Annotated in this window: 50 protein-coding genes and 1 riboswitch (2 of these 51 cut by a window edge); of the genes, 18 read left to right on the top strand and 32 right to left on the bottom strand. The window is 69.2% G+C overall.

The window, feature by feature from the left end:
- The 12 genes from ACSQ2B_RS09415 to ACSQ2B_RS09360 form a co-directional block, all read right to left on the bottom strand.
- Positions 1–705, bottom strand: the start of a protein-coding gene (locus ACSQ2B_RS09415) for a TonB-dependent receptor plug domain-containing protein (RefSeq protein ID WP_436049225.1). Its footprint begins 1,212 nt before the window's first position; the window shows 705 of its 1,917 coding nt (coding positions 1–705); its start codon is at positions 703–705; its stop codon lies off the left edge, out of view.
- Positions 706–967: 262 nt separating this feature from the next.
- Positions 968–2,965: a protein-L-isoaspartate(D-aspartate) O-methyltransferase gene (locus tag ACSQ2B_RS09410; RefSeq protein ID WP_436049223.1), complete on the bottom strand. Its 1,998-nt coding sequence runs from the start codon at positions 2,963–2,965 to the stop codon at positions 968–970.
- 74 nt (positions 2,966–3,039) lie between these two features.
- On the bottom strand, positions 3,040–3,849 hold the full coding sequence (locus ACSQ2B_RS09405) for a slipin family protein (RefSeq protein ID WP_436049222.1): 810 nt from the start codon (positions 3,847–3,849) through the stop codon (positions 3,040–3,042).
- Positions 3,850–3,864: 15 nt separating this feature from the next.
- On the bottom strand, positions 3,865–5,262 hold the full coding sequence (locus tag ACSQ2B_RS09400) for an NfeD family protein (protein ID WP_436049220.1): 1,398 nt from the start codon (positions 5,260–5,262) through the stop codon (positions 3,865–3,867).
- Positions 5,263–5,421: 159 nt separating this feature from the next.
- Positions 5,422–8,232 (bottom strand): AMP-binding protein, encoded by a 2,811-nt coding sequence (locus ACSQ2B_RS09395; RefSeq protein ID WP_436049218.1) that lies wholly within the window; start codon positions 8,230–8,232, stop codon positions 5,422–5,424.
- Between the two features lie 226 nt (positions 8,233–8,458).
- Positions 8,459–8,902: a cupin domain-containing protein gene (locus ACSQ2B_RS09390; RefSeq protein ID WP_436049217.1), complete on the bottom strand. Its 444-nt coding sequence runs from the start codon at positions 8,900–8,902 to the stop codon at positions 8,459–8,461.
- A 579-nt stretch (positions 8,903–9,481) separates the two neighbouring features.
- Positions 9,482–11,212, bottom strand: a complete 1,731-nt coding sequence (locus tag ACSQ2B_RS09385) for an ATP-binding protein (RefSeq protein ID WP_436049215.1) — start codon at positions 11,210–11,212, stop codon at positions 9,482–9,484.
- A 2-nt stretch (positions 11,213–11,214) separates the two neighbouring features.
- Positions 11,215–11,739 carry a YfiR family protein gene (locus ACSQ2B_RS09380; RefSeq protein WP_436049213.1) on the bottom strand — a complete coding sequence of 175 codons (525 nt, stop codon included), beginning with the start codon at positions 11,737–11,739 and terminating at the stop codon, positions 11,215–11,217.
- Between the two features lie 68 nt (positions 11,740–11,807).
- Positions 11,808–13,619 carry a TonB-dependent receptor plug domain-containing protein gene (locus tag ACSQ2B_RS09375; RefSeq protein WP_436049211.1) on the bottom strand — a complete coding sequence of 604 codons (1,812 nt, stop codon included), beginning with the start codon at positions 13,617–13,619 and terminating at the stop codon, positions 11,808–11,810.
- A gap of 546 nt (positions 13,620–14,165) precedes the next feature.
- Positions 14,166–15,137, bottom strand: coding sequence for a hypothetical protein (locus ACSQ2B_RS09370; RefSeq protein WP_436049210.1), 972 nt, complete (start codon positions 15,135–15,137; stop codon positions 14,166–14,168).
- 451 nt (positions 15,138–15,588) lie between these two features.
- Positions 15,589–16,623, bottom strand: a complete 1,035-nt coding sequence (locus tag ACSQ2B_RS09365; protein WP_436049209.1) for a HoxN/HupN/NixA family nickel/cobalt transporter — start codon at positions 16,621–16,623, stop codon at positions 15,589–15,591.
- Positions 16,616–17,959, bottom strand: a complete 1,344-nt coding sequence (locus ACSQ2B_RS09360) for a cobyrinate a,c-diamide synthase (RefSeq protein ID WP_436049207.1) — start codon at positions 17,957–17,959, stop codon at positions 16,616–16,618. Before ACSQ2B_RS09360 ends, ACSQ2B_RS09365 begins: the two co-directional genes overlap by 8 nt.
- A gap of 47 nt (positions 17,960–18,006) precedes the next feature.
- On the opposite strand from ACSQ2B_RS09360, the gene ACSQ2B_RS09355 reads away from it, so the two are divergent.
- Entirely contained in the window at positions 18,007–19,092 is a 1,086-nt protein-coding gene (locus ACSQ2B_RS09355; protein WP_436049206.1) for a cobalt-precorrin-5B (C(1))-methyltransferase, read from the top strand.
- On the opposite strand, the gene cobM is transcribed toward ACSQ2B_RS09355, so the two are convergent.
- The 3 genes from cobM to cbiE are packed head-to-tail and all read right to left on the bottom strand — an operon-like array spanning position 19,083 to position 21,441.
- Positions 19,083–19,847, bottom strand: coding sequence for a precorrin-4 C(11)-methyltransferase (gene cobM, locus ACSQ2B_RS09350; RefSeq protein ID WP_436049204.1), 765 nt, complete (start codon positions 19,845–19,847; stop codon positions 19,083–19,085). The two genes, ACSQ2B_RS09355 and cobM, sit on opposite strands and share 10 nt — an antisense overlap.
- Positions 19,844–20,236, bottom strand: a complete 393-nt coding sequence (locus tag ACSQ2B_RS09345; protein ID WP_436049202.1) for a cobalamin biosynthesis protein — start codon at positions 20,234–20,236, stop codon at positions 19,844–19,846. The genes cobM and ACSQ2B_RS09345 overlap by 4 nt, the downstream gene beginning before the upstream one ends.
- On the bottom strand, positions 20,215–21,441 hold the full coding sequence (cbiE, locus tag ACSQ2B_RS09340) for a precorrin-6y C5,15-methyltransferase (decarboxylating) subunit CbiE (RefSeq protein WP_436049201.1): 1,227 nt from the start codon (positions 21,439–21,441) through the stop codon (positions 20,215–20,217). Before cbiE ends, ACSQ2B_RS09345 begins: the two co-directional genes overlap by 22 nt.
- Before the next feature lie 20 nt (positions 21,442–21,461).
- On the opposite strand from cbiE, the gene ACSQ2B_RS09335 reads away from it, so the two are divergent.
- On the top strand, positions 21,462–22,250 hold the full coding sequence (locus ACSQ2B_RS09335; protein WP_436049200.1) for a cobalt-precorrin-6A reductase: 789 nt from the start codon (positions 21,462–21,464) through the stop codon (positions 22,248–22,250).
- On the opposite strand, the gene cobJ is transcribed toward ACSQ2B_RS09335, so the two are convergent.
- From cobJ to ACSQ2B_RS09290, 9 genes are all read right to left on the bottom strand, one after another.
- Positions 22,217–22,978: a precorrin-3B C(17)-methyltransferase gene (gene cobJ, locus ACSQ2B_RS09330; protein WP_436049198.1), complete on the bottom strand. Its 762-nt coding sequence runs from the start codon at positions 22,976–22,978 to the stop codon at positions 22,217–22,219. The genes ACSQ2B_RS09335 and cobJ overlap by 34 nt on opposite strands.
- A complete protein-coding gene (locus tag ACSQ2B_RS09325) occupies positions 22,975–23,712 on the bottom strand; it encodes a precorrin-2 C(20)-methyltransferase (RefSeq protein ID WP_436049197.1) in 738 nt (245 codons plus the stop codon). The genes cobJ and ACSQ2B_RS09325 overlap by 4 nt, the downstream gene beginning before the upstream one ends.
- Before the next feature lie 2 nt (positions 23,713–23,714).
- Positions 23,715–24,347: a precorrin-8X methylmutase gene (locus ACSQ2B_RS09320; protein ID WP_436049196.1), complete on the bottom strand. Its 633-nt coding sequence runs from the start codon at positions 24,345–24,347 to the stop codon at positions 23,715–23,717.
- On the bottom strand, positions 24,344–25,603 hold the full coding sequence (cobG, locus tag ACSQ2B_RS09315) for a precorrin-3B synthase (protein WP_436049195.1): 1,260 nt from the start codon (positions 25,601–25,603) through the stop codon (positions 24,344–24,346). Before cobG ends, ACSQ2B_RS09320 begins: the two co-directional genes overlap by 4 nt.
- On the bottom strand, positions 25,600–28,980 hold the full coding sequence (gene cobN / locus ACSQ2B_RS09310; protein WP_436049193.1) for a cobaltochelatase subunit CobN: 3,381 nt from the start codon (positions 28,978–28,980) through the stop codon (positions 25,600–25,602). The genes cobG and cobN overlap by 4 nt, the downstream gene beginning before the upstream one ends.
- A 4-nt stretch (positions 28,981–28,984) precedes the next feature.
- A complete protein-coding gene (cobW, locus tag ACSQ2B_RS09305) occupies positions 28,985–30,028 on the bottom strand; it encodes a cobalamin biosynthesis protein CobW (protein ID WP_436049192.1) in 1,044 nt (347 codons plus the stop codon).
- Positions 30,025–30,423: a DUF1636 family protein gene (locus ACSQ2B_RS09300; RefSeq protein ID WP_436049191.1), complete on the bottom strand. Its 399-nt coding sequence runs from the start codon at positions 30,421–30,423 to the stop codon at positions 30,025–30,027. Before ACSQ2B_RS09300 ends, cobW begins: the two co-directional genes overlap by 4 nt.
- A 118-nt stretch (positions 30,424–30,541) precedes the next feature.
- Positions 30,542–30,757, bottom strand: a riboswitch (cobalamin riboswitch).
- 125 nt (positions 30,758–30,882) lie between these two features.
- Positions 30,883–31,308, bottom strand: coding sequence for a septal ring lytic transglycosylase RlpA family protein (locus ACSQ2B_RS09295; RefSeq protein WP_436049189.1), 426 nt, complete (start codon positions 31,306–31,308; stop codon positions 30,883–30,885).
- A gap of 192 nt (positions 31,309–31,500) precedes the next feature.
- Positions 31,501–32,094 (bottom strand): DUF4336 domain-containing protein, encoded by a 594-nt coding sequence (locus tag ACSQ2B_RS09290; protein ID WP_436049612.1) that lies wholly within the window; start codon positions 32,092–32,094, stop codon positions 31,501–31,503.
- 330 nt (positions 32,095–32,424) lie between these two features.
- On the opposite strand from ACSQ2B_RS09290, the gene ACSQ2B_RS09285 reads away from it, so the two are divergent.
- The gene (locus ACSQ2B_RS09285) at positions 32,425–33,498 is read left to right on the top strand and encodes a calcium:proton antiporter (RefSeq protein ID WP_436049187.1); all 1,074 of its coding nucleotides are present in this window, start codon (positions 32,425–32,427) and stop codon (positions 33,496–33,498) included.
- A gap of 71 nt (positions 33,499–33,569) precedes the next feature.
- Here the strand turns inward: ACSQ2B_RS09285 and ACSQ2B_RS09280 are convergent, their stop codons facing one another.
- Both ACSQ2B_RS09280 and ACSQ2B_RS09275 read right to left on the bottom strand, forming a co-directional pair.
- Positions 33,570–34,094 carry a glycine cleavage system protein R gene (locus ACSQ2B_RS09280; protein ID WP_436049186.1) on the bottom strand — a complete coding sequence of 175 codons (525 nt, stop codon included), beginning with the start codon at positions 34,092–34,094 and terminating at the stop codon, positions 33,570–33,572.
- 272 nt (positions 34,095–34,366) lie between these two features.
- Positions 34,367–35,026, bottom strand: coding sequence for an alpha/beta hydrolase (locus ACSQ2B_RS09275; protein WP_436049184.1), 660 nt, complete (start codon positions 35,024–35,026; stop codon positions 34,367–34,369).
- 253 nt (positions 35,027–35,279) lie between these two features.
- Here ACSQ2B_RS09275 and ACSQ2B_RS09270 point away from each other — a divergent pair, with 253 nt between their 5' ends.
- The 8 genes from ACSQ2B_RS09270 (at position 35,280) to ACSQ2B_RS09235 (ending at position 45,706) form a co-directional block, all read left to right on the top strand.
- Positions 35,280–36,545 (top strand): MFS transporter, encoded by a 1,266-nt coding sequence (locus ACSQ2B_RS09270; RefSeq protein WP_436049182.1) that lies wholly within the window; start codon positions 35,280–35,282, stop codon positions 36,543–36,545.
- Between the two features lie 140 nt (positions 36,546–36,685).
- On the top strand, positions 36,686–36,895 hold the full coding sequence (locus tag ACSQ2B_RS09265; RefSeq protein WP_436049180.1) for a hypothetical protein: 210 nt from the start codon (positions 36,686–36,688) through the stop codon (positions 36,893–36,895).
- Between the two features lie 71 nt (positions 36,896–36,966).
- The gene (locus tag ACSQ2B_RS09260; protein ID WP_436049178.1) at positions 36,967–37,143 is read left to right on the top strand and encodes a hypothetical protein; all 177 of its coding nucleotides are present in this window, start codon (positions 36,967–36,969) and stop codon (positions 37,141–37,143) included.
- A 754-nt stretch (positions 37,144–37,897) separates the two neighbouring features.
- A complete protein-coding gene (locus tag ACSQ2B_RS09255) occupies positions 37,898–39,073 on the top strand; it encodes an efflux RND transporter periplasmic adaptor subunit (RefSeq protein WP_436049177.1) in 1,176 nt (391 codons plus the stop codon).
- A 3-nt stretch (positions 39,074–39,076) separates the two neighbouring features.
- Entirely contained in the window at positions 39,077–42,217 is a 3,141-nt protein-coding gene (locus ACSQ2B_RS09250; protein ID WP_436049175.1) for an efflux RND transporter permease subunit, read from the top strand.
- Positions 42,214–43,620: a TolC family protein gene (locus tag ACSQ2B_RS09245; RefSeq protein ID WP_436049173.1), complete on the top strand. Its 1,407-nt coding sequence runs from the start codon at positions 42,214–42,216 to the stop codon at positions 43,618–43,620. The genes ACSQ2B_RS09250 and ACSQ2B_RS09245 overlap by 4 nt, the downstream gene beginning before the upstream one ends.
- Positions 43,617–44,297: a heavy metal response regulator transcription factor gene (locus ACSQ2B_RS09240; protein ID WP_436049171.1), complete on the top strand. Its 681-nt coding sequence runs from the start codon at positions 43,617–43,619 to the stop codon at positions 44,295–44,297. The genes ACSQ2B_RS09245 and ACSQ2B_RS09240 overlap by 4 nt, the downstream gene beginning before the upstream one ends.
- The gene (locus tag ACSQ2B_RS09235) at positions 44,297–45,706 is read left to right on the top strand and encodes a heavy metal sensor histidine kinase (protein ID WP_436049169.1); all 1,410 of its coding nucleotides are present in this window, start codon (positions 44,297–44,299) and stop codon (positions 45,704–45,706) included. The genes ACSQ2B_RS09240 and ACSQ2B_RS09235 overlap by 1 nt, the downstream gene beginning before the upstream one ends.
- 315 nt (positions 45,707–46,021) lie before the next feature.
- On the opposite strand, the gene ACSQ2B_RS09230 is transcribed toward ACSQ2B_RS09235, so the two are convergent.
- Positions 46,022–46,612 carry a TetR/AcrR family transcriptional regulator gene (locus ACSQ2B_RS09230; protein ID WP_436049167.1) on the bottom strand — a complete coding sequence of 197 codons (591 nt, stop codon included), beginning with the start codon at positions 46,610–46,612 and terminating at the stop codon, positions 46,022–46,024.
- A gap of 124 nt (positions 46,613–46,736) precedes the next feature.
- On the opposite strand from ACSQ2B_RS09230, the gene ACSQ2B_RS09225 reads away from it, so the two are divergent.
- The 6 genes from ACSQ2B_RS09225 (at position 46,737) to ACSQ2B_RS09200 (ending at position 51,165) form a co-directional block, all read left to right on the top strand.
- Positions 46,737–47,615: a TauD/TfdA dioxygenase family protein gene (locus ACSQ2B_RS09225; RefSeq protein WP_436049165.1), complete on the top strand. Its 879-nt coding sequence runs from the start codon at positions 46,737–46,739 to the stop codon at positions 47,613–47,615.
- A gap of 33 nt (positions 47,616–47,648) precedes the next feature.
- On the top strand, positions 47,649–47,936 hold the full coding sequence (locus ACSQ2B_RS09220) for a putative quinol monooxygenase (RefSeq protein WP_436049164.1): 288 nt from the start codon (positions 47,649–47,651) through the stop codon (positions 47,934–47,936).
- 14 nt (positions 47,937–47,950) lie between these two features.
- The gene (locus tag ACSQ2B_RS09215) at positions 47,951–48,841 is read left to right on the top strand and encodes an SMP-30/gluconolactonase/LRE family protein (protein WP_436049162.1); all 891 of its coding nucleotides are present in this window, start codon (positions 47,951–47,953) and stop codon (positions 48,839–48,841) included.
- Between the two features lie 36 nt (positions 48,842–48,877).
- A complete protein-coding gene (locus ACSQ2B_RS09210; protein WP_436049160.1) occupies positions 48,878–49,435 on the top strand; it encodes a nuclear transport factor 2 family protein in 558 nt (185 codons plus the stop codon).
- Positions 49,436–49,478: 43 nt separating this feature from the next.
- Positions 49,479–50,219 (top strand): SDR family NAD(P)-dependent oxidoreductase, encoded by a 741-nt coding sequence (locus ACSQ2B_RS09205; protein ID WP_436049158.1) that lies wholly within the window; start codon positions 49,479–49,481, stop codon positions 50,217–50,219.
- 82 nt (positions 50,220–50,301) lie between these two features.
- Positions 50,302–51,165: an SDR family NAD(P)-dependent oxidoreductase gene (locus ACSQ2B_RS09200; protein WP_436049157.1), complete on the top strand. Its 864-nt coding sequence runs from the start codon at positions 50,302–50,304 to the stop codon at positions 51,163–51,165.
- A gap of 191 nt (positions 51,166–51,356) precedes the next feature.
- On the opposite strand, the gene ACSQ2B_RS09195 is transcribed toward ACSQ2B_RS09200, so the two are convergent.
- From ACSQ2B_RS09195 to ACSQ2B_RS09175, 5 genes are all read right to left on the bottom strand, one after another.
- Positions 51,357–52,643, bottom strand: coding sequence for an MFS transporter (locus tag ACSQ2B_RS09195; RefSeq protein WP_436049155.1), 1,287 nt, complete (start codon positions 52,641–52,643; stop codon positions 51,357–51,359).
- 219 nt (positions 52,644–52,862) lie between these two features.
- Positions 52,863–53,711 carry an NAD(P)-dependent oxidoreductase gene (locus ACSQ2B_RS09190; protein ID WP_436049153.1) on the bottom strand — a complete coding sequence of 283 codons (849 nt, stop codon included), beginning with the start codon at positions 53,709–53,711 and terminating at the stop codon, positions 52,863–52,865.
- A gap of 11 nt (positions 53,712–53,722) precedes the next feature.
- Entirely contained in the window at positions 53,723–54,544 is an 822-nt protein-coding gene (locus ACSQ2B_RS09185) for an NAD(P)-dependent oxidoreductase (RefSeq protein WP_436049151.1), read from the bottom strand.
- A gap of 28 nt (positions 54,545–54,572) precedes the next feature.
- The gene (locus ACSQ2B_RS09180) at positions 54,573–54,779 is read right to left on the bottom strand and encodes a hypothetical protein (protein WP_436049149.1); all 207 of its coding nucleotides are present in this window, start codon (positions 54,777–54,779) and stop codon (positions 54,573–54,575) included.
- A 2-nt stretch (positions 54,780–54,781) separates the two neighbouring features.
- A complete protein-coding gene (locus ACSQ2B_RS09175; protein WP_436049148.1) occupies positions 54,782–55,933 on the bottom strand; it encodes a sulfotransferase family protein in 1,152 nt (383 codons plus the stop codon).
- A 262-nt stretch (positions 55,934–56,195) separates the two neighbouring features.
- Here ACSQ2B_RS09175 and ACSQ2B_RS09170 point away from each other — a divergent pair, with 262 nt between their 5' ends.
- A protein-coding gene (locus tag ACSQ2B_RS09170; protein WP_436049146.1) for an alkyl sulfatase dimerization domain-containing protein crosses the window boundary here: on the top strand, positions 56,196–56,810 show its beginning. It continues 639 nt past the right edge of the window; the window shows 615 of its 1,254 coding nt (coding positions 1–615); it begins with the start codon at positions 56,196–56,198; its stop codon lies off the right edge, out of view.

Genomic DNA, 56,810 nt, shown 5'->3' with positions numbered 1-56,810 from the left:
GCGGCCGGGGGCCCAGTCGATGCGAAAACCCGCCTGGCTCTGGCGCCATCCGTCGCGGGCGTTGAGGCCCGAGGCAGTGACGTTGTGATCGTGGTCGGCGGTCTGCGCGTAGAGCCTGTAGGTCAGCGCCTCGCCCAGGGTTGCGCCGTACTGCAGGCTGGCGCGCCGCTCGCGGCGGCCGCCGCTCACGTTCAGCACGCCGCCCTGGGTGTCCTTCGAGTTGCGGGTGATGATGTTGATCACGCCGTTGACGGCATTGGCGCCCCACAGCGTCGCGCCCGGACCGCTGATCACCTCGATCCGTTCGATGGTCTCCGACGGCACATCGTGCATGTCCCAGAACACGCCGGAAAGGAACGGCGTGTAGATGCTGCGCCCGTCGATCAGCACTAGCAGCTTGCCGGCCGCCGTTCCGTTGAAGCCGCGCGCCGTGATGGCGAAGCTGGCGGCGGTGACCTGGGCGACCTGGAGATTGGGCGCCAGGCGCAGCATGTCCGGCAACCGCTTGGCGCCAGAGCGGATGATGTCGTCGTGGGTGATCACGAAGATGGCCGCGGCGGCCTCGCTGAGCGGCTGGTCCGCCTTCGACACGGACGAGACGTCGATGTTGGCGAGCTCGTCGATGGAGAGGCTGCTGAAGTCGGTCGCGGCCGCGGCTGAAGCCAGGTCCGAAGCGCGCGCGGGGAGGCCGCCGGACAGAGCCACGACAACCCCTGCCGCCAGCCATGCGCCCGACTCGGCGCGCCGGGATCCGCCGAGTCCCCGCCGTGGCCTCCCCATGGCTCCCTCCCTCCCAGATCCCCTCCAATCGAGGGGACCTCGATCACCGCTCAACTTAAGTTGGCCGTTCTCGCGTCAAGGTAGTGCTCTTCCCGCGGGATGGATAGCGGAACCTCGTTCGACGGAAGAGCGGCCGGACACTAATGAGGAGGCCCTCTCGGTCATCGGCCTGCTTGAGCGTCGATCCTCAAAGGCCGAAGGGATAGGTTTCTTCCGCGCCCTTGTGCAGCCGGGTCGGCAGGGGGGTCACCGCGCTCGTCTTGTCGAACCAGACGTAGGCGTCGAACTGCTGCGGCAGGATGCAGGCGGAATAGTGGCTCCAGCGCTCGGCCTCCGGCCGGTAGATCACCCCGATGAAACGCTCCAGCCGGGGCTCGATCAGCCGGTCGCGCAGCGGTTGGTGCACGCCTTCGCGCAGGTCGAGCAGGAAGCGGTCGATCCCGCTGTCGTGCGCCAGGCGCTCGTAGCTGTCGGGTCGCGAGGGATTGACCAGCTTGATCTCTATGGGGGCGTCCCAGTCACTGGCGCAGGCCACCGTGCCGGTGTCGGTGCCGAAGCCGATCAGGGCGGCGTCCCGGCCGAACCGCTCGCGGCAGAGCTGGCCGATGTTCAGTTCGTCGCGCACCGCGCCCATCTCGGTCTTGGAGGCGTCGCCGATATGGGAGTTGTGCGCCCAGACCACGGCCTTGGCCGGCGGCCGCTTGGCGTCGAGCAGGGCGCAGAGCGTCTCGAACATGTGCGTGTCGCGCTGGTTCCAGCTCTCGGGCGCGCGGTAGTACATGGCCCGGTAGTAGGCCTCGGCGTTCTTCACCAGCCGCGCATTGGCCGCGCCGTCGAGGAAGCTCTCAGGGTCCTGAGCCACGTATTCAAGTTGCTTCTCGAGCATGTCGCTGAGCGTCTTGACGACGGCCTCCTCGCAGCCGCCGTAGCCCCGGGTGAGCGCCATCCGGCCATAGGCCTGCGGATCCTTCGCCCAGGGCATGAGGCAGGCGTAGCGTTGCCGCGCCACCTCCGCGGCGTCGGGATCCACGCGGTCGAGGTAGTCCAGCACGGCGCGGATCGAGGCCGAAAGGTTGTAGAGGTCGAGGCCGTAGAAGCCGGCCCGATCCTCGGCGGGCCGCTGCAGGTTCCAGCCGCGCAGCCACTCGATAAAGGCCTCCACTTCGGTGTTGCGCCACATCCAGGTCGGGAACCGGCGGAAGGGCGGCTCGGCGTGGGCCGGGGCGGGGCGATGGCGCACATAGCGGTCGAGGCTCGCCGCGTCGGGCCAGTCGGCCTCGACGGCGACAATGGTGAAGCCGTGCTGCTCGATCAGCCGTCGGGTGATGGCGGCGCGGGCGCGATAGAACTCGCTGGTCCCGTGGCTGGCCTCGCCCAGCAGGACCACGCGGGCGTCGGCGAAACGGTCGAAAAGTACGCCGAAGGCGGGATCGTCCAGGGCGGGCAGCGGCTCGGCGGCGGCGCGGATGAGGCCGGCTATGGATGGCGCAGGGGCAGGTTCGAAGCTTCGCGGCTCCGTCGGTCTGCGGGCGCGGGCGTCATCGGTCCAGCCGTGCTCGCCGATCAGCGGCACGAACATCACCCCGCCGAGGTCCTCCTCCTTGAAACGGGTCGCATCGACGCGCGTGACCTTGACCAGCTGCTGCTCGCGCTGGCTCTCGCCCACGGGCATGACCAGCCGCCCGCCGATGGTGAGCTGGTCCTTCAAGATCTGCGGGATGGCGGGCCCGCCGGCGGCGACCAGGATGGCGTCGAACGGCGCGGCCTCGGGCCACCCCTTGGTGCCGTCGCCGGTGCGGACTTCGACGTTGTCGTAGCCAAGCCGCTCCAACCGTTCGGCCGCCAGGCGGGCGAGCAGCTCGTGCCGCTCGACGCCGTAGACCCGCTCGGCGATCCGGCTCATCACCGCGGCCGCATAGCCGGAGCCGGCCCCGATCTCGAGGACCTGGTCGCCCGGCCGCACGTGGGCCGCCTCGATCATCAGGCCGACGATGTAGGGCTGGGAAATCGTCTGGCCGGCTTCGATCGGCAGCGCCGTGTCCAGGTAGGCGAACTCCTGCAGCCCCTCAGGAACGAACGCTTCGCGCGGCACCTCGCGCATGGCCTCGAGCACGTGGCCGTCACGCACGCCGCGGCGCGCCAGCTGCCGGTCGACCATCTGTGTGCGTTCGTGCGCCAGATCCATGGCGCGCCTCCGGGTAGGCACGTATTAACACCCAACGACGAGACTGCGGGGGTGTTCCGAAACCGCGTCCGCCTTTACTTCGGTGCGTCGCGGAGCGGCGATTTCCCGCTCCTGGGAGACGGTCGAGTTCCGCCGCCAAGCGCGGAAATGATCGATCCCGCTTCGAGCGGAAACGGAAAGACGATCGTATTCGTGCGGTCATTGGCGATGACCGACAGTGCGCTGAGATAGCGCAACTGCATCGCCTCCGGCTGCTGGCTCAGGATCACCGCAGCCTCGTGCAGCTTCTGCGCAGCCTGTTCCTCGCCCTCGGCGCTGATCACCTTGGCGCGCCGCTCGCGCTCGGCCTCGGCTTGGCGGGCGATGACGCGGATCATGCTCTCGTCGATGTCCACATGCTTGATCTCGACATTGGCGACCTTGATGCCCCAGGAGTCGGTCTGGGCGTCGAGGATCTCCTGGATGTCGTTGTTGAGCTTGTCGCGCTCGGCCAGCATCTCGTCGAGATCGTGCTTGCCGAGCACTGAGCGCAGGGTGGTCTGCGCCAGCTGGCTGGTGGCCTGCAGGTAATTTTCGACCTGGATCGTCGCCCTTTCAGGATCGACGACGCGGAAGTAGAGCACCGCGTTGACCTTCACCGAGACGTTGTCGCGCGAGATGACGTCCTGACTCGGCACGTCCAGCACCAGGGTGCGCAGGTCGACCCGCACCATCTGCTGGACGAAAGGCACCAGCAGGATCAGTCCTGGCCCCTTGACCCCCGTGAAGCGGCCGAGGGTGAAGACCACGGCGCGTTCATACTCGCGGAGGATCTTGATCGCCGCTGCAAGCACGAAGAACAGAAGGGCGATGATGGGGAGGTAGATGACGAGGCCGGACAGCATGGAGGACTCCTCAGTCTAAGGGCGATCGACGCTGTTCTCCGGCGCCACGGTCAGGGTGAGATTTTCGATCGCCACGACCCGGACCCGGTCGCCGGTCCGGAGCGGCGCATCTGAGACGGCGCGCCATCGCTCGCTATGGGCGAACACGTAGCCCACTCCGTCGCTCCAGGTCTGAACGACGCCGGGGCAGCCGATCATCTCTTCCCGGCCGCTCACCACGCGCCGTCGCCGGGCGGTGAGCGCCAGCCTCACGACGACCAGCGAAAAGGCGAGGCTGACCACGGCGAGGCCGGCGACCAGGGGAAGCGATACGGAGACGCCCGGCGCCTCGCTGTCGATCAGGATCATCCCACCCAACAGGAAGGCGGCCGCGCCGCCGATGCCCAGGATTCCGAAGGAGGGCGCAAGCGCCTCGGCCACCATCAGGCCCATACCGACCAGGATGAGGGCCAGGCCGGCATAGTTCACCGGCAGCACGGCCAGTCCGTAAAGCGCCACGAGCAGGCTGATCACGCCGATCACGCCGGGAAAGAGCGCGCCCGGGTTCATGAACTCGAAGAGCAGGCCGTAAACCCCGATCATCATCAGGACGAGGGCGAGGTTGGGGTTGGCGATGGCGGCCAGCAGCTGGTGACGCCAATCCGGCCTGACCTGTTCGATGACGAGACCGCGCGTGCGCAGGACAAGCCGGGCGTCGCCGACCGTCACGGCCCGCCCGTCGGCCTGGGCCAGCACGTCGGCCACGTCCCGCGCGATGAAGTCGATGACGCCGGCCGCCAGCGCGTCGCTGGCGTCCACGCTGGCGGCCTCGCGCACCGCCCGCTCGCCCCAATCGGCGTTGCGGCCGCGCAGGTGGGCCAGGGCCCGGATATAGGCGACGGCGTCATTGATCGCCTTGGCGTCGGTCTGGCTTGCGGCCGCTGGAGCGCGCGCCTGATCGTCCTTTGCGGGTCGCCGGCCTTCGTCGGCGCCGGGGGCCGGCTTGCGGTCCTGCCCCTCAGGCTCGTTCCCTGGGAGTATCCCCGGCAGGCCGATCTGGATCGGGGTCGCCGCCCCGAGATTGGTGCCCGGCGCCATCGCCGCGATGTGGCTGGCGTAGAGGATGTAGGTCCCCGCGCTCGCCGCGCGCGCGCCGCCGGGCGCGACATAGACAGCGACGGGCACGGGCGAGGCGATAAGTTGGCGGATCATCTCGCGCATGGAGGCGTCGAGCCCGCCGGGGGTGTCCAACTGCAAGACGACGATCGCCGCCCCGCGGGTCCGGGCGCCTGCCAAGCCGCGTTTGAAATAGTCGGCGCTGGCCGGGCCGATGGCGCCGTCGATCGTCAAAACCACGGCCACGCGGCCGCCCTGCGGCGCGGCAGGCGCCGTAGCCGAGGCGAAGCCCAGCGCAAGCAGCAGAAGAAGAAACACTCTCCGCAGACTGCGGCGGGCCCCTCGAAGAGAGATTATCTCGCTCGAGGTCATGTCGAAGCCTGACACCCTCGATGCAGCGCCACAACATCATTTCCCTAGGCTCCGCCGTTGTGTGCGACGGTTTACCTGAAGCCGAACGGGCCCTAGCCGTGCGTCTCAGGGCTTGCCTGGCAGCAGCGAAAAACTGGCGGCGCGGCGAGCGAGCCTCGGCGCGGCGGCGGCGCTGATCCACGCCGCGCATCGCCACACCACGACCCCTCCGACCACGGCCAGGACGATTTGCACGAGGGGGAGGGGCGGGCCCGTCAGCCGCCCGGCGACTTTGAAAAAGATAAACTGCGTCAGGTAGATATAGAGGGAGGCGCCTGAAAGCTGCATGACGACCGGAGCGATGAACCTCGGCAGGCTTATCCGCTTGCAATAGAGCAGCGCGGCTCCGTAGACGATCGCGGCGAGGCCGCCCGGAAGACCGAAAACGACGGCGCTCATCGCGGCGAAGAGCGCCGTCGTGCCGAGCATCATCAACTTGCCACGAGCGCAAAGGCCGCCAGCCAGCAGGGCTCCCAGGACGAAGGTCGCCAGATTGCTGCTGGCGGCGTAGCGAAGGACCGACACCTCCGGCAGGCCCTCGCGGAGCACGGCGGGGTCGAGCCCGACGGGGACGGCGAACCGCGTCGCACATCCGATCCAGAAAAGTCCCCACAGGAAATGGCGCTTCTCGAGCGTCACGCCGAAGACCCGCTTCGCCACCTCATACGCGAGGTAGACAAAAAGAAGGATCTTCACGAACGCGTGGACGTACCACAAATACTCCTGAACACCGTCCCCCTGGAGCGCCCGGATCCAGGGCGATCCATAATCTATATAGTCGTTCACAAACAATATTGAGAATATCGACGCCGGCCTGTTCCTGAAAACTTGCCCCATGAATAATATGGCGGCGACGATCGCGGTGGGCAGCGCGACGTTCAAGACCGATTTCAAGACCGGCTTTCCGGTGCGATGCTTGAACATCTGTTCCAGCTTCAGTCCGGAGAAGATGTAGCCCGAGGCGAGAAACAGGCCCGTGGTCGCGCCCGTCTGCGCCAGGGCGGGCGCCACGTGGCTCGCGACCGCCAGCACGATCGCGACGGCGCGCACCAGCATTGAGGTTTCGACGGCGCGCCAGGTCGGATCGGCCTGCGTTTTCTGACCCGCAAGGTCGGCGATGCTTATCTCAGGCCAGTTCGCCGGCGCCTGGCCGAGCAGGTCCTCGAGCACGAGGTAGGCCTCGACGTGAGACAGGCTGTCTCCGCCGAGGTCGATGAAGCTGTCCTGCGGGCTGATGTCGCGCCGGCCGAGCACGGCCGCCCAGGACGTCATCAGGGCGGCTTCGACCTCTGACGCATGGGCCGGAGCGGCGATCTCGGCGGAGGTGACGTCGGGGCTCGCAACGGCGCCCTTGAGCGCCGCCCGATCAATCTTCCCGTTCGGCAGCAGGGGGATCGCGTCCAGCCATTGGATCTCGTGGGGCCGCATGGGGTGCGGCAGGCGTTCTGCAAGGAAGGCCGCCAGATCGCCGCGCGCGGGACCTGGCCTGGCATGAACAAACGCGATGATGCGAAGCTCCGCGCCCTCGCCGACCGACAGGGCCACGCCGCTTTCCACGCACGGGTGGGCCAGCAGGGCGCCGGTCACTTCGGACAGGTCGACGCGATGGCCGCGGACCTTCACCTGGTCGTCCTTGCGGCCAAGCATCAGGATCGCGCCGTCGGCAAGGCGGCGGCCTTGATCTCCGGTGTAGTAGATGTGCGAACGGCCCTCGTCGTCGACGCCGCGATCGTTGGGAGCGACCACCTCTCCCGCCCGTACATAGCCCAGGCTCAGATGCGCCGAGCGGACGGCGATCTCGCCGCTATCGCCGTCTCGCAGCAACCCTCGCGCCGCATCGACCAGGAGCAGTTCGAAACCCTCGGCGCCACGCCCCACCGGGACGGTCGGCCAGGGCCCAGCGCCCTCGTATTCGAAGAAGGCGGCGGCCTGCGGGGTCTCTGTCGATCCGTAGAAGTTCACATGCCGAGCCTCGGGGGCGAGGGCGGCCACCGCCTCGACATGGGCGGGAAGCAGGCTGTCGCCGCCCCAGAACAGTCGCCTGAGGCGCGGCAGCGCAGACGTTCTGCTCCGTCCGGCGGCGAGGACTTGGCCCATTTGCGGCGTCAGGTGGGTGACAGTGGCGCCGACCTCGTCGAACCAGGGCGCGAGCGCGGCCGGGTCGGTGAGCGTGTGCTGCTGCGGGATGGCCAGGCTCGCCCCGATCGAAAGCGGCGTGAAGACGTCGCGCAGCAAGGGATCGTGCGAGAGCCCCGAGAGCATGGTGAACCGATCCGACGGGGTCAGGTCGAAGGTTCGTGCGTGCCAGTCCACGAAGTGGGTGAGCGGCCCATGGCTGCACGCGACGCATTTCGGCTCACCCGTGCTTCCGGACGTGAACAGGAAGTAGGCCGGCCGATCGCGGATGTCGTGACTGAGCGCTGGAAGTTCGGCGTCAGGCCCCGCCTCCGGGGCGTCGGCGCTGAAGAGCGGAACGCCGCGCGCGGCCGCCAGCCTGGTCGCGATCGGCTCGAGGTGCGGGGCGCCTGAGACGATGGCGTGCGGGCGGCAGATCTCAAGCAGGGCCGCCAGCCGCGCCTCGGGATAGGCGGAATCGAGCACGATGAAGGCGCCGCCCAGTCGGCTCACCGCCAGCATCGACCAGACGACCTCAGGGCGCCGCTCGGCCAGCACCGCGATGCGTGCGCCCGGACCATAGCCGGCGCGGCCAAGCACCAGCGCCAGCCCCCGGGAGCGTCGTTCCAGCGCGCCGTAGCCCGTCCACTCGCCGTCAAACAGCAGGGCGGGGCGGTCCGGAGCCGTGGAGACCTGCTGCAGAAACCGGTCGCAAAGATGAAGGCGACCGCGCCGCGGATCGCCATCGCGGCGCTCCCGCACCAGGCTATCGGGTCTCTCTACTGACACCGCCCGATGCCGACAGACCGCTTGCGCGACTCTAAGGCCATGGCGCCTTCCCCACTCGCTCACGCTTTCGGCGAGCTAACCACGCTGAGCCATATGACCGGCGTCTCATTTGACGCTGTGAGGGCGTGACGCCGGCCGTGGAGGCGCCTCAGGGCTTCCGACCGAAGGGCTGATTTTTAATCGTCAACCGATCTGATCGCTACTGGCGGGTCGGGTCGTCGGCTGGGTTGACATAGGTCATCCCGAACGGGCCTTCGGCTGAGACCTGCACCACGGCGCCTTCGGTGGAGAAGGCGAAGTGGTTCATCTTGGCGCCCGCCACCGCAAAGCCCCCTGCGGCCAGCTTGGCGGCCTTGGCCGGATCGAGTTTGTCGCCCATCCCAAGCGACAGATCTCCGGAGATGACGGTCACATATTCATCTGTCGGATGGTGATGGGCCGGGACCTTGTATCCAGCCGGCACCTTGAGCCGAACCACAAACACCCCTGCTTTATGAGGATCACCCGACAGCACCGCCATCTGGGCGCCCGCAGGGAACACGGCGGGAGCTGGGCCCCACTTCAGATCTGCTGAGTTGACCTGGGCCGCGACGGGCGACGACAGGCAAAGCAAGCCACTCATGAGAACAGCGGTCCTTAGCATGACGTTTCTCCATGTGGACGCCGAGCCCATTTCGGCCTTGGGGGACGGGGTTTCCGGATAACCAGGGATCAGCGATGGCGTTCCGCGCCGAGGCATTTGTTATGTGCGCGTCGGGCTCGGGCTTCGGGCGGTCATCGCGTCGCTTCGGAAGGGACGGGCCGAGCGGCGCGACGAAGCGCCCTATCGTTGTCGGAGTGAGGGAGTCGTATTTTTTCAACAGAGCATCAGCCGTGACCCATTTGACACAGCGTAAAGTTGTTCGGTGGGTCGCCTTGGACCATTCCACGCGAGGCACGTTCCGTTGTCTCACCATCGTGGCCGGACATGGGAGCCTGAGTTGCGTAGCAAGCCGAAATTTATCAGCTTCACTGAAGAGACAGACCTGATCGCGTCGCTGTTGGCCCGAGCCGACAGGCGCGCTGATCGCAGGACGGTCGCGCCTTCAAGCGCCCCCGTCAAACCGAGGCCGACGACCTCCACAGCCGCCCGGCACTGAACGCCGCATGCGGTCGCGAGACCGCAGCTCTGGTCTGAGTAGGCGAGTGGGCGCGACCCTCGGTTGGGGCCGACTCGAGACCGTCAGTGGGACCTCATGCCAAGGGGCTCCCCGACAAGCGCCGCCTGGAGCTCAGTGGCCAGCGCGTCTATTCGGTAGGGCTTCACAAGAAGTCGAATACCCTTCGCCGCAGCGGCCGTAGCGGTCGCGCTATAGCCCGTGGTCAGGACGATCGGCAGGCCAGGTCGGCGGATTGCAATCTCGTCCGCCAGGTCCAGACCGTTCATTTCGCCCGGCATCACCATGTCCGAAAAGACGAGGTCGAAGCTGCTCTCCCGGCGGAGGATCTCGAGCGCGCTGGCGGCGTCTGATGCACGCGTCGCCCCATAGCCGAGCTCCTCCAGCATCTCGCCCACCAACTGGGCGACGTTGTCGTCGTCCTCGACCAGGAGCACACGGCGACGTCGCGCGCCCCGTTGATCGACCACGGCGTGCACGGGGACGTCAGCAGGCGCCGTCTTCAATGAGCGGGGAATGCGAATGCAGACCGTCGAGCCCTTGCCGAGCTCGCTTTGAAACTCGACCTCGCCGCCTGACGAGCGCGCAAATCCATAGACCTGGCTGAGACCCAATCCGGTTCCTTGGCCCACGCCCTTCGTTGTGAAGAAGGGCTCAAACACCCGCTCGACAAGGTCTGGGGCGACCCCGACGCCTGTATCGATGATGCAGATGCAGACCACGTCGGCCGCCGCCCGGCTCGCTTCAGCGGGGATGTTGACGGCCTTGATGGTGATGGCGCCGCCCGAGGGCATCGCATCGCGTGCATTGATGGCCGTATTGAGGATCGCCAGCTCAAGCGCCGACGGGTCGACTTCGACGGGCCAGAGGTCGGGCGCAGGCTGGATATCGACCGTGACGTCCTCTCGGAGCGACCGGTCCAGCAGGTCGCGCATACCCGTTAGGCGCGTGTGCAGATTGATCACTTCCGGGCGAACCGGCGCCCGGCGGGCGAACGCGAGGAGCTGTTGGGTAAGGCTTGCGCCCCGGTCGATGGCCTGGCGGATGCCCTGCTTCAGGCGATCACGGCGAACCGGGTCGGAGGTGCGGTCCATGAGATCGAGGCCGCTGGAGGCCACCATGAGCAGGTTGTTGAAGTCGTGGGCGACGCCGCCGGTCAGCTGGCCCATGGCCTCCATCTTCTGAGACTGGCGAAGGGCGTCTTCGACCTTCTGACGCTCCTTGATCTCTCGCTGCAGCTTGCCGTGCGCTTCCCTCAGCCGTGCGTGGGAGGCGCCGAGCACGGCCACGAGGAGCGAGGCCATGACAATGACGGCGGCGATGCCCACATAGCGGATCGCGCGCCTGGCCCATGTCTCGGTCGAGAGGCGCAGAAAAACCGAGCCCAGCCGGGTGGTCCCCTGGGTGACCGGCGCCGTGACGCTCAGGCGCTGCTGGTCGAACACCGGCGACCGCACTCCGCCGAGGGACGGGAGCGGCGGTCCGGCGCGTTGGAAGCCCGCAGCGAGCTGGCCGCTTCCGTCGTACGCGCCGGCGGCCTCCACGGCCGGATTGGCGCGAAGCGCATTGACGTACTCCTGCGTGGCGGTCCGATCTTCGAACGCAAGGGCCCCGGCGACGCTGGCGGCGAGGATGTCGGCCTGGACCTGCGCCTGTCGCGCGCCTTCCGCCCGACCGGCGCGCGCGTTGTAGATCCCCAGCGCGAGGCTGAGGATGAGCAGCGCCGCAGCGACCCCGATGGCGACTGTCGGGCTCAGGGTGATCTTGCGGCTGATGCGGTCGAGGAGCGCCGCCATGGTCATCCGCCGGCCGTTCGCACAGGCACCGCCAGGCCAAGGAGCTTGGAGCTGATGGTCAGGCCGCTGGTCTGCGCCGATCCCGAATTCACCCCGAAACGGACGCGACCCTGGCGTAGTACGAAATGCACGATTCCGCCGCCTGTGCCGACGCCCTCGTCGGTGACGGTGAGCACCGGGGCGCCGCGCACGATCCGCAGGATGTCCGACGGCTTCTGGTCAGGAGACCTGCCTACGTAGAGCACATGGCAGGGCGGCTCCGCCGATACGGTGCGCAGGCGGCGCACGGCGATGGGATGGCCATCGATGGTCTGACTACGGACTGCGTCGTCCAAAGCAGGTCCGAACGGATCCTGCCCTACGACACAGATGTTGAAGGGGGCCGTCGCCGAGGCGAAGACCCGCGGCGGCCACTCCACGAATGGGCCGAACTTGAAGAGGAAGTTGGCTTTGACGGCGTATTCCAGCGAGGCGTCCTGCGCCCGGCTGGTGCGCGATGAACTCGTCCAGATCGCCAGCGCGAGCATGGCGCACGTCGCAGCGCCCCGGCCCCTCGCTTTCCAGGGCCCGATCCCGCCGACGGCTTTGCCGTGTCTCAGAAGCGCCATTGGACGTCAACGAAGACGCTTCGCGGGATCTGGGCGCCGTCTTCGTACTCTGTGTGCTTGGCGTGCAGGAGGTTGCGGCCCGAGAGAGCCAGCTGGACTTGATCGGTGACGTTCCAGGCCAGGCGTCCGTTCAGCTCGACGTAGCTGGGGATCCGGGGCTCGGGCAGGGCGCTGACATAGCGCAACGCCGCATCCAGGGTCACGCGGTCGCCCAGGTCCAGGGCGGACTTGAGCGACGCCTGGTATTTCGGATCGTTGGCGACCTGGCTCAGGCCCACAAGACCGCTGGCCCCCGGCTGGAACTTGAACTTCTGGTCGAGGTAATTGAACCCGGCCGAGAGCCGCCACCAGGGAGCGACCTGATAATCGCCCCAAGCCTCGACCCCGTAGGCGTGTCCCTTAAGGAGATTTCCCCAGCGCAGCGGCAGGAACACGACGGGCGTGAGCTCGATGCTCCGAAGGTCGTCGTAGGTGTTGTAATAGCTGTTGATCACCAGCGACGCCTTCGGCGTCGGCTTGATCTTGGCGCCCAGCTCGTAGGCGGTGAGCGTCTCGCTCCGGAAGTTTGAATCGCCGACCAGGAAGGGCCCGCCGAACGCTATTTCGACGACATCGCGGTCAAACGGCGTCGGCGATCGGATGGCGCGAGACACCGCGCCCCAAAGGGTCAACCTCTCGCCGGGGGTCCAGGCCAGCCGGGCGGTCGGCAGCAGCTGCGGCTTGATATAGGGGTCGTCCTCGACCTTCAGCCCAAGCACCAAGGTGGTTCGCGGACCCAGCGTGACGCTGTCCTGGACGAAGGCGTTGAACAGCTTCAGGTCGCGGCCGGGCGGCGAAAACAGCAGCGTGGCGCTTCCATCGATACGATAGCGGCTGAGCCGGTAGCCGCCGCCGGCCACGATCTGCTGCCGCTCGCCCAGCGAGAAGCTGTGCTGCACGTCGACGTCGTAGGTGTCGACGCGGAAGCCGGATCCGGAGGCCTCGTCACCGCGTTCCGCGTGGTCGTAATATCCCTGCAGTTGAAACGCTGAGCCATCTTCCCAAGCCCGGCTCCAGCGACCCAGGAGATTGCCGCCGTTGATATCCTGCGCCGGAAGGCCCGCCTGGGCTTCGAAGCCCTTATATCCGTCGCCTTGAAGGGTGATGGTGTCCGCCCGCGTGGGGGTCCAATCCAGGCGAAACCCGGCCTGCGGCTTGGACCAATGGTCATGCGCCCGAGCGCCCGCTGCGGTGTAGGTGTCGTCTTCAGCAACGGTCTTTGCATACAGACGATAGGTCAGCGCCTCGGAAATCCTGCCCCCGAACCGTAGGCTGGCGCTGCGCTGCTGATCGCCGACCGAGGCGGTGACCACGCCGCCCTGGGTGTCGGCCGAGTCGCGCGTGGTGATATTGATCACGCCATTGACGGCGTTGGCGCCCCAAAGTGCCGCCCCAGGTCCGCTGACGACCTCGATACGCTCGATGTCCTGGGCAAGGACGTCCTGCATGTCCCAGTACACGCCCGAAAAGAGCGGTGAGTAGACGGTGCGACCGTCGATCAGCACGAGCAGCTTGTTGGAGAAATTCTGAGCGGCCTGGCTGCCGTTGAGGCCGCGAGAGGTGATGACGTATCGGCTGGCGCTGGTCTGATAGACTTGAAGGTTCGGAGCGAGACGCAGGATCTCCGGGACGGTCACAGCGCCGGATCTCAGGATCTGGTCGCGCGTGATCACATAGATCGCGGACGCCGCTTGGCCGAGGGGTTCGGATCTCTTCGAGACCGAGGTGACCTGGATGCCGGCCAGTTGTTCGATCGACATCTTGGAAAGGCTGGCCGATGCAGCCCCTTGCGCCGGGCAAGAGGTCGCCGTGACAAGGGCGCTCACGCACGCTAGGCACGCGATCACCGGCAAGGATGCGCCGCTGGACTTCAAGATCAATCCCCCCGCGAGGTTACGGGTCTCCGCCCGTCATGTCGTCAGATTAGTTGACAATATGCTGCGGGCCGGCAGCGGCTCGACAGCTGCTGGTCGTACCGGCTCCGACCGGATTCAGGTCGCTTTGGTCGAGTTCTTGGTCTCTCGCCTTGCACCGGCTGACGGCGCGGATCCGGCGGCGGGAGGGGCTCGTTCGAATTTCGTTCGGCATCCCGCGACTCCTGCGACGATTGCATAGTGCTCGGACACAACTGTTCGGAGCAAGTGCTCAAAAAAGCTGCTTGTATGGGTCCGAAGCCGCGCAATCCCCTGGGGCTTGCCGGGATCAGGCGATCGCGGCGAACCGCTCCACCAATGGGGTCGTGCAGGGCGCCGCCGCCGGCGACTTCCTGCTTCAGCCGCCTTCGATGACGCGCATTGCTCCGCAGGCTATTCGACGGTGTCGCTCACGTTGATCCCTGAGGTGTCAGCGGAAGGGCGCGCGCCGTAAGCCGTCTGCGCCTCAGCGCCCAGCGCTACGGGGACGGACACCGCCATTGCGGCGCGCGGCTGGGCGACAGGCGTTGGCGCGCCGCGCGCAGTTTGGCCGCGCGCCGCATTGACGATGCACTGCCCGGTGTCGGCCATGGCGTGTTCGCCGGCGCAGAACACGTCCTCGTATTGAGGGCCCGCGACGGCGAGGCATTGGTGCAGGTTCAGCTTGGCCATTTTCAGGCACCCGCGAGCGCCAAGATCGGTCAACAGCGGCCCCAGAGCGTCGGCGCCTTGCTCGCCCGCCTGACCCAGCATCGCCGCCGCGGCGAGCGCCAGGCCGCGAACGATCGCCGGCGCGGGGGCGGGCTGCGGCGCCACGCCGGAGGCGCTGCGATAGGCCACCACCTTCGCCAACAAACGCTGCGTCTCCGCATCCGTCAGCGTCCCCGGCGCTTGCGAGCGCGCCTTCACCCGCGACAGGCGCGCGGCAGGCTCATCCACCGGCTGCTGAGACCAGGGCTGGCGCTGGATGGTGTAGGCCGCCTGCTTCACCGCATGACCACGTTCGAGGAGGTCGGAGCCCATATCGTCCAGGGCGGCGGAAGCCAGGCCCGCCGCCTGCCAGGCTCCGGGCGCCTCGAGAATCTGTTCCGGCGCGCTTTTCAAACGCTCGACAAAGGCGGCGCTCGCGGAAGGGTCCTTCGCCAGGCTCGACAGGCCCCTTGCGAACGTCGGCTCTTGCAGCGCCACCATCGCGGCGTACGCCACGGCGCCTTCCTCCAACTGCCGGGGCTCGTAGCTGGCGCTCGCCATCACCGCAGCAGACACCCTCGCGGCGTCATCGAAATCCGGGCTGATGGCGGTGGTGTTTCGGACGTAGCGCTCGAAGGAGCCTGCCGCCTGCACCAGGCGACGCGCGATCGTCACCGATGGTCCCTGCTCGATCGAGGTCTCCTCGATGGCGCGGGGCGTAGGATGAGAATCAACCGCTACGGCTGGGGCCGAAGCAAATGCAACCGATCCGGTAAGTCCAGCGAGAACAAATGTTAATAACCGTTGGAGACGAGCCATCTTAACCTCGAACTCGCAACTGCGAGATCAATTCCGTGCAAGAACCAGAACCAGTGAGACAAGAAAAACACGGTCTCTGATATTTTAACAGACCCCCTTGTCGTGGTGTCTAAGTTGTGAATGGAGGTATTCGTCGGGCGAGCCCAGCTGTCAGGCCGGGCCGGGCTGCTCACCGCCCAGCGGCTCGTGGACGGGATGATCCAGGAAGGGCGCAGCGCGAAAAAGGTCGCGTGCATCCGGCAGTCGGTGCTGCGTCGGCCGGAGCGCCAAGCGATCTCCGACCGACATCTTGATCGCGCGAGCGCGGCTAGAGCTCTGCGGGCGTTGTCGCGGCGAGTGCACGTAGCCGAGCGACAGCCAAGGACGCCAACCAGCCGCCGGCCAGCAGGCCGATGATGATCCACCCGAGCAGGTTGAAATGCTCGCCGATGCGGTCTGCGACCGACCAGCCGCTCCCGTGCAGATGCAGGCGTTCCGAGATCAGTCCGGCGGTCTGCACCGCGCCGATCAGCAGGGCGACGCCCGAAGAGACCAGGGTGATGACAAGGTTGTAGGCGAGCTTGCGCTGCGGTTCGACGAACGCCCACTGGTAGGCGCCGACCATCAGAACGCCATCGGTCGCGTCGACCAGGGACATGCCCGCGGCGAAGAGCACCGGGAAGACCAGCGCCACGGCCAGGGGCGCGCCGGCGGCGGCCTGGCTGGCGGCCAGCCCCATGACGCTCACCTCGGTCGCCGTCTCGAAGCCCAGGCCGAAGAGCAGGCCCAGGGGGGCCATCTGCCAGCTCGAGGTGATCATGGCGAACATCGGCCGCAGGAGCCGGCCGAGGAATCCGGACGTCATCGCGACCGGAGCGGCGTCGGCGTCCAGCGCTCCGGACTTCAGGCGCCGCCAGCTCCGCAGGAGCCCCCGCAGGATGCAGAGGTTGGTGATGGCGATGGCGAACAGGAAACTGGCGGAAATCACCGTGGAGACGGTCCCCATGACGGTCTTCAGCCCTTCGATATGGGCGAGCGCGCCGGCCGTGAGCGCCACCAGCACCGAGGCGACGAAGACCACGCTCGAATGGCCGAGCGCGAAGAACAGGCCGACGGTGACCGGCCGGCGTCCGTCCTGCATCAGCTTGCGCGTGACGTTGTCGATGGCGGCGATGTGGTCGGCGTCGACCGCGTGCCGCAGGCCGAAGCCATAGGCCAGCACCGCAGTCCCGAGCAGCAGCGGCTGGTCGTGCAACAGCATGAGGGCGGCGGCCCAGGCCGCCAGGTTCGCCGCGATCAGGCCGGCGTAGAGCACGAGGATCTTGCGCCGGAGCTCTCCCGGGCGAGGGGTGGATTCAGCCATGGGAGACCTCCGGGGCGCCGCCTTCCGCGGCGATGGCGTGGAAGAAGGCGCCGGTGACCCGGCCGCGCTGGCCGCCGGCGGACCCCAGATCGCGGCCCTGGGCGTCGCTCAGCCGGACCAGGGCCGTGTCGCGGCCCGGATCAATCAGGCTGGCGTAGTGGAACTCGTGCCCGCGGAGGACCTCGCCGGCTGCGCCGATCGGGGCCGGCGCCAGCAGCTGGGCGCGGCGGTAGCCGAGGTTCATCTTGCGCCGCGCGAACGAGGTCGAGTGGCTGAGCAGACCGGCCATCTCGTGGCGCGCGCCGGCGGCGTCTTCCAGGCCCTCGCCCAGCGCCATGTAGCCGCCGCACTCGCCGTGCACCGGGCGGGTGTCGGCGAACCGCGCCAGGCCGGCCTTGAACCGTGTGGCTGCCGCCAGCGCCCCGGCATGCAGCTCGGGATAGCCCCCCGGCACCCAGCAGACGTCGCAGGCCTCCGGCGGCGGCTCGTCGGCCAGCGGCGAGAAGGTGTGGATCTCGGCGCCGGCGCGCCGCCAGCCCTGAAGGTGGTGCGGATAGATGAAGCTGAAGGCGGCGTCGCGGGCCAGCGCGATGCGTTGGCCGGGCGGCGGGAGCGGAGGCTCGGACGCGGGCGCCGTGGCGAGCGCAGGCGCGGTGGCGAGACGCGCGATCCCGTCGAGGTCCAGATGCGCCTCGGCGAGGTCGGCGAGGCGTTCCAGGTGTTCGCGCAGGGCAGGATGCTCGTCCGCCTGGACGAGACCCAGGTGCCGCTCCGGAACGGCGTAGCGCTCGTCGCGCGGGACCGCCCCCAGCACCGGCAGGCCGATCGCCTCCATCGCCTGGACGATCCCGGACCGGTGCCGTTCGCTGGCGAGGCGGTTGAGCACCACCCCGGCGATCTCTACGCCCGGGGCGTGGCCGACGAAGCCGCGCGCCACCGCCGCGGCGGTCTGCGACTGGCCGGAGATGTCGAGCACCAGCAGGACCGGCAGGCCGAGCGAGGCGGCGAGGTCTGCGCCGGCGCCCGAGCGCCCGGGCTCCACCGCCACCCCGTCGAACAGGCCCATGGCCGATTCCACGATCAGCAGCTCGCTGTCCGCCGTGGCTTCCGCCGCCAGGGCGCCGAGCTGGGCCGGGCTCATCGCCCAGCTGTCCAGGTTCAGGCTGGGCGCGCCGGTGGCTGCGGCGTGGAAGGCCGGATCGATGTAGTCGGGGCCGGACTTCGCCGCCCGGATCGCCACGCCGCGGCGGCGGAAGGCCGCCAGCATGGCCAGGGTGAGGGTGGTCTTCCCCGATCCGGACCGGGGCGCGCCGATGATCAGGCCGCGAGCGGTCATGGCTTTGCCCCCTGACAGGGACCGGCCCCGGCGATATAGGCCGTCGGATGGCGAATGACGGGCCGCTGCGCAGAGGCTGGACGACCGGCGCGTGCGCGACCGCGGCGGCCAAGGCCGCCTATGCCGCGCTCCTGACGGGCGACTTCCCAGATCCGGTGGAGATCACCCTGCCCGGCGGCCATCGCGTCGGCTTCACGCTCGCCGAAACGGCGCGCGGCGACGGCGCCGCCAGCGCAGGCGTGGTCAAGGACGCCGGGGATGATCCCGACGTCACCCACGGCGCCCTGGTGCGCGCGACGGTCAGTCTGGGTGCGCCGGGCAGTGGCGTCAGCTTCCGCGCCGGCCCGGGCGTCGGCGTGGTGACCCGGCCTGGGCTGCCGCTGCCGCCGGGGGAGCCGGCGATCAATCCCATGCCCCGGCAGATGATCGCCCAGGCTATCAGCGAGGTCGCGGCGGCAGCCGGCGCGCTCGGCGACGTGGTGGTCGAGGTCTCCATCCCCGGCGGCGAGGTGATCGCCGAACGGACGCTGAACGGTCGGCTGGGCATTGTCGGCGGCCTGTCGATCCTGGGCACGACCGGCGTCGTGGTGCCCTATTCCTGCTCCGCCTGGATCTATGGCATCCGCAACGGGATCGATGTGGCGCGGGCGGCGGGTCTCACCCATGTCGCGGGCGCCACCGGGCGCACCTCCGAAGCCGCCGTCCAGGCGCTCTACAACCTGCCGGAGATCGCCCTGATCGACATGGGCGACTTCGTCGGCGGCATGCTCAAACACCTGCGCGACCATCCCATCGCGCGGGTCAGCATCGCCGGCGGCGTGGCCAAGATCACCAAGCTGGCCCAGGGCCGCCTCGATCTGCATTCCAAGCGCGGCTCGGCCGACCTTGCGGCCCTGGCCAGCGTCGCGGCCGCGGCCGGCGCGCCAGCCGCGCTGACCGAGCGCTTCGGCGGCGCGAACACCGTCGCCGAATGTTTCGACCTCGCCCGCGAGCAGGGCTTCGCCCTGGGCGAGGTGGTCGCCGGACAAGCCCGCACGGTGGCGGCGGAGGTCCTGCGCGGCGCGGACGTCGACCTCGAGGTGCTGATCTTCGACCGCCATGGCGCCCTGGTGGCGCGCAGCGCTCACGCCTGAGCCTCCGAGCGGAACCGGCGGTCGTAGCCCTTCTGGTAGAGGGCGCTTTCACGGAAGTCGGTCGCGCCCAGGGCCGGGCCCACCAGGATCAGCGCCGTGCGCTCCACCGGCTCGGCGGCCAGGGCGGCGACGAGGCCCCCCAGCGGGGCGCGGATCACTCGCTCGTCCGGCCAGCTGGCGCGGACCACCACGGCGGCGGGGCAATCCGCGCCATAGAAGGGCAAGAGTCGTTCGGCCACCTCGGCCAGGGCGTGGATCGCCAGGTGGATGGCGAGCGTCGCGCCGGTCGCGCCGAAGGCCTCCAGGGTCTCGCTGGCCGGCATCTTCGAGGCTCGGCCGGAAAACCGCGTCAGCACTACGCTCTGGGCGACCTCCGGGACCGTCAGCTCGCGGCCGAGCGCGGCGGCGGCGGCGGCGAAGGCCGGGACGCCGGGGGTGAGTGTGTAGGGAATGCCCAGCCGCTCCAGCCGGCGGATCTGCTCGGCGACCGCGCTCCAGATCGACAGGTCGCCGGAATGCAGCCTCGCGACGTCCTGGCCGGCGGCGTGGGCCTGGGCGTACTCGGCCTCGATCTCGTCCAGCGTCAGCGGCGCGGTGTCGACCAGCCGCGCGTCCGGCCCGCAATGGGCGAGCAGCTCCGGCGGCACGATCGAGCCGGCGTAGAGGCAGACCGGGCAGCGCGCCAGCAGGTCGCGGCCGCGCAGGGTGATGAGGTCGGCGGCCCCTGGGCCGGCGCCGATGAAATGCACAGTCATGAGGGCTCTCCTTGAGACAGGGCGCAGGTGGCGTGGGCGGAGGCGATGCGGGGCAAGAGCAGCCGCGCGCGGGGGCCGGCGGCGGCCAGGGCGGCGGCCTCGGCGACCGAGCCTACGTCGGCGGCTGTCCGCGAGGCCGCGGACTCGGTGAGGACGCAGCTGTCCGCGGCCGCAAGTTGGGCGCGTTCGACGGCGAGGATGGGCAGGGCGAGGATGTCGGCCGCGGCCTTGAGGCTGGCGGCGTCGGCCTTCCACGCCGCCGTCGCGAGCGCTCTCGCATCGAGGCCTGCAGTCGTTTGGGCGCGGCGGACCAGATCCGCCAGCTCCTCGGCGCTGCATTGCGAGCTGAAGCCTACGCCGGCGACGATCATGGCTTCACCGCCGTCCATTGGGTGACGGTCCGCGCCGGCCGGAAGCCCTCCATGCCGCCGATCGGCTCCAGCCGCTCGACCGACAGCCGGGTCATTCCACCGCCGAGCCGGGCGCGAGCCTGCAGCAGGGCCGCCTCGGTCTCGACGGTGACAGCGTTGGCCACCAGTCGGCCGCCCGAGCGGAGCGCCGTCCAGGCCGCCTCGATCACCGCCGGGTCGCTGGCGCCGCCGCCGAGGAAGACGGCGTCCGGCGTCGGCAGGCCGGTCAGGCCTTCGGGCGCCGCGTCGGGGACGATGCGCAGGGCCGAGACTCCGAACTGGCAGGCGTTGCGCGCCGCCCGCGCCGCCCGATCCGCCTTCGGCTCCAGCATGATGGCCCGGTTGTCCGGATGGCGCAGCATCCACTCGATGGCGATCGAGCCGGAGCCGCCGCCGACGTCCCACAACAGCTCCCCGGCGCAGGGCGCCATCGCCGACAGGGTCACGGCGCGGATCTCGCGCTTGGTGATCAGGCCGTCATGCTCGAAGGCCTCGTCCGGCAGGCCGCAGGCCAGCGGAATGATGCGGGCGCCGGGCCCGGCCGCAACCTCGACGGCGACCAGGTTGAGCGGCTGGATGTCGGCCAGGTCGAACGCCGCCGCCGTCGTCGCGCGCCGCCGTTCGTGCGGTCCGCCGAGCGCTTCGAGCACATGCAGCCGCGAGGGCCCAAAGCCGCGCTCGGCGAGATAGGCGGCGAGCGCCGCGGGCGTGGACTCGTCGGCGCTCAGGACCATCAGGCGGCGGCCGGGCTGCAGCAGCGGCGCGAGCGGTTCCAGCGGCCGGCCGCACAGCGAAACCTGCGAGCTCTCCTGCGCCGACCAGCCCAAACGCGCGCAAGCGAGCGCGAAGGCCGAGGGCGCGGGCAGGCAGAGCCGCTCCGTCTCGGCGACATGGCGGGCGAGCAGGGCGCCGACGCCGAAGCAGAACGGATCGCCGGACGCGAGCACAACGGTCGGTTGGCCGCGCTGGCCAAGGATCTGCGGGACGGCGTCGCTGAGCGGGCTCGGCCAGGCGAGGGTCTCGCCGCGGATCAGCGGGGCCGCCAGGGCGAGGTGGCGTTCGCCGCCGACCACCAGTTCGGCCCCGCGGACCAGGGCGCGCGCGGCCTCGCCCAGGCCCTCGACACCGTCTTCCCCGATCCCCACTATGGCGAGCCAAGGCGCGTTCGCCGCCGATCCCGTCATCCGAGACCTCCCGCCCGCCCATGGCTCCGCTGCGCGTCCTGATCCTCGGCGGTTCGGCCGAAGCCTCGGCCCTGGCGCGGTTGCTGGCGGACGACGACCGATTCGCGCCGGTGCTGTCGCTGGCCGGGCGCACCAAGGCGCCGGTCCTGCCGCCCATCCCGCATCGCATCGGCGGTTTCGGCGGGGTGGAAAGTCTGGCCCGATGGCTGGGGGACCCCGGCGCCGACCTCTTGGTCTGCGCCACCCATCCGTTCGCCGCCCAGATGCGCCGCAACGCCGTCGAAGCGGCGCGGCGCACCGGAACCCCGATGCTGATCGTCGAGCGCCCGGCCTGGTCGCCGGTCGAGGGCGACAGCTGGACCGGCGTCGCGGACATGGCGCAGGCCGCGCAGGCGCTCGGCCAGGCGCCGCGCCGGGTGCTGCTCACCGTCGGGCGGAAGGACCTGGCGCCCTTCGTCGAGGCGCCGCAGCACGACTACCTGATCCGCAGCATCGACGCCCCGCCGGCCGAGGGCCTGCCGCCGCGCGCCCAGGTGATCACCGCCCGCCCGCCGTTCGGCGAGGCCTGCGAACGGCGCCTGCTCGAGGCGCGCCGGATCGAGGTCGTGGTGACCAAGAACTCCGGCGGCGGCGACACCGCCGCCAAGCTCGCCGCCGCCCGCGCGCTCAGCCTGCCGGTGATCCTGGTCGAGCGGCCGCTCGCCCCAGATCTCAGCGGACTGGACGTCCAGCATGCCGTCGATGGGCCAGAAGCCCTGGCCTGGCTGGAGGCGCGTCACGAGGCGGCCTCCAGGCTTCTACGGGTGTAGAGCCAGCTGCGGCCGTCCGGCCGCTCGATCCGCCGGGTCTGGGCCGAGCCGACCAGCACCAGGGTGCTCATGTCGGCGTCTTCCGGCCGAGCGTTCGCCAGATCCGTCGTCAGGATCCGCTCGTCGGCCCGGCTCACGGCGCGCGCGAAGGCGATCGGCGTCTGCGGCGGCAGGATCTCGCGCAGCCGTTCGAAGGCGGCGCCCAGCTGCCAGGGACGGGCCTTGGAGATCGGGTTGTAGAGGGCGACGACGAAGCCGGCCCGCGCTGCCGCCGTCAGCCGGTCGAGCACGACGTCCCAGGGCTTCAGATTGTCCGACAGCGAGAGGGCGCAGAAGTCGTGGCCCAGGGGCGCGCCGAGTCTGGCGGCGGCGGCGAACATGGCCGAGACGCCGGGGATCACCTCGACCTCGATCTCCCGCCAGACCGGATCGCCCGCCTCGATCGCCTCGAAGACCGCGCTGGCCATGGCGAAGACGCCGGGATCGCCGGACGAGACCACCGCCGCGATGCGGCCCGCGGCGGCGATCTCCAGGGCGTGGCGGGCGCGGGTCAGCTCCTCGCGGTTGTCGGTCAGGTGGCGGGTCAGTCCGGAGCGCTCGGGAACGCGAGCGACATAGGGCCCGTAGCCCAGGACGTCGGTCGCCTGGGCGAGGGCTTCGGCGGCGCGCGGCGTCAGCAGCGAGGCGTCGCCTGGGCCGAGGCCGACGATGAACAGCCGGCCGCTCATCGCGCCCTCTGCCGGCCGGGGACCAAAACGAGCGAGAAGTAGGGGGCGGGCCCCTCCGTTAGCTCCGCGAGCGGGGTGATCCGCTCGTCGCCCATGGTGCCGCGCTCGACGAAGACGGCGCGGGTCAGAAGGTCGGCGGCCTCCAGGGCGCGACGGATCTTCGGCAGGTTGCGCCCGACCTTCATGATCACGGCGGCGTCGGCGCCGCGCAGCCTCGCGGTGAGCGTCTCCTCGTCGAGCGTGCCGGGCAGGACGCAGAAGACATCGTCGCCATGGCAGATCGGCAGTCGGGCCTGGGCCCAGCAGCCGCTCATGCCGGTGACGCCGGGCACCACCTCGTTGGGATAGTCCCGCGCCAACCGGTCGAACAGGTACATGGACGAGCCGTAGAAGAAGGGATCGCCCTCGCTCAGCAGCGCCACCTCGCAGCCGCGGTCGAGCCGCTGGGCCAGGAGGTCGGCGCAGCGCTCGTAGAACTCGCCCATCTCGGCGAGGTAGCGCGGGTCGCCCAGGTCCACCTCCGTGGTGAACGGATATTCCAGCCGTAGCTGTTCGGCGGCCGGGTTCAGGGCGCCTTCGACGATGCGCCGCGCATGGCCCGGCCGGCCCGCCTTGGCGAAGAAGGCCACCACGTCGGCGGCGCCCAGGATGCGGGCGGCCTTCAGGGTCATCAGCTCCGGGTCGCCGGGGCCGACTCCCACCACTCGCAGGGCGCCGCGTAAAGGTCCGGTCATGTTCATTCGACGTCGCTCGCCAGCGCATTGACGGCCGCCGCGGTCATGGCGCTGCCCCCCTTGCGGCCCTTGATGATCGCCCAGGGGACGGGCGACAGCTCCGTCAGCGCCGCCTTGGACTCCGCCGCCCCGACAAAGCCCACCGGCATGCCGATGATCGCCGCCGGCCGTGGCGCGCCCGCCGCCAGCATCTCCAGCAGGTGGAAGAGGGCGGTGGGCGCATTGCCGATCGCCACCACGGCGCCTTCGAGCCGGGGGCGCCAGAGCTCCAGGGCTGCTGCGGATCGTGTCGTGCCGAGCCTCGCCGCAAGGTCCGGGGTCCGCGGATCGCGCAGGTTGCAGACCACGGGATTGGCCGCCGGCAGCCGGGCGCGGGTCACGCCGTGGGCTACCATCTCGGCGTCGCAGAGGATCGGCGCGCCGCGGCGCAGGGCCCTGTGGGCGGCCTCGGCGAAGTCCGGCGAAAAGGCCAGGTCGGCCGCCGCCTCGACCAGGCCGCAGGCATGGATGACGCGCACGGCGACGCGCTCCTCCAGCGGGCTGAAGCGGGCGAGGTCGGCCTCGGCGCGGATGGTGGCGAAGGACTGGCGATAGATCGCCGCCCCGTCGCGAACGTAGTCGAGGGTCTGGCTCATGGGATCTCGTTGAGGAGGCGGGCCGCCTCGGACAGGGTGAGGCCGCGCCGCTCCGGCAGGGCGCCGGCGCGGCCGTCGCGCACCAGGTCGTAGCCGTCGGCCGTGGCGACCAGGGTGAAGGCGGTGGGCGCGGGATGGGCGCAGCCCTTGGCGCAGCCGGCGAGGTGGACGCGGCCGGGCAGGCGCTGGGCGGCGAGGACGGCCGCGTCGATCCGCGTCGCGGCGTGCGCGCTCGCACAGCCCGGAGCGCCGGTGCAGGCGATCACCGAGAGGCGCGGATCCTGCGGGTCCACGAGGAAGCCGGCGGCGCGGGCGAGGGCTTCCAGGCTGGCCGGATCCGACACGCCAGCCAGGACCAGGGCGCGCCACGGGCTGGTCCGCAGTTCGCCATCAGCGAAGCGCTCCGCAAAGTCGGCGGCCAGGTCGAGATCGTCCGCCGTGAAAGCGCCGAAGGGCAGGCCGAGGGCGAAGACGTTGCCAATTTCGCCGGCGGCGAGGAACGCCCCCTCCGTCTCGCCTTCGGCGATCCACCTCCCCCGCGTTGCGGTGGAGGATCTGGGCCGAAGATGCTCCACCGCAACGCGGGGGAGGTGTCGCGAAGCGACTGAGGGGGCGTTCGGCGCCTCGGCGACGTCGACGCCAGTCAAGATCGCTTCGGGGCCGCAACGCCCAACGAGATCCGCCATCCGGCGGGGCGGTTCGGCCTGCTCGGCCGCGAGCGCCAGGAACCGGTGGGTGATGATCCGGATGGCGGCGAACGGCTCCGCCGTCAGACCGCTCGCCTCGCAGCCTGCAAGCCGGATGCGCCAACCCTGCGGATCAGGTTCGACGCCGATGTCGCCGCCCGGCGCCTCGACCGTGAAGCCGAACTTCGACGGCAAGGCGGCCAACGCGGGGTCGTCGGCGATCCAGGCCTCCAGCTCGGTCGCCAGGGCGACGCCCGCCGCCGACGCCAGCGGCGAGACGACGAGGTTGCGGCGCCGCTCGACCGCAGGATCGGCGCTCGCCAGGCCGGCGGCGAGGACCGCTTGCTGGAACGGCGGCAGCGACGCCTCCGACAGTCCGCGCACCTGTAGGGCCGCGCGATTGGTGAGCTCCAGCTGACCGTTTCCGAACCGTTGGGCGGCGACGGCGAGCGCTCGCGCGGCCTCGGCGCTCAGCCGGCCGAGCGGCGGCTTCACCCGCGCCAGCAGGCCGTCGCCCGAGGCCATCGGCTCGAACAGCGAGGGGCACCATCCGCGCACGCGACCGGTCATGGCGCTGCGTCCAGGATCGCGCCGACGCTGTTGCGGCGCGGCCGCCAGAGGTCGCGGGCGAGCGCCAGGCGGAACCGCTCGGCCATGGCGGCGCGGGCCTCGGGGTTGGCTGTCCGCAGGAAGGCGTCGACCTCGGGGTCGGCGAGGGTGGCCTCGAAGGCCAGTTCGAACTGGGCGTCGAGGCGGTTGGGCAGGGCGGCGGCGAAGCCGAACAGGCCCTCGACGCCCTTGGCGATCTCGGCGGCCCCGCGATAGCCGTGCCGCATCATGCCGTGGATCCAGGCCGGGTTGGCGAGGCGGCCGCGCACCACGCGGGCGATTTCCTCCCTGACGGTCCGCACCTTCGGCGCGTCGGGGCGGGAGGTGTCTGCGTGATAGAGGGCCGGCCGGGCGCCCAGGCTGTCGGCGGCGGCGGCGAACCCGCCTTCGTGGGCGGCGAAGTCGTCGCCGTCGAGCAGGTCGATCTCGGCGTGGTCCTGGGTGTGGACGAAGGCCTCGGCGCCGGCCACACGCGCGGCGAAGCCGGTCGCATCGGCCTCGCCCCCCAGGCCCTGGCCGTAGGCATGGCCCGAGGCGGAGAGATAGGCGGCGGCCAGCTCGGCCCTGTCGGCGACCCCGCTGGCCTGCAGCAGGCCGCCGACGCCGGCGCCATAGCCGCCCGGCGCCGCGCCATAGATGCGGGTTGTCGCGGACCGCAGCTCAGGTCCCGATAATCCCTGGGCCTGGGCGGCGAGGCTGTTCCACTCCGCCGGCTCGTCGCGCGCGGCGATCGCCTGCACGGCGGCGTCGAACAGCAGAATCTGCGCCTCGAAGGCGTCGCGGAACAGACCGGAGACCCGCACGGTCACGTCCACCCGCGGCCGGTCGAGGACGGCCAAGGGGAGGATCTCCACCCCGCTGACCCGGGCGGACTCGTGATCCCAGACCGGCTTGGCGCCCATCAGGATGAAGGCCAGCGCCAGGTCCTCGCCGCCGGTCCGCATGGTGGCGCTGCCCCAGAGGTCGAGCACCAGGCTGCGCGGCCAGTCGCCGTGGTCCTGGAGGTGACGACGCAGCAGCTCTTCGGCCGCCTTCTCGGCCAGGACCATGGCCGAGCGGGTCGGGACGGCGCGGGGATCGACGGCGTAGAGGTTGCGTCCGGTCGGCAGCACGTCGGCGCGGCCGCGGGTGGGTGCGCCGGCCGGCCCGGGCTGTACGAAGCGGCCGTCCAGCGCGGCGAGCAGGGCGTCGCGCTCGGCCGCGGCGCAGGCGTCGAGCTTGCGCGCCAGCTCGGCCTCGGCGGTTGCGGGCGTCGAGCGCTGCAGGGCCTTGAGCAGGGCGTCGCGGCGCTCCGGCGCGGGCGCCAGACCGAAGACGTGCAGGCCGTCGCGGATCTGCAGGTCCTTGACATCGCACAGATAGGCGTCGAGGCGGGCCAGCGCCTCCTCCTCGGAAACCCGCGGATCGGCCCCGCTCTCGGTCAGCAGACCGCACGCCTCGGCGCGCTCGAGGATCTCCCGGCGCAGCAGGACGCCGCGGCGCCGGTCGAGGCCGTCGGCGGCGGCGTATTCGTCGACCAGCCGTTCGAGCTCGAAGGCCGCCCCGTGCGCGCCGGCGGACTTCAACGCCGGCGTCAGGTGGCCGATCAGCACGGCGCCCAGCCGGCGCTTGGCCGGCGCCGCCTCGCCGGGGTTGTTGACGATGAAGGGGTAGATGACCGGCGTCCCGCCGATCAGGGCGGCGGGGAAGTCGTCGGCGGCGATCGCCGCGGCCTTGCCCGGCAGCCATTCCAGGGACCCGTGAGCGCCGAGGTGGACGATGGCCTGGACGCCGGCTTCGCGCCGGAGCCAGAGGTAGAAGGCGAGATAGGCATGGCGCGGCGGCAGGTCGGCGTCGTGGTAGGCGGTCTTGTGCTCGCTCGCCCCCGCGCGGTTCGGCTGCACGGCGACCAGCAGCTTGCCGCGCCGCTGGACGGGCAGGGCGAAGGCGCCGTCGACCACGGCCGGATCGGCGTCCGGCTCGCCCCAGGCGTCGCGCACCTGGGTCTGCAGGGCCGGCGGCAGCTCGGCGAACAGCTCGGCGTAGCGATCGAGCGTCAGGAGCGGCGCGGCGCGGCGCTCGCGCAGGGCGCGGCTCGCATCCTCGCCCTCGTCCTCGGCTGTGGCGCCGCAATCGTAGCCGGCCTCGCGCAGCAGGGCCTCGATCGCCTCCAGGCTGGCGAAGGTGTCGAGCCCGACCGCATGGCCGACCTGGCCGACGGCGCCAGGATAGTCGGAGAGGATGATGGCTGCCCGCCGTTCCGACGGCGGGGTCGCCGCAAGTCTCGCCCAGCCCGCCGCGCGGTCGGCTGCGAGCGCTGTCTGGGCCGGGTCGGGACGGTGCGCCTTGCCGACGAACTCCAGCTCCGGCGCGGCTTCGCACACGGCCTTGAAGGAGATGGCGGTGGTGGCGAGCCGACCGTCGAGCTCCGGCAGCACCACCTGCATGGCGAGGTCGGCGGGGCCGAGGCCGCGGGTCGAGGCGGCCCAGTCCGCCTGGGCGGCGCCCGACAGGATCAGCTGCAGCACCGGCGCGTCCGCGGCGTCGAGCGGCGAGCCCCGCCCGTCGTCGGTGCGGGCCGAGAAGCCGGTGGCGTTCAGCACCACGGCCGGGCGCCAGCGCGCCAGGGCCTCGGCGACGAAGGCCGCCGGCCCGGGCGCTTTCAGGCTGGTGACGTAGAGCGCCCGCACGCCCAGCCCGCGCTCGGCCAGAGCCTGGGCCAGGGCGTCGATCGGGGCGGTGTCGCCGGACATCAGGTGCGAGCGATAGAAGACGATCACCGCCAGGGGAGAGGGCTCGGACGCTGCGCCCGCCAGCAGATGTTCGCCGCAGTCGGGGAGGCGTTCGGGACGGGCGGCGGGCGGCTCGGCGAGACCGGCCGCCGAGGCGAGCAGATGCAGGGCTGCGGCGGCGTTCTGCGGCCCGCCCTCGCGCAGGTAGAGGTCGAGGGTCTCGAGCCAGGCGGCCGGCAGGGTCGAGAGCGCCGTCAACCGTTCGTCGGGCCGGGCGTCGCCGGGCAGCAGGGCCAGCGGGACGCCGTTCGCCCGGCAGACCGCCGCCAGCTCCTCGCAGCCGTAGCGCCAATAGTCGAGTCCGCCGATCAGCCGCACCGCCACGGCCTTGGCCTGGGCGACCACCTGTTCGACATAGAGGTCGACCGACATCGGATGGCGCAGGCGAGCGAGGTTCGCCAGCCGCAGGCTCGGCCGCTCAGGTCCCAGCCGAGCCCAGGCCGCCGCCAGCGCCGTCAGGTCCGCGTCGGAGAAGGAGAGCACGACCAGCTCAGCCGGGCTCTGCCCGAGATCCTCGGCGATCTCGGTCTCGTCGAGCGAGCGCGTCTCCCGGACCAGCAGGTGCATCGGCTTAGGCGAGGATCCCAGCCGTGATGGCGGCGCGGTCGAGCCCGGTCTGGCCGATCACCACCAGGTGTCCGGCGCGCGCCTCGTCAGCCGTCCACGACCGGTCGAACTGCTGGCGAAAACGCGCGCCGACACCCTGCAGCGCCAGGCGCATCGGCTTGCCGGACACGGCGAGGAAGCCCTTCACCCGCAGGATGTCATGCGCCTCGACCACGGACTTCAGCCGGGCGGCGAAGGCGTCCGGATCGGCGATCTCCGGGATGCTGACCAGGAAGCTCTCGAAGTCGTCGTGTTCGTGATCGTCGGCGCCGTCGTGGTGCGAGGGCCGCGCGTCCAGGTCGTTCTCCGCCGCGGCGTGCAGGCCCAGCAGGGCGGCGAGGTCGGCCCGGCCGTCGCGGGCCGGGGTCACCTTCACCGCGCGGGGCAGATGCGCCGTAATCTGGCGGGTGACTTCGGCGATCTCCGCGGCGTCCAGCAGGTCGGTCTTGTTGAGGATGACCAGGTCGGCCGCCGACAGCTGGTCTTCGTAGACCTCGGCCAGGGGGTTGTCGTGGTCGAGGCTGGGGTCCAGCGCCTGCTGGGCGGCGACCGCCGCGGGGTCGTCGGCGAAGCGGCCCGCGGCCACCGCCGGGCCGTCGATCACCGCGATCACCCCGTCGACGGTCAGGCGCGAGCGCACCGACGGCCAGCCGAAGGCCTTCAAGAGCGGTTTGGGCAGGGCCAGGCCCGAGGTCTCGATCAGGATGTGCTCCGGCGGCTGGGGCCTGGCCAGCAGCGCCTCGATCGTCGGCACGAAGTCGTCGGCCACGGTGCAGCAGAGGCAGCCGTTCGACAACTCGACGATGTCGACCTCGGCGCAGCCCGGGATCCCGCAGGATTTCAGGGTTTCGCCGTCCACGCCCTGTTCGCCGAACTCGTTGACGATGACCGCGAGCCGGCGGCCCGCGGCCTGCTCCAGCAGGTTGCGCACCAGGGTGGTCTTCCCGGCGCCCAGGAAGCCCGTGATGATGGTGACGGGCGTCTTGCCCGTCGAAAGCGGTGCGGTCACAGGAGATCTCCGGCGGCTGGGACAAGCGAGGGCATCCGCCCGAGCACGGCGTCGTGCAGCGAGGCGGGCCGCTTCGAGGGCAGGACGAGGCCGGTCTTCGAAGCGCGATAGGTCGTGGCGTAGGTGAGGAAATCCGCCGCCTTGGCGGGGTTCAGCCGGCCGAGCAGATAGCTCCACTTGCCGGCCATGGAGATGGCGGCGGCGCAGCCGCGCTCGCAGGAGGCCAGGCAGTTGACCTCGCGGATCTCCAGCCAGTCGGCGTCGCCGTCGGCGCGCGCGTCGTCGAGCGCGCGGCGAAACCGCTGGCCGGGGCGCTCGGCGTCGTCCTCGCAAGCCTCATCGGCCTTGCAGGTCACGCAGACATGAACGCAGACCTCTGCGGTCGTCCCGGCCATCGACGGTCCTCCATCCTGCGTCCGAGGACGCGAGCGTGGGACGCCGACTGCCCTTTGGGACCGGCCCGAGGGGAGGTGCTCATCGCACCGCTCGCGACCGAGGCGCCCCGCCCGGTTTCGCAGTCATGTTTCGATGGCAGGTCTCCTGGCTCACGGATCGAACGCTGCTCGTCGGCCTTCCCAGGCGCGATCCCCGTGAGGCGCGATCCCAGTGGCGATTAGACGAGCGGCTTTCCGCTTACAGTTGCGGGGGCAGCTGCCGATTTGGGGCGGGCCCCGCACGACATTCCCTTTTCACCATCCTTGCGGACGGACCATCGCGAGCGAGCTAAGCAAGGAGCCGCGGACTGTCAATGCGCCGTAACCGGGCGGCGACGGCGGGAGACGCTCTCGACCTTGTGTTCCGCCGACGCCTTGCGGGTTGCGTGCCGCGCCTAGCCGCTGCAGCTTGTCGTCACCTCATCGCTCCGGCAGCGGCTGGACCGCGACCTTAGCCACGCCCTCATCCTTGAAGCCGAGATGCTCGGCGGCTTTCGGCGAGACGTCGAGGATGCGGTTCTTGGCGTAGGGCCCGCGATCATTGACCTCGACCGTCACGGACTGGCCGCTCTCAGCGTTGGTGACCTTGGCGGTCGCCCCAAGCGGGAGCGAACGACTGGCGGCCGTGAGGGCGTTGGGATCATGCGGCTCACCGCTGGCGGTGGTTTTGCCGGCCAGTTCCGGCGCGTAGTAGGATGCGACGCCGGTCTGGACCGGCGCGGGCGGCGCGGCCGCGACATTGGGACGATCCGCTTCGCGATCGCACGCGCTCAGCGCCACGAGGAAAAAGGCCAGCGCGGCAGCGCGGCTGCGGACGAACTCGACTGAGTAACGCCGTTTTTCCACCGCTGGCAAACGCCGGAGCCCCGCAACCGATCCGCCCGCCGCGAGCCAGCTGGAAGGTGCTCTCAGCCAGATCCAGCCCGATCGTTGTAACCTCGCCCACGGACGCCTCCTTCGTAGTGGTGCTTCAACACCTCCACTTTGGCACGTCGATGTCGTCGGGGGGCGTCCACCCCGCCGGTTTGAACCTGGCGCTCAGGGCCTTAGCCAATGAAAGGCGCGGGCGATGAGGGCCCGGCCATCATGTTCGACGGGCGCGCCGTGGGCCATCAGGACCTTCTCGAATGGCCAGGCGAGGATCCGGCGGATGGCGGCGCGCGCCGCCCGGCGGTCGATGAAGGCGACGCGGAACTTCCGGGGCGCCGAGGGCTCGTTTGCGACCATGAGGTCCAACCGCGCCACCAGCGCCCGCCATCCGGTGAACCAGCCGGGCCGAAAGTGCTGGATCAGGTCGGTGAAGATGACCGTGCGGCTGCGTCGGTGGAAGAAGACCACTTCGGTGGTGATCCTGTTGCCCTGCACAAGCACCTGGTCGATGTCCTGCGCCCATTCGGGCGGCGGCTCGTCACCCAGATCCGCGTCGAATATGAGGTCAGGCCGGCGCGGGCGCAGGCCCGGGGCGGCGTAGAGCCGGGCCTCTGGAAAGGCTTGGCGCCATGCGTCCAGGAACAGGTGGTGCAGCGAATTGGGGGCCACCAGATGGCGCACCTCGCCCAGCGCCGCCACCTCGGCGCCGAGCCCTTCTGTGTAGAAGACGGGGGACCAGACGAAGAGCTCTGCGTCCTTCAGGCGGATGACGAACCATCCGCGTGGGATACCGGAAGCCGGCTACCGCGGTTTCGGTCCCATCGGCGATCCAGATGTCGTCGCCAAAGAGCTGCAGGGCCGGCGCGCTCAAAGCTGGTCCTCGTGGAGGGCGCACCCCAGTACTACATGGCCACGTCTGGATCGCGCGCTATCCGTGTCTGCGCGGCGGAGCGTCCGGTCGGCCGGGATGGCTGCCTGCAAAGCAGACCAAGGCTCGACACTGCCTCTCAAGGGTGTGACGAAGCAGGCCGGGCTGGCGGGCGGCCAGGGGGCCGGGGAGCGAGCATGCCATTCGCAAGGAGACTCGGCGGCGTGCCCATCTGGTCCTTGGCGCTGCCCATACTTGGGTGGCTGCTCCTCCTCACCACGCGGCCGGACGCGGCTTTTGGGGCCGGAGCCTTCATCTTGTTCGCCGCCTTGATCGGCGCCGTCTTCGCAGCCGTTCACCACGCGGAGGTCATCGCCCACCGGGTCGGCGAGCCGTTCGGCACCTTGGTGCTCGCCGCAGCGGTGACCGTGATCGAGTCGGCGCTGATCATCTCCATCATGCTCTCGGACGGCGGCGGCAGCCCCACCCTGGCGCGCGACACCCTGTTCGCAACCGTCATGATCGTGCTGAACGGCATCGTCGGTCTGTGCGTCATTCTCGGCGGCGTCAGGCACGGCTCGCAAGGTTTCCAAGCGCCTGGAGCCGCCGCCTTCCTGACTGTGCTGGCCACCTCAGCCACGCTGACGTTGATCCTGCCCGTCTTCACCACCTCGCTCGCCGGCCCGGTGTTCAGGGCCGACCAATTGATCTTCGTGTCGGCGGCGTCCCTGGTGCTCTACGGCGTGTTCCTATTCGTGCAGACGGTTCGGCACCGCGACTACTTCCTCCCGGAAAACACGCCAGAAAACGAGGACGTCCACGCCGAACGGCCTAGCAACCGGTTGACTGGGGTCTCGGCCGTCCTGCTGCTCGTCGCCCTCGGCGCCGTCGTTCTGCTCGCGAAGACGCTGTCCTACCCCATCGAGTCCGCCGTGCGCAGCCTTGGCGTGGGCCAGCCGGCCGCCCTCGTCGGCGCTGTCGTCGCCTCCCTGGTGCTGCTGCCCGAAGGCGCCGCCGCCATCGCCGCGGCCCGGCGCGATCGCCTGCAGACCAGCTTGAATCTCGCGCTCGGGTCGGGGCTCGCATCCATTTCGTTGACCATTCCGGCCGTGGCTGCGGTGGCCGTCTGGCTGGGCGAGCCGCTCATCTTGGGCCTTGGGGCCAAGGAAACCGTGATGCTCGCCCTGACCTTCGTCGTGTCCGCCCTGACGCTCGGCGGCGGTCGGACGACCGTGCTTCACGGCGCGGTGCACCTCGTCATCTTCGCTGTATTCGCCTACTTGCTCATCGTGCCCTGACAACTCGGCGCGCGAGCTCAAGCCTGGCCCTTGAGAGGTGGGACGTTTCCGCTCCCGGCGCAGGGCCGCCGTCAGCCCTCCGCCGCCGGGCTGAGCGAGATATCGACCATGATCTCGGCCGAGATTTCCTCCAGCGCCGCCTGCACCCCCTCCGCCTGGAGGGTGGGCGGCAGCCGCAGACGCGCGTCCATGTGGAATAGCGGGGCGCCGGAGTGGGGCTCGACGCTGATGTGCGTGTCGAAGGCCTCGATATTTGCGTCGAGGCCGCTCAAGATCGCCGTCACCTGGTGGACGATCCCTGGCCGGTCCTGGCCAACCAGGCTGAAGTGAACCACATCGCCCGCAGCTCCGGGTCCCTCGACCGCGGGGGCGATCCGCACCTCGAGGCCCTGGGCGTCGACCTCGCTTACGGCCGAGCGCAAGTTGTCAACGCTGTCGGTCTCAAGCTCGACCAGCACCGATCCGACGTAAAGGCCGCCGAGCCGACTGAGATGGCTCTCGAGCCAGTTGCCGCCGGCCGAGAGGACCGCGCCCGCGAGCGCCTGGGTGAGGCCAGGCCGGTCGCTGCCGATGACGCTCAAGATCAACGTGGCCATAGGCGACTCTCAAAAGGGGCGATGGCGGGAGCCGGGCGCTTCGGTCGGCCGCCGCTCCGTGTGGGGGAAGGCAGGTGATCGCCCCGCCCGAAATGACTGAGTGAACGAGCCACGCGCGCCAGCCACAGTCAATCCACGTCTGCACGAGCTGGCGAGCCGCTCTCCTGCGGCGCGGAGGTCGGGTTTCCGGGGAGGGGCCAAGGTCGGCCTGTGGCGCCAGGCCGACCTTACGTCGCTGTCGCCTCGATCCCCGAAAGCCGACGTTCCGAACGTCAGGCGAGGCGGTTCGCGAGGAAGTCGGCGCCCAGCTGGAGGCCCATTTCGTCAACGCTGTGCCCAAGGTTCGGCGAGACGTGCGCCGCTACCTCGAAGCCCAGAGCCTCGAGCCGGGTCTTCGCCTGATGCATGGCCGTGACGGGCAGGACCTCGTCGGCGTCGCCGTGCACGAGCAGGACCGGCGGCTTCGTCGCCGCCTCTAGGGCCAGGGCATCGGCATCGGCGAGCATCCCTGAATAGCCGACGATCCCGGCGATGGGCTCTGCCCGACGCGGCCCGACGTGCAGCGCCATCATGGTCCCCTGACTGAAGCCGACCAGCGCGAGCCTGTCCTCGGCCAGACCATGCGCGGCGAGATGGCTGTCGATGTAGGTGTTTAAGTCAGGCGCCGCGACGCGCACCCCGGCCGCTCGCGCCTCCGGAGAAAGGCTGGTCAGTGGCCACCACTGCCGGCCGCCCGGCGCGCCGGGGCAGGCCTGCGGCGCGTTAGGCGCCAGAAAGAGCGTGTCGGGGAGCGCCGCGCGCCAATAGGGAACCAGTCCGATCAGGTCGGCGCCGTTGGAGCCGTAGCCATGGAGCAGGATCACCAGTGACTGCGGCGCAGCGCCGGTGGCTGGGGCCGAGGTCGGACCGTCGAGAAGGGTGGGGCCGGTCATGTAGCTGTCTCCTGCTGAGCGGGTCGGCCGGCGCCGCCACGCTGATGTCGTTGTCGCCGACCCGAACGCGCGCGCTCATCGCTTCGCTACGACCGGGCCGATGCTGCTCATCACAGACGTGAAATTCGGGTGCGGTCGACCCTACGGCCCTTCACCTAAGCCGCCGACCGCGCCATGCCTGCGAACGGCGATTGATCGCTCGAGGGCCGCCCTCCAACGGCGCTCGGTAAACACAACCAGCGGAGGGATGGGGATGAGCCTGTCGGCAGCATCGGCCCGCGCAGAGTGGGTTAAGTATTGGCATCTCCCGCCAATCGCCGCGCTCGGCTATTCGACCAGTTCGCTGCACGTCTACGGGATCGGTCCTTTCCTGGAGCCGCTTCATCAGGAGTTCGGCTGGACGCGCGTGCAGACCATGAGCGGAGCCGCCATTGTGAGCGTCGGGGTGGCGCTGGCGAGCGTGCCCATGGGCGTTCTGATCGATCGACTGGGGCCGCGTCGCATCGGCCTGATCGGCGTGCTGCTGATCGGGGCGGCCGTCGCCCTGCTTGGCTCCGCGACGGGCACGATGGCCAATTGGTTGATGCTGTGGGCGATCGTCGCATTGAGCGCCGTTTCGGTGCAGGCGCCCGTCTGGACGAGCGCCGTGGCGAGTCGGTTCGATGCCGCTCGCGGCCTCGCGCTGGCCATCACCCTCAGCGGCGCCTCAATGGCGGCATTCGTCCTACCGCTGCTGTCGACCTGGCTGGTCGGGACCTTTGGCTGGCGGCGAGCTTTCATCGGGCTTGGGGGGATCTGGGCGCTCGCGCTGCTCCCACCCATCTTTTTGTTCTTCCGTGGCGCGCAGGACGGCGGGCGCGCAGCGCGCCTTCGGTTGCAAGTCGCCACGGACATGCTGCCAGGACTCACCTTCCGGGAGGCTCTGCGCAAGCCGGCCCTTTACAAGCTGATGTTCGCGAGCGGGCTCTTCATCTTCTCTGTCTTTGGCGCCGTCGTCCACTTCATGCCGATCCTGACCGGCAGCGGCGCTGGGCCCATGAGAGCCGCCGCCGCCGCCTCCCTCATCGGCGTCTTCTCGCTTGTCGGAAGGCTCTGCACAGGCGCGATCCTGGACCGTGTTCCAGGTCATATCGTAGGTGCAGCGTCCTTTCTGATTCCAATCCCGGGGTTCGCGGTGCTGCTGGCCGACGGAGGTGGCGGAGCCGGTTATTTCGCTGCTGCTGCGGTGTTCGGATTGGCGCTCGGGTCCGAGGTTGACGTCATAACCTATTTGGCGACACGACAGTTCGGATTGAGGAACTTCGGCGCAATCCAGGGCGCGCTGCTCTGCGTGATTGCGCTGGGCGCCGCCTTGGGACCGCTCGCGGCAGGAGCGGCTTTCGATCAGCTCGGCAGCTACGCGATCTTTCTAGGGTCTGCGATCGTCCTTTTGTTGATTAGCGCGCTCGTAATGAGCTCGGTGAGTGGCGGGGCCAAGCGGGTTGAGCTGCGTGCGCCCGCCGAGGCAAGCGCATCCTGATGGTGCGGCGCGACTCTGTTGCCCGTATTCGCCCGCTGCCCGCTAGTTCTCTCATCCATCGCCTTTGGGAGTTGGGTCGAAGTCGGTCGTTCAAGCCCCTTCGGGAATGTCGTGTTTCTGGAAGGGTGCGAAGGTTTGCTTTGGCGTTTTCAGGCCGCCGGGGAATCCAACGCGCCTGGGACAATCCGGCTCGCATCCGCGTGCAGCAGCGCGACGTCCCAAGCCGCCCAGCCCGCTGGAGTGGATTTGCCGAAATCATTCTGAACACATTGATGGTGATCCTGATGATCGTCGCGCCGCCCACCTTCATGTTCGGCCTGGCCATTCGCGAGCAAAGGCTTTCTTCGTAGCGCCATCGTTCATCCGCGGATCATCCGCGTTGGCTTAAGGCTGGGCTCCACGTGATGCGGAAGGTGGAGCCGTGACCGAAGACCACTGCCATCGCCGCGCCGAACAACTGATCGGCGCAATGGTCAGAACCCACGACGTTGCAGATCGACGGCGGCTGCTTGATGCGGCTATGCGTTGGCGGAACTGCGCGATGCTCGCCCACGACCGGGAACTGGAATCCGATGAGCCCGCACTCCCAGCAACCTGAGCACGGCGTTGATAGGGCTGCTGGCGCCAGCTAAGTGCGACGAGTTCGAGGCCCAGGTTGACGCTTGAGAAGCTGGCCTTGGTCTCCCGGGAGACACTCTATCAGGCCGCCGACCTTTTCGAGGATCGAGCCGTCGAGCTTCGCACGGCCGATGGCGTCGGCGCGTCGGCGGCGGCATAGGATGAGTAGACCCAGGCTCCGGGTTTGGCGCGTGCGGAAGACCACAGCCGCGCCCTGCACCTCGGCGCTCCTGGGGGTGACGAACCGCATCGTCAAGGCGCCCTTGGCGCCGCCGCCTTCCAGCACGAGGCCGACAGAGGGGGGGCGGGGGCGACCGGACATCAGGCGAACAGGTTCCGAATGCCGGACTTCGCGCGCGAGGCTGCCACTTCCACCCCCGCGGTCTAGAGAGCAGTCGCATGTCAGCTCTAGGAGCGTTGGAGCGCCGACCTCCGCGTACGTCTTCTAGTCTGGGACGATGTCTTCGGTCTTCTAGGGCCGCAAGGCTCTCTAGTTCCGGCGGCCTTGCCGATCGAATGCAGAATATTGGATGGGGCGCTGCAAACCAGTGCTCGATTCCGATCGATCTGTTGCGAAAGTCGCAACGGCTGTGGGCGGAACGTCGTTCACTGCGGCCGCCGATCGACCACCTCGGCCACGAACAGGTCGTGTTTGTCAGGTGGCCGTCAGCACCCCGACCCTCCGCTACAGCTAGAAATCCGGGGTTCCTCCCAGCAAACCCACGAGCCCCGCCGTGAAAGCGCCTCTCCCTGCAAGACGCTGGCTCACCGCCGGCGCCCTGGCCGCCGTCGGATTGGGCGGCCTGGTCGGCGTCGTCCTCGCCGCCCAGGCCAAACCTGGCGGGCCGTCGGAACCGCCGCCGGTTCCAGTGCAGGTCGTCCGCGCGCAGACCCAGGACGTGCCTCACGTCTTCGAAGCCGTCGGCACGGTCGAGTCGCTGCAAAGCGTCGTGGTGCGCACCCAGGTCGACGGCATCCTGACGCAAGTCGCGTTCCGCGAGGGCGACATGGTCCGCGCGCGCCAGCTGCTGGCCACCATCGACGACCGCGCCCTGCGCGCCGCGCTGGAGGCCGCCGAGGCGCAGCTGGCGCGGGACGAGGCGCAGCTGCGCCTCGCCGAGCTCAACCTAGGGCGCTACCGCACCCTGCTCGACCGCAACGCCATCGCCCGGCAATCGGTCGACCAGCAGTCGGCCGAAGTCGACCAGGTTCGGGCCACCGTTCGGCTCGACCGGGCGAACCTGGAGGCGGCCAGGGTCAACCTCTCGTACACCCGGATCCTCTCTCCCGTGACCGGCCGGGCAGGCATCCGGCGGGTCGATCCAGGAAACTTGGTCCGCACGGCCGACGCAGACGGCCTGGTCTCGATCACCCAGGTGAACCCGATCTCCGTCATCTTCTCCGCGCCCCAGCAGGTGCTGGGCGCGATCCGCGAGACCGCGGGGCATCACCAGGGCGGCTTCGTCGAGGTGGTGGACCGCGAAGCCGGCGTGGTGCTCCGCCATGGGCGCATCACCGCGTTCGACAACGGCATCGACGCCGCCAACGGCACGTCGCGGGTGCGGGCGCAGTTCTTGAACGCCGACGAGCGGCTGATCCCCGGCGCCTTCGTGGCCGTGCGCGTGCGCACCGGGCAGTCCAACGGGGCCACCACGGTGCCAGCGGCCGCCGTGCGGCCGGGGCTGGAGGGGCAGTATGTCTATGTCGTGCGCGAGGGCGCCGCCCAGCGGTCCACGGTCGAGGTCGCCTACGCGGACGACCGGATCGCGGCCATCAGCAAGGGAGTCGCGCCCGGCGACCTGGTGGTGACCGACGGCTATTCGCGCCTGAAGCCGGGCGCGAAGGTGACGACCCGCCCGGCGCCGGCGACGAGCCAGGCAGCCAGTGCGGCCGCCGGCATGGGAGGCTAGCCGGTGCTCCAGGATACCACACCCCCCGCCGAAACCGCGCGGCCGGGCCTGTCGGCCTGGTTCATCGCTCGGCCGGTGGCCACGGCCCTGCTGTCCGCAGCCGTGGTGCTGCTGGGCGCGCTCGCCTTTCCGAACCTGCCGATCGCGCCCCTCCCGGAGGCGGAGTTCCCCACCATCCAGGTGAGCGCCGACCTGCCGGGCGCGAGCCCCGAAACCATGGCCTCGGCCGTGGCCACGCCCCTGGAGACGGCCTTCACCGGCATTCCCGGGGTCACCGAGATGACCTCGTCCAATGGCCTGGGAGTCACCTCGATCACGCTGCAGTTCGACCTGTCGCGCGACATCGACGCGGCCGCGCAGGAGGTGCAGGCGGCAATCAACAGCGTGTCGGGCCGCCTGCCGAGCGACCTGCCGAACTTGCCCACCTGGCGCAAGATCAACCCGAGCGACGCCCCGGTGTACGTCCTGCGCGTCGCCTCCGAATCCATGCCGCTGACGGAGCTGAGCGACATCGTCGAGCTGCGGCTGGCGCGGCAGCTGAGCCAGATCGACGGCGTCGCCCAGGCGTTCATCGTCGGCCAGCAGAAGCCGACCATCCGGATCCAGGCCCAGCCCGACCGACTGGCGGCCTATGGCCTGACCATGTCCGACATCCGCCAGGCGGTCCAAAGGGCGAGCGTCAACCAGGCCAAGGGCGCCGTGATCGGTCGCCAGACGGTCACGACCTTCGAAGCCAACGACCAGCTTTTCCTGCCCCGCGGCTACGAGGACATCGTGGTGAGCTACCGGGATGGCGCGCCCGTCCGCGTCGCCGACGTCGCCAGGGTGAGCATCGGACCGGAGAACGCCTACAACGCCGCCTTCCCGAACGGGAAGCCGGGAATCGGCCTGCTGGTGTTCCGCCAGCCGGGCGCGAACATCGTCAGGATCGCCGACGCCGTCACCGACGCCCTGCCGGGGCTCCGCGCCCAGATTCCGGCCGACGTCGAAGTGGAGGTGCTCAACGACCGCACCCGCACCATCCGCGCCTCGCTGCACGAGGTGGAGATCACGCTCCTCGTCACCCTGGGCCTGGTGGTGGCGGTGATGGGGCTGTTCCTGCGGCGGCTGTCGGCGACCCTGATCGTGGGGGCCGTGCTCGTCGTCTCGGTGGTGGCCACGTTCGGGGCGATGTACGTCCTGGGCTACAGCCTGAACAACCTCACCCTCGTGGCCCTGATCATCGCCGTGGGTTTCATCGTCGACGACGCCATCGTCGTGGTCGAGAACATCCACCGGTACATGGAGCAGGGCGAAGAACCGCTGGCGGCGGCGCTGAAGGGCTCGCGCGAGATCGGCTTCACCGTGGTGTCGATCACCCTGTCGCTGATCGCCGCCTTCACCCCATTGCTTTTCATGGGCGGCGTGGTCGGGCGGCTGTTCCGGGAGTTCTCCCTCACCATCACGGTGTCGCTGCTGATCTCCGTGGTTGCCGCGCTCGCGCTCGCGCCGATGCTGTGCGCCCGCTTCATGAAGGGCCGCCCGCACTCCGACGCGCCGAGTCGGGCGACCTTCGGCGACCGGCTGCGCGACCGCTACGCCGCGGCGTTGGGCTGGACACTGGCGCGCCCGCGCCTGACCCTGGCCAGCTTCGGCCTGACCCTGGCCGCGGCCGTGGCGGCCTATGTGTTCATCCCCAAGGGCTTCTTCCCCCTGCAGGACACCGCCTTCGTCATCGGCCAGACCCAGGCGGCCGAAGATATCTCGTTCGAGGCGATGCGCGCCAAGCATATGGCGCTGGCCGCCATCGTGGCGAAGGACCCTGCCGTCCAGGGCTTCAACATGGCGGTCGGCCCCACCGGCGGCAGCCAGTCGCTGGCGAACGGCCGGTTCTGGATCGTGCTCAAGGACCGCACCGACCGGGACGTCTCGGCCGAGGGCTTCGTCGCCCGGCTGCGTCCGCAGCTCGCCCAGGTTCCGGGCGTCACCCTGTCGCTGCGCGCGGCGCAGGACATCAACATCGGCGTCGGCGGCGGGGCGGCCCAGTACAACTACGTCCTGCGCTCCAGCGACAGCGACGAGCTGGCGCTCTGGTCGGACCGGCTGACTCAGCGGATGGCGCAGGCGCCGCAGTTCCGGGACGTCCGCAACGACCAGCAGCTGGGCGCGCGCATGCAGGCGGTCACCATCGACCGCGACGCCGCCGCCCGTTACGGCCTGACGGTCGAGCAGATCGACCAGGCGCTCTACGACAGCTTCGGCCAGCGCCAGATCAGCGAGTTCCAGACCCAGCTCAACCAGTACCGCGTGGTGCTGGAGGCGGATCCGGCCACCCACGCCTCCGTGCGGACCCTCGACTACACCTACCTCCGCTCGGCCATGACGGGATCGATGGTGCCCCTGTCGGCCGTGGCGCGGCTCGAGCCCCAGCGTGCAGGTCCCCTGTCGATCACGCGCAACGCCTTGTCCCCTGCGGTGAACATCTCCTTCAACCTGCCGTCCGGCGTCGCTCTCGGCGATGCGCTGGCGGCGATCGAGGCGATCAAGGGCGAGATCGTCATGCCGGCCACCGTGACCGGCGTCTCCCAGGGCGCGGCCCAGGCGTTCGAGGAGTCGCTCGCCTCCCAGCCGCTCCTGATCCTGGCCGCAGTGGTGGCGGTCTACATCATCCTGGGGGTGCTCTACGAAAGCTTCAGCACGCCACTGACCATCCTCTCGACCCTGCCGTCGGCGGGCCTGGGGGCGGTCGTGATGCTCTGGCTCTGGCGGCTGGACTTCTCGATCATGGCCATGATCGGGGTCATCCTGCTCATCGGCATCGTCAAGAAGAACGGCATCCTGATGGTGGACTTCGCCCTCGACGCCCAGCGCATGCGCGGGCTCTCGGCGCAGGACGCCATGTACGAGGCCGCGGTGGCCCGCTTCCGCCCGATCATCATGACCACCATCGCCGCGCTGCTCGCCGCTGTCCCCCTGATCCTCGCCTTCGGGACGGGATCCGAGCTGCGCCAGCCGCTGGGCGTCGCGGTCGTAGGCGGCCTGCTGGTCAGCCAGGTGCTGACGCTCTTCACCACGCCGACGATCTATGTGGCGCTGGACCGCGTGTTCCACGGCCAGGCGCTCCGGCCGTCGCGCCTCCAACGTGTGATCGGGAGGGTCGCGTGACGTCCAGGCCTGCCGCAAGCCTTGCCGCCCTGGCGCTGGCCGGCTGCGTCCACACCCCGTCCGCGCCGCCTGCCATGGTGGCTGAACAGACCGCGTGGGCCGCGGACCTTCCCGCATCCGAGGCGCCGGTGACCAGGGACTGGTGGACGAGCTTCCACGATCCGGCGCTAAGCCGCCTGATGGCGGAAACCGAGGCCCGCAACCTCGATCTCAAGCTCGCCGCCGAGCGGGTGATCGAGGCGCACGCGCTGCGCCGCGCCGCGGCCGCGCGGCTATGGCCGGAGGGCACGGCCTCGGCGTCTCAGTCGGATGGGCGGCGCGAGCCCTCGTCGGCGGTCGTCGGACTGGGGCTGGCCTGGGAGCCCGACCTCAGCGGCCGGCTCAGCGCGGCGCGGCGAGCGGCGGACGCGGGCCTTCGCGCCAGCCGTTATGACGCTGAGGCCGTGCGCCAGTTGCTGTTGGCCGAGGTCGCCGCGGCCTATGTCGAATATAGGCTCCAGTCGGCGCTGGCGGATCTGGCCGTCCGCAGGGCCGAGGCCCAGGCGGCGATCCAGGACATCACCCAGGCGCGGTTCGAGGTCGGGGCGGGCAGCGCCCTTGATGTCGAACGCGGCGCGACCGTGCTGTCGCAGACCCGCTCCGAAGTCGCCGTCGCGCGGCAAGCCGCAGAGGCGGCGCGGTTCCGTCTGGGCTACCTGCTCGCCGCGACGCCGCAAGAGCTGGCCCTCTGGCTAGGGAAGACTGGGCGCGTCCCCTCGGCCGAGCCCTTGCAGGCGCTGATGACGCCGGTGCAGGTCCTCGCCGGGCGGCCGGACGTGCGCGCCGCGGCGGATCGCTACGCCGAGGCCGCCGGATCCCGCGACGCCGTGGCGGCGCTGCGGTTTCCCACCCTCACCCTTTCCGGACTTCTCGGCCTGGAAGGTGCGGGCCTTAGCCGCGCGCTGGATGGCGGAACGGGGATCAGCACGGGCCTCGGGAGCCTCGTCGCGCCGGTCGTCGACTTCGGCGCGCGCCGCGCCGAGATCCTGGCCGCCAATTCGCGCCTCCGTCAGGCGGGCCTCGCCTACCAGCAAGCGGCGCTCCTGGCGATGCAGGAGGTGCAGACCGGCGCGGCCGTGTATGTCCAGGCCCAGGCGCGCACTCGCGAGCTCGACCGGGCGGTCGCCGGCGCCCGTCGGGCGGCCGACCTCGCGCGGCTGCAATATCAGGAAGGCGCGCTCTCACAGCTTGATGTGCTGGACGCTGAACGAACGGTCTTCTCCGCCGAGCAGGCGCTCGCCCGCTCGGGCGCGGAGGTTTCGGTCCGGCTCATCGAGCTTTATCGTGCGATGGGCGTCGCGCCGACGGCGCCCAGGCTGGAGCGTGAGCTCGCGGCCCTGCCGCCCGTGACGGAGAGGCCATGAGGATCCTGATTGTCGAGGACGAGCCCAAGACGGTCGCCTATTTGCGCAAGGGGTTGACCGAGCAGGGCTATGTGGTCGACTTCGCGCACGACGGCGAGAGTGGGCTGCATATGGCCCAGACCGCCGACTACGACGCCCTGGTGCTCGACGTCATGCTGCCCCGGCTGGATGGCGTGGGCGTGCTGCAGCGGCTGCGTGAGCGGAGCGACACGCCGGTCATCATGCTGACGGCGCGCGATAGCGTGGACGATCGTCTGCGCGGCCTGGGCGCCGGGGCCGACGACTACCTGGTCAAGCCCTTCTCGTTTCTCGAGCTTCTCGCCCGCCTGCAGGCGATCACCCGGCGGGGCCGCAACGAGGCGGTGCGCCTCACGGTGGGCGACCTCCACCTTGACCTCCTGGCCCGGCGCGCCACGCGTGCGGGCAAGCGCCTGAACCTAACCGCCAAGGAGTTCGCGCTGCTCTCCGTTCTGGCGCGGCGCCAGTCGCAGATTATCTCCAAGACGGTGATCGCCGAGCTTGTCTGGGACATCAATTTCGACACCGATACCAACGTCGTCGAGGTGGCGATCAAGCGACTGCGGTCGAAGTTGGACGGGCCGAACCAGACCAAGCTGCTGCATACCGTGCGCGGCATGGGATACGTGCTGGAGCATCGGGACGAGGAGCCGGCCTGATGCTCTCTTCCATCGCCGGGCGCCTGACTCTGATGTTCGCCGTCACGACTGGCGTCGTCTCGGCGGCGGCCGGGCTCGCCCTCTTCCTGTTCCAGACTTTCGAACTGCGCCGCCACCAGGCGTCCGAGCTGAACGCTCGCTTCGAGATCGTCCAGTCGATGGTGCGCTACAACGGCTCGCCCGAGAAGTGGCGGGGTCTAAAGGACAAGCTCGCCTCCTTCTCGCCCCCGAACGGCCGGCTGTTCTACCGGGTCGAGGGCCCGGACCCGCGGTTCACGTTTGGTGGGTCCTTGCCGTCCAACGCCCGGACCAGGGCCGAGCCCGACGGCTTCGGCCGGGCGAGCTTCGGCGGCCGGACGTTCATGACGTTGACCAGAGAGATCCCGGCCTTCGGCGCCCGCCCTACGGTGAGGCTCATGATCGGCGCGGACACCGCGCCGGTGAACCACACGAGCCTGATTCTCGGCGCCGCCGTGCTGATCCTTTCGGTTCTGACGGTGGCGGTCGTCAGTCTCCTGGGGCTCTGGATCGTGCGTCGCGGTCTGGCGCCCTTACAACGTCTCTCGCAGCATGCCGGGACTCTCAATCCTGACGATCCGACGTTGCGGCTCCCGGACGACGCTCTGCCAGGCGAGCTGGGCGGGCTGGTCACCGCGTTTAACGGGGCGTTGGACCGCCTGCAGCAGGCCTATGCCCGCCTTTCGTCCTTCAACGCGGATGTGGCCCACGAGCTGAGGACGCCTCTAAGCAACCTGATCGGTCAGACCCAGGTCGCCCTCTCCCGTGCCCGACGGACGGACGAGCTGGAAGAGGTCCTACAGTCGAATTTGGAGGAGCTCGAACGGCTGCGCTCGATCATCAACGTCATGCTGTTCCTGGCGCGCGCCGACCAGGGCGCCGTGGCCGCAAACCTGGTCCCGATGTCCCTCGCCGGCCTCACTCGCAAGAGCGCGGAGTTTCTCGACGTCCTGTTTGATGAGGCCGGAGTGGCGCTCGTCGTGGAGGGAGAGGTGCTTGTGGAAGTCGAACCATCGCTGTTCGGCCGTGCGATCACCAATCTGCTCGACAATGCCATCCGTCACGGGACTCGTCCGGGCCGCGTGACCGTGCAGATCCAGGACCACGGACCCGAGATCCACGTCGCGGTGCGCAATAGGGGAGCCCCCATTCCCGAGGATCACCTTCGGCGTCTCTTCGACCGCTTCTACCGCCCTGATCCGGCTCGGGAAAACAGCGGCGATAGCCACGGTCTGGGACTGGCGGTCGTGAAAGCTGTCGCGCTGATGCACGGCGGTCGGGTGTTCGCCTACTGCGCGGACGGCGAGGTCGTCATCGGCTTTGCCCTCCGCCGGCGGGATGCACGGCCACTGCTGCGCGAAGAGATCCATCCGAGAGCCGCCGCGGAGTAGGCGGGCCGAAGCGCATTCCAGCGCTCCTTGAAGCTGGGGGCCCGCCCCATTTTCGGAACGTCCTGATTTTGCGCCGATGCCAACGCCCGTTCCTGGCGCATGGCGGTCGGGCACGCTGACCACGGAAGCAGCGGAAATAGAACCCTCGACCATCACCGAACCGCATCAGGTCGCGACCGATTACGCTCCAATCCACGCGTGTCATTGTCTCCGCTGTGTCAGGCCGCCTGCACCAGGCCTTGGGAACGTGCCCCTTCGGCTAAGGCTCTGCTCGTGAGCGTCCGCTTGTCGGAGGTGTCCCAAGCGGAGAAGGGGCTACGGCCCCGGCGCCCTCTTGAGGGTCTTCAGCGCCCATTCCGTGAAGGCGCGGACTTCGGCGTGCCCCTCGGTGATCCCGACGCGCTCTTCGTTGGCGAGCAGTCTTCCGATCGCGACCAGGATCGTCGTCAGTGCGACCGGGGGGAGAACCGCGGGATCGACAGAGAGCTCGCCAATGGCCTCCGCCAGGCGCTGGGTCTGCACCAGCCTGGCCCCGCTCGTGAAACCCGCCAGCTTGTCGCGAATGGCTTTGCGGTGATTGGACAGGGCGAGGAACTCGACCCCGAGCGCGGTCTGGCTCCAGCCTGACTGGAAGACCCAGAAAGCCTCGAGCGGATCGGTGGATGAGAGCACCGTTTCAAGCTGCTCGACCTGACTCTCGGTCATGCGCCGGTGAAGGGCGATGAATAGGTCGTCCGTCGTCGGATAGTAATAATGCACGGTGGCGGCGTTCAGGCCGAGCTCCTGCGCCACGCGCCGTGAGCTCACGGCGGCGTAGCCCTCCTCGACCATTAGCTTCTCGGTCGCATCGAGGATCAGCTTCCGCGTGGTCTCGGGATCCCTGCGGATTCGCTTCCGGCCCTCCACTGACTTCGATCCTTCCTGCCGCCCAGCCACCCGACACGCTGCGTGCCGCACTCCATCATTGACGGCAAGCGCGCTAACTACTAAACACATGCTTAGTAGCAGTGCCAGTCAGCGAGGCTCCCCGGTGACGCTCCAGATTGACCCCATCAAGCCGACGCTCGGCGCGATCGTGCACGTGCGTGCCGAGGACGCGGTCAAGGGCGACGCGCCGGGACAGCTCCTCGACGCACTGAACCGCTACAATGTGCTGGTCTTCCCGCAGGTCGACATGAGCGATGAGGTCTTTCTCCAGCTCACGGCAGCGATGGGTGAGAAGCACGAGAACAAGGTCACCGACGACGGCTCGGAGGCCAGCGGCAAAGGCATCTTCAGGATCGCCCTGGACAAGGACGACAAGACCCAGCGCGAGTTCATCCTCGGCAATGACTTCTGGCACATGGACGGGATGTCCTACGCCACGCCGGTGAAGGCGACCCTGCTCAAATGCCAGCAGGCGCCGAGCGACGGCGGCGACACCGGTTTCGCCAGCTTGCACGCGGCTTGGGATGCGCTGCCGGAGGCCAGGAGGCAGCAGCTGAAGCCACTGCGCGTCGGGCATTGCCTCTCCGCCGCGTTGCGGAAGCTGTATGACGCTCCCACGCAGGACGACTTCGATCGCTGGGATGCGATCTTCCCGCGCCTCGAGCATCCGCTCGTGTGGACGCAGAACAACGGCAGATCGTCGCTGCTGATCGGGTCGACGGCCAGTGACGTCGTCGGCCTCAGCGATGATGAGAGCCGCGCGCTGCTCGACGAGCTGCTGTCCTGGTGCACGCAGGACCAGTTCTGCTACCGCCACAAGTGGACGGACGGCGACCTGGTGATCTTCAACAACCCGGGCCTGCTCCACCGGTCATATCCCTATTCAGATGCGGCCGGCCGCGTGATGCACCGCACCACGCTGAAGGGCATCGAGGCCATCGGCCAAGGCGCTCCGCACGGCGCCTTGGGCGCCGCTGCATAGATGCTGGCGAGCCGTACCTACCGGAGGGAACACATGGTTGTGGAACGTGCTGAGGTGTTCATCCGCGAAGGCCTGATGGACGAGTTCCTGGATGTCTTGACGTCCAAGGCCATCCCGCTGACGCGCGAATTCACGGGCCTGCTCTCGTTCAAAGCGCTCCGAGGCGTCGAAGACCTCAACTCTGTGATGTTCCTCGCGGAATGGGAGTCCGTCGAGGCTCACCTCGCCTCGCGGCCGGAGCCTGCGCACGAGCAGTTCCGCCAGCTCGTGCGGCCCTACACCAGCGGCGCCAAGCCGACCGTGCATTTCGACCCCGTCTGAAAGCGAGGCGACGAATGAAGATCACCCGGCTCGATGCGCCGCGCTGCGTCGGTGGCGAGAACCCGATGTGGGATCCGGCCAGGCAGGTGCTCCACTACATCGACAACACCGGAAGGAAGGTCCACACCTTCGACCCGGCGAGCGGCGTTTCCCGCACGCTGGAAATGCCCGCGGTGATCACGACGCTTGTGCTCAGGGAGCGAGGCGGCGCGGTCGTGACGCTGCGCAGCGGGATCCACTTCCTCGACCTCGACACCGGCGCGCTCGAGCTTGTGCACCCGCTCTCGGATCCGCCGCCGCACGTGTTCAACGACGGCAAGGTCGACGGCCGCGGCCGGTTCGTGATCGGCGCCAGCACCGCCAATTTCGCCAATCCCGGCCCGGAGGGGGGTCTTTTCCGGCTCGATCCGGACCTGCGGCTGACGCAGCTGGATTCCGGCATCCACTTCTCCAACAGCCCCTGCTGGTCGCCGGATTGGGCGACGTTCTACTTCTCGGACAGCTGGATCAGCACGACCTACGCCTACGACTACGACCTCGAGACGGGAGCGGTGAGCCGCCGCCGTCCATTCGTGAACACCAGCGACCTGGGCGGCTTGCCGGACGGCGCTACGGTGGACGCGGACGGGCTCTACTGGGTCGCGCTCTTCCGCGCCGGCAAGATCGCCGCCTATCGGGCGGACGGACGCCTGGAGCGGGTGATCGAGATGCCGGTGAAGCACGTCTCGAGCGTCGCGTTCGGCGGTCCGAAGCTGGACCAGCTTTACGTCACGACGATCGCTCACGACGTGGCCGGCGAAGCCCAGGGCGCTCATTCGAGCGGGGTGGATGATCAGGCGGGCAGCTTGTTCGTCATCGAGGACATCGGCGTGCGCGGCCGACAGGAGCCCAGCTTTGCGGGCTGACCGCCGCCTCGAGCGGACGGACACGGAGAACTCGAAATGAGCACGGAAGATCGCCTGGCGGCGCTCGAGGCCAGGATGCAGGAGGTGGTGGACCGACAGGCCATCTTCGACTGCATCAAGCGCAATTCCCGTGGAAACGACCGCTTCGACATCGACCTGGTGGCGAGCAGCTACCATGACGACGCGGTGCACGAACTTGGGGAGAAGCAGATCTCGGGCCGCGAATACGGCGAGCACGCCAACCGCTCGCACGGCGCCCTGTTCGACGCCAACCTTCACAACGTGACCATGCACATGTGCGAGATCGACGGCGACGTCGCCCATGCCGAGAGCTACAGCCTGGGCGTCTTCCTGGACAAGGGCGGGGAGACCGGACGCATGCTGGCTGGCCGCTACATCGACCGGCTGGAGAAGCGCAAGGGCGAATGGCGGATCGTGCTGCGCCGCGCAACCGTCGAAGTCGCGATCGAAGGAAAGGCGACGCTGCCTACCGGCAAGACCTTGCCTGGCTCGCGTTACCTGCGCGGCTCCCGCGACCGTGACGATCCGTCCTACGCCCGCCCGCTCACCACAGACAGCGGCTCGCGCTGGTAAGCGGCGGCTTGCACGGTTCGGCTCGAACATAGGAAGACCTGAGATGACGCATTCTGGCAGAGTCGCCATCGTGACCGGCGCGGCCCGCGGTCTTGGCCGGGCGATCGCCCAGCGCCTGGCCCGCGACGGGGCGGCGGTCTCCGCCTGGGACCTCAATGAGGAGGGCGTCCGCGAGACGGCCCGCCTGATCACCGCGGCAGGCGGTCAGGCGATCGCGCTGACCTGCAATTCGGCGAAGGCTGATGAGATCGCGCGCGGAATCGCCGAGACGCATACGAAGCTCGGCAGCGTAGGCATCCTGGTCAACAACGCGGCGCTCTCGCCGTTCATGAAGTTCCAGGACATCACCGAGCAGGTCCTGGATGATCTTTTTGCGGTCAACTTCAAAGGCCCGTTCCTGTGCTGCCAGGCGGTGCTCCCCGACATGCTGGAGGCCGGCTGGGGGCGGATCGTCAACATCTCGTCCTCGTCCGCCCAGACCGGCTCGGCGCGGCAGACCCACTATGCGGCGACCAAGGCGGCGGTGATCGGCTTCACCAAGTCGCTGGCCATGGAACTCGCCGAGACCGGGATCACGGTCAACAACGTGCCGCCGGGCTTCGTAAACACCGAGGGCCTGCAGGAATCCCCTGTCGACGTGGAAGGGTTCGCCCCGCGGACACCCATGAAGCGAGCCGGCCGCCCCGAGAACATCGCCGCCGCCGTGGCGTTCCTGGCGTCTGACGACGCTGACTACATCACCGGGCACACCCTCAGCGTAAACGGTGGGCGCTACCTGAACTGACCCAGCGCGAGGGCGGCCAGTTCGAGCACCAGACGACCATCGAAGGCGAAAATCCATTCGCCTCAACGCAGAGGACCAAGCCATGTCGATCAAAGCGCCGGTCGCTATCGTCACGGGCGCGAGCCGCGGAGCTGGCCGTGGCATCGCTATCGCCCTCGGCAGCCACGGCTGCACCGTCTACGTCACGGCCCGTTCGGAGAAGGCCGGCGACCACCCTTTGCCCGGCACCATCTACGAGACCGCCCAGGCGGTGACCGCTGCGGGCGGCGAGGGGATCGCGGTGCGCTGCGATGCGGGCGACGACGCCCAGGTGCTGGACCTGATCGAGCGCGTCGAGCGCGAGCAGGGCGGGATCGACATCCTGGTGAACAACGCGGCGGCCATCTACGACGAGCTGAACGCGCCGGGAAACTTCTGGGAGAAGCCGCTCAAGCTGGTCGACCTGATGGATGTCGGGCTTCGCAGCGGCTACGTGGCGACCTGGCGCGCCGCGCCGAAGATGGTCGAGCACCGGCGCGGCCTGGTGGTTTTCACCTCGGCCTCGGGCGCCGTCCACTACGTGTTCGGCCCCGCCTATGGCGCGCACAAGGCTGGCATGGACAAGTTCGCCGCCGACATGGCTGTGGACTTAAAAGACTTCGGCGTCGCCGCGATTTCGATCTGGATGGGCGCCCTGCTCACCGATCGGCTGAAGGCCATCATCGAGGCTGAGCCCGACAAGTACGCCTATCTCCAAGACCAGATCGAGACGCCGGAGTTTACTGGCCACGTAATCTGGGCGCTCTACAATGACCCCAAGCTGATGGAGCGCTCAGGTCAGACTCTGATCGGCGCAGAACTCGCGCGCGAGTACGGGATCACGGACGAAGGCGGCCGCCAGCCGCCCTCGTACCGCGAGACCCACAAGGTCGCGCCGCACACACAGTATCCGAACATCATTCGCTGATCCGCGGCGCAGGGACGAGGACATCGTCGATCTATCGCTCGGAGCGGCGGCCGCCCACAGGCCTCGGCCGGCAGGGGCGCGAGCCTTTGCGGCTGACCCGGGATTGGCGCCTCGCGTGCGCGGATCCGGGCCGCGCTATCGTCGTCGGTCTGCGTCCTTGGTTATGCTCAGCTTGACTAGCAGCTTTTTGTTCAAGCGCCAGCGGGACTGGGCGCGGCCACCTGCGGCGGCGCGTCAGCCCACTTCGGATACGGCCCCAGCCGGAAGATCAGCAGCCCGCACAGCAGTGCCCCGGGGATGCCGATGAGCAGCAACGGACCGTAGCTTCCGAAGTGGTCGTAAACGGCGCCGGCTGCGATCGGCCCCAGGCCGCCTCCCACGGCGATGAGGCTCGCCATCACCCCGAAGATCTTGCCGAAGTTGCGCAGCCCGCCGTAGCGTCCGGTCAGGTAGGCGGTGATCTGCAGCTTGGTGCCGGACCCGTAGCCAATGATGATCATGGCGATCACGATCGTCAGCGGCGAGCGCAACGGCTCGAGCAGCAGGGCGAAGGCGATCGCCGTCGATCCCAGGGTGATCGCACCCACTGTGCCGCCATCGGCGCGATCGCTGGCCCAGCCGGTGACCAGCTTGCCGACGATGCCGGCGATTCCGCCCAGACTTGCGAGCAAGGCCGCATGGGAACGGGACACTCCTGCCTCAGTCAGGATCGGCACCTGGTGGATGAGGACGCCCACGGACAGGAACATGAAGAGCAGGGTAGAGACGCCCAGGCGGATGAGCGGGAGGTTGCGGAAAGCCTCGCCGAAGCCCAGTCCAGCGCTGGCTGCGGATGACCCGGCGCCCCGCGAGGCGCTGCGCCCCTTCCTCAGTCGATCACCAGGCTCGAACATGAAGAGGACGATCAGGAGCAGCACCGGCCCGCCCCAGGCAAGCGCAATCCAGACATAGGCTTGCCGCCAGCCGAAGGCGTCGATCAGCCGTTCCGCCAGCACCGGGGCGATCGTCTGAGTCAGCGCCGATCCACACAGGACAATGCCGAGCGCCAGGCCACGACCGGATGTGAAGAGGTTGGAGGTGGCCGCCGTCCAGACGGTGGCTTTGATCAGCAGCGAGGCCAGGCCGTAGAAGGTCCAGAGCAGCAGCCACTGAGTGGTGTTTCCGTTCGCCAGCGCGAAGGAGGCGACCGCCGCGATGGCGAGCGCCATCCCGGGGATGGCGAGCCTGCGCGAGCCCCAGCGGTCGATCAACGCCCCAATGAACGGCGACATCGGGATCGTCATGAGCGAGGTCACGAGCAGGCCGGCCGAGATTTGCGCCCGGCCCCAGCCGAACTCCTTCGCCAGCGGCTCCATAAAGAGCCCGGTCGTGTAGCTGCCGACCGAGTAGAAGGAAAACCCGGCCATGGCCGCCAGGACCGCGGGCCAGTGCGCCCGCCATTCCGCTGCGGCTGAGCCGGATCGCGCCGTTTTGTCCACCTGTCCTGGTCTCCCTAACGCTTCGTCGTCTCTTGCTGGCTCGAAGGTCCTCGTGGACCGCGCGGGTGGTGGCGATCACCTCGTGACGGGCGGCCGCGGGCTCTGAGCCGGCGGGTCGCGTGTGCTCACCTGCACGCCGGATTGCCAGCTTCGGCCGCCGACAGGAAAGTTATCGTGGCCGGAGGCAGCGTCCCGGCGCGGATGCGGATTGGACCAGATTCATCTGCAGTTCCCGCGCTGACATGGGCTCAAGGCGCCCGAAACATCGAAAGTCCTCAGGCCCATCGAGGCGACTGCGCCGCGCAGGCCCTCCACGGCGCGCGTCGCATCACCCGCCGCTTCGCTGAGCAGCCGCACCTTGTCGGCGAGCGCACCTGCGTTCGCGAAGCCTCGCAGGCTCGGCTGACGCGACAGCACTTCCAGGCCGAAGCTTCGGCCGCTGCTCGCCTGCAACAGCTCGAGCAGGGACGCACGATCGAGACCAAGGCCCTCGCCAGCCGTCAAAGCCTGGTGGGCCAGAGCCAGGTTCGCCGCTAGCAGGGAGTTGTTGACCAGCTTCGCCGTCTGGGCGGCCCCGTGATCGCCCAGGTGGAAGATGCGGTTGCTGAATGTCTGGAGCACCGGGCGCGCGCGCTCGAGAAGCTCAGGATCGCCAGCCGTCATGACCGTGAGGGTTCCGGCCTGCGCGGCCGGCGCGCCGCCGCTTACCGGAGCTTCAAGCACCGACACACCGTATCGCCGCGCCTGGAGAGCGACGGCCTTGCAGGTCTGCGGCAAGGTCGTGGAATGGATGACGATACGCCCGCCCGGCCGCATCGCCGGGATGAGCTGATCGCAGACCTCCAAGACCGCGGCGTCGTCGATGACGCAGAGCCCGATGTGCTCGGCGCCGGCCGCGAGGTCAGCGAGGCTGTCGACGATCCGCGCAGAGGTCTGCCTGAACGGCGCGAGCGTCTGCGGCCGCCGCGCCCAAAGCAGGACCGGCAGGCCCGCATCGATCATGCGCCGGGCGATCGGCGCCCCCTGGCTGCCCAGGCCGATGAAGCCGCAGACAGGGTTGGGGGTCATCCTCGCCCCCGTCACGATGGCGTCGAGGTCCCGGCCAGAGCGCGCTCGAGGAAGTCTGCGGCCGCATCGCGAAGCGCGACGAACGCCGCCGCCTCCGTCCCCAGCACCTCGCCGAGCAGCCGCACATCCTTCTTCAGCAGGGCCGCGCCGTGGGCGAAGCTGCTGGGCTCGGGCATGCGGGCGCGAACCTCAAGGCCGAAGCTCCGTGCGCTGCTCGCCAGGAGGAGCTCGACCAGCGCCGGCTTGGTGATTCCAAGTTCCGCGCCGACCGCCAGCGCCATGTCGGCCAGTCCGATGTTCGCGGCCAGCAGGGTGTTGTTGATGAGCTTCGCGTGCTGGCCCGCCCCCACGTCGCCGAGGCGGACGATAAGCCGACCGAAGGTCTCGAAAACCGGCCGCGCTGCGGCAATGACATCCGGGTCCCCCCCCAACATTAGGGTCAGGGCTCCCGCCTTCGCCGCCGGCGAGCCGCCGCTGACCGGGGCGTCGATAACCCAGACACCCCGTTCTCCGGCCAGCTTCTCAATGGCGCGGCAAGTGTCGGGGTGAACGGTGGAGTGGATGGCGATCCGGCTGCCGGGGCGCATTGCGGGAACCAGCTGCTCGCAGACCTGCCGCACGTCGTCGTCGTTGACCACGCAGAGTCCGACGTGCTCCGCCTGCGCACCCAGCTCTGCGATCGTTGCAGCGAAACGGGCGGACGTGTCCCGGTATGGATCCAGGCTCTCCGGCCGGCGCGCCCACAGCACCGTCGCAAAGCCGCCCTCGATCATCCGGCGCGCGATCGGCCCACCTTGGTCGCCGAGGCCGATGAAGCCGCAGGTGATGCTCACGTCAGGTTCTCCGTCTTTCCCGCACCCATCACAGCGACTTCACCGTCCGCCCGCCGTCGACCACCAGGATGTCGCCGGTGTGGAAGCGCGAGGCGTCGGAGGCCAGGTAGGCCGCCGGCCCTGCGATATCGGCGCCCTGCCGGGCGCAGCCCCTCAGGAAGCCGAGGCCGATGCCGCTGTTGGCGCCGGCGGCGAGAACCACGCGGCCGGTCAGGTCGAAGAGATTGCGCGCCATCTTCACGCCTCCACGCCGGAGGCGACCGGGTGCGCCCGCAGGTAATCGGAAAAGTAGGGCTCGAGGTCCTTCTTCGAGAGGCCCCACTCGGCCAGGGAATAGGTGTGCTTGCCGCGCTTGTTCTGCGGATTGTCCTGCAGCCAGGCCCGCATCCCGGCTTCACCAGCGTCGGTCCATTCGTCGCCGAGCCAGCGATAGATTTTCTTCAGTTGCGCCAGCGGGTCGGCGACGAGATCGTCGTAGTAGCAGTGAAAGATGTCGTCCGGTCGTTCGCGGCTGACTTCGAGCGGACGCGCGGCGTGCAGCGCGAGCTGCAGCGGAAAGCGCTGGCGCATGTAGTCGCGCCCCTCGTCCATCTCGAACATCGGGCGTGAACCGCCGCGCATGCCGAACGAAGATCCGACGGCGGCGTACGGATCACGGTGGGTCCAGATCACCTTCGCGTCCGGGAAGCTCTTGAACAGCTGGCGGATGAAGAGGGAGTCCGACGGCATCTTCAGCACCCAGCGACCGGGGTTGCTGCTCTGCAGGATCTGTAGCACCCGCTTACGGTGCTCGAAGGCGCTCTCCATGTCCGTGAAGAGGATCCAGTCGTGGTAGGTCGGGACTGTCGTCGTGACCGCCAGCATCAGCGACCGGAAGTCCTGGGCCACCAGGTGGACGCATTCCGTGGGCCCGTCGCCCGGCTCGAAGTGGGCGGCGGCGACCTTCGGCGCCATCTTCAGCATGGTCTCGTCTTTGGCGATCTCGGCGAGGCAACGCGGATCGGTCTTCAGCGCGCCAGGCGCCGCAGGCGGCGCTGCATTGTATGCCTCCCAGCGGAGCATCGAGCGGTTCGCCGGATCGGCGTCGAGCATGTAGCTGAGCATGGTGGTGCCGGTTCTCGGCAGCCCGAGGATAAAGACCGGCCGCTTGATCGGCGCCTCAACGACCGCGGGGGTCTTGCGGATGTAGTCATCGACCTGCATTCGCGCCGCCAGCGTCTCGACGTAGCGGTTCTTGACGATCGCCCAGCCGCGCTCCGTGAGCCTGCCCTCGCGTTCGTGGTCTCGCAGCAGGATCTCCAGGCCTTCCTTCCAGGTGTCGGTGTCAGGATCGGGCGTACGGGCCTTTTCGCGCGCAGCGTTCACGATGTCTTCGAAGGTCAGAGTCATCCGGCGTTCCGCAAAAACGGGCCAAGTCGAAGCGTCCAGTCGCGCTTGAGCTGACCGGTCGGGCTTTGGGCGAGGCCCCTGTTGTGTTGCGGCGAGCTTCGGCCTTGGCGCTTGATGATCAAAGCCGGCTGTTTGTGGCTGCGCGGCCAGATTGTCGTCGGCCAGCCAGAAGGCCGTCGCGAGCGGCCCAAACCTCGAGGCGGCGATTGCGCGACCGCGGCGCGGCGTCGGATCAATCGGGATCGGTTCAAGGAAGCCTTAGATGACTGACCAAGAGCGCCGCTCGGACGATCGGCTCAAAGTCGCAGAGCTCGTGAAGTCCGGTGAAGGCCAAGCCGCGGCGATTGAACGCGCGCCTGGGATCTGGGAGTCGCGCGGTGTCGGTAACAGCTATCTCGTCACCACGCCGCAGGGCGATGTGCTCGTGAACGCTGGGACCTTGGCCGACGCGCGCCGCGGACGCGAGCTGTTCGCTCAGGTCTCAAGCCACCCGGTCCGCTACATCGTGCTGACCCAGAGTCACGCCAATCAATACGGCGGCCTGGAGGTCTACAAGACGTCCGAAAATACCGTGATCGCCCACCGGACCTACGCCGAGGACCGGGCCAACGCCGAGGCTCTGTCAGCGCATTACCGGCGCGGCTCGCGTCGCATATTCGGGACGATCACAGGCAGCACAGAGGCGATGATCCCCACGAGAGAGGTCCCGCCAGACCTGCTGATCGACGACCAAGGCCACGCCTTCGATCTCGGCGGCCGCCGATTTGAGATCATCTGGACACCCGGCGGCGAAACGCGCTCGGCGGTGATCGTATGGCTTCCGCAAGAGAAGATCGCCATCGTCGGCAACCTGTTCGGGCCTCTGTTCGGCAACCAC

The organism is Phenylobacterium sp. LjRoot225, assembly GCF_964252855.1.
Lineage (GTDB): Bacteria > Pseudomonadota > Alphaproteobacteria > Caulobacterales > Caulobacteraceae > Phenylobacterium.
Note: the sequence above shows the minus strand (reverse complement) of the source record. Positions and strands in the feature narration are given on the sequence as shown.

Excerpts from the sequence above, each read along its gene's own strand:
- ACSQ2B_RS09360 (WP_436049207.1), bottom strand. The coding sequence starts at position 17,959 with ATGACCGCTCGCGGCCTGATCATCGGCGCGCCCCGGTCCGGATCGGGG.
- cbiE (WP_436049201.1), bottom strand. The coding sequence starts at position 21,441 with ATGACGGGATCGGCGGCGAACGCGCCTTGGCTCGCCATAGTGGGGATC.
- ACSQ2B_RS09410 (WP_436049223.1), bottom strand. The coding sequence starts at position 2,965 with ATGGATCTGGCGCACGAACGCACACAGATGGTCGACCGGCAGCTGGCG.
- ACSQ2B_RS09365 (WP_436049209.1), bottom strand. The coding sequence starts at position 16,623 with ATGGCTGAATCCACCCCTCGCCCGGGAGAGCTCCGGCGCAAGATCCTC.
- ACSQ2B_RS09280 (WP_436049186.1), bottom strand. The coding sequence starts at position 34,094 with ATGGCCACGTTGATCTTGAGCGTCATCGGCAGCGACCGGCCTGGCCTC.
- cobG (WP_436049195.1), bottom strand. The coding sequence starts at position 25,603 with ATGACCGGTCGCGTGCGCGGATGGTGCCCCTCGCTGTTCGAGCCGATG.
- ACSQ2B_RS09320 (WP_436049196.1), bottom strand. The coding sequence starts at position 24,347 with ATGAGCCAGACCCTCGACTACGTTCGCGACGGGGCGGCGATCTATCGC.
- ACSQ2B_RS09375 (WP_436049211.1), bottom strand. The coding sequence starts at position 13,619 with ATGTCGATCGAACAACTGGCCGGCATCCAGGTCACCTCGGTCTCGAAG.
- ACSQ2B_RS09355 (WP_436049206.1), top strand. The coding sequence starts at position 18,007 with ATGGCGAATGACGGGCCGCTGCGCAGAGGCTGGACGACCGGCGCGTGC.
- ACSQ2B_RS09200 (WP_436049157.1), top strand. The coding sequence starts at position 50,302 with ATGTCGATCAAAGCGCCGGTCGCTATCGTCACGGGCGCGAGCCGCGGA.
- ACSQ2B_RS09220 (WP_436049164.1), top strand. The coding sequence starts at position 47,649 with ATGGTTGTGGAACGTGCTGAGGTGTTCATCCGCGAAGGCCTGATGGAC.
- ACSQ2B_RS09300 (WP_436049191.1), bottom strand. The coding sequence starts at position 30,423 with ATGGCCGGGACGACCGCAGAGGTCTGCGTTCATGTCTGCGTGACCTGC.
- ACSQ2B_RS09175 (WP_436049148.1), bottom strand. The coding sequence starts at position 55,933 with ATGACTCTGACCTTCGAAGACATCGTGAACGCTGCGCGCGAAAAGGCC.
- ACSQ2B_RS09215 (WP_436049162.1), top strand. The coding sequence starts at position 47,951 with ATGAAGATCACCCGGCTCGATGCGCCGCGCTGCGTCGGTGGCGAGAAC.
- ACSQ2B_RS09390 (WP_436049217.1), bottom strand. The coding sequence starts at position 8,902 with ATGCTAAGGACCGCTGTTCTCATGAGTGGCTTGCTTTGCCTGTCGTCG.
- ACSQ2B_RS09380 (WP_436049213.1), bottom strand. The coding sequence starts at position 11,739 with ATGCTCGCGCTGGCGATCTGGACGAGTTCATCGCGCACCAGCCGGGCG.
- ACSQ2B_RS09180 (WP_436049149.1), bottom strand. The coding sequence starts at position 54,779 with ATGGCGCGCAATCTCTTCGACCTGACCGGCCGCGTGGTTCTCGCCGCC.
- ACSQ2B_RS09190 (WP_436049153.1), bottom strand. The coding sequence starts at position 53,711 with ATGACCCCCAACCCTGTCTGCGGCTTCATCGGCCTGGGCAGCCAGGGG.
- ACSQ2B_RS09345 (WP_436049202.1), bottom strand. The coding sequence starts at position 20,236 with ATGGACGGCGGTGAAGCCATGATCGTCGCCGGCGTAGGCTTCAGCTCG.
- ACSQ2B_RS09235 (WP_436049169.1), top strand. The coding sequence starts at position 44,297 with ATGCTCTCTTCCATCGCCGGGCGCCTGACTCTGATGTTCGCCGTCACG.
- ACSQ2B_RS09205 (WP_436049158.1), top strand. The coding sequence starts at position 49,479 with ATGACGCATTCTGGCAGAGTCGCCATCGTGACCGGCGCGGCCCGCGGT.
- cobN (WP_436049193.1), bottom strand. The coding sequence starts at position 28,980 with ATGCACCTGCTGGTCCGGGAGACGCGCTCGCTCGACGAGACCGAGATC.
- ACSQ2B_RS09405 (WP_436049222.1), bottom strand. The coding sequence starts at position 3,849 with ATGCTGTCCGGCCTCGTCATCTACCTCCCCATCATCGCCCTTCTGTTC.
- ACSQ2B_RS09210 (WP_436049160.1), top strand. The coding sequence starts at position 48,878 with ATGAGCACGGAAGATCGCCTGGCGGCGCTCGAGGCCAGGATGCAGGAG.
- ACSQ2B_RS09240 (WP_436049171.1), top strand. The coding sequence starts at position 43,617 with ATGAGGATCCTGATTGTCGAGGACGAGCCCAAGACGGTCGCCTATTTG.
- ACSQ2B_RS09275 (WP_436049184.1), bottom strand. The coding sequence starts at position 35,026 with ATGACCGGCCCCACCCTTCTCGACGGTCCGACCTCGGCCCCAGCCACC.
- ACSQ2B_RS09335 (WP_436049200.1), top strand. The coding sequence starts at position 21,462 with ATGGCTCCGCTGCGCGTCCTGATCCTCGGCGGTTCGGCCGAAGCCTCG.
- cobM (WP_436049204.1), bottom strand. The coding sequence starts at position 19,847 with ATGACTGTGCATTTCATCGGCGCCGGCCCAGGGGCCGCCGACCTCATC.
- ACSQ2B_RS09385 (WP_436049215.1), bottom strand. The coding sequence starts at position 11,212 with ATGGCGGCGCTCCTCGACCGCATCAGCCGCAAGATCACCCTGAGCCCG.
- ACSQ2B_RS09270 (WP_436049182.1), top strand. The coding sequence starts at position 35,280 with ATGAGCCTGTCGGCAGCATCGGCCCGCGCAGAGTGGGTTAAGTATTGG.
- ACSQ2B_RS09325 (WP_436049197.1), bottom strand. The coding sequence starts at position 23,712 with ATGACCGGACCTTTACGCGGCGCCCTGCGAGTGGTGGGAGTCGGCCCC.
- cobJ (WP_436049198.1), bottom strand. The coding sequence starts at position 22,978 with ATGAGCGGCCGGCTGTTCATCGTCGGCCTCGGCCCAGGCGACGCCTCG.